The 51,380-nt window shown below is 63.9% G+C and carries 78 protein-coding genes, 1 tRNA gene, 1 pseudogene and 1 riboswitch (2 of these 81 running past the window's edge); of the genes and pseudogenes, 3 read left to right on the top strand and 77 right to left on the bottom strand.

Annotation, left to right across the window (positions count from 1 at the left end):
* The 65 genes from ACZYZ3_RS11570 to ACZYZ3_RS11250 all read right to left on the bottom strand — a co-directional run.
* Positions 1–1,252, bottom strand: the 5' portion of a protein-coding gene (locus tag ACZYZ3_RS11570) for a pyocin knob domain-containing protein (protein ID WP_463963968.1). Its footprint begins 938 nt before the window's first position; only the first 1,252 of its 2,190 coding nucleotides appear in the window; the start codon lies at positions 1,250–1,252; its stop codon lies off the left edge, out of view.
* Positions 1,253–1,255: 3 nt separating this feature from the next.
* A complete protein-coding gene (locus ACZYZ3_RS11565; RefSeq protein WP_463963967.1) occupies positions 1,256–3,418 on the bottom strand; it encodes a hypothetical protein in 2,163 nt (720 codons plus the stop codon).
* Between the two features lie 96 nt (positions 3,419–3,514).
* Positions 3,515–4,333, bottom strand: coding sequence for a hypothetical protein (locus tag ACZYZ3_RS11560; RefSeq protein ID WP_463963966.1), 819 nt, complete (start codon positions 4,331–4,333; stop codon positions 3,515–3,517).
* Complete coding sequence (locus ACZYZ3_RS11555; RefSeq protein ID WP_463963965.1) at positions 4,330–8,076, bottom strand: peptidoglycan DD-metalloendopeptidase family protein; 3,747 nt, start codon at positions 8,074–8,076, stop codon at positions 4,330–4,332. The genes ACZYZ3_RS11560 and ACZYZ3_RS11555 overlap by 4 nt, the downstream gene beginning before the upstream one ends.
* A 24-nt stretch (positions 8,077–8,100) precedes the next feature.
* Positions 8,101–8,487 (bottom strand): hypothetical protein, encoded by a 387-nt coding sequence (locus ACZYZ3_RS11550; RefSeq protein ID WP_463963964.1) that lies wholly within the window; start codon positions 8,485–8,487, stop codon positions 8,101–8,103.
* Positions 8,488–8,558: 71 nt separating this feature from the next.
* Positions 8,559–8,900, bottom strand: coding sequence for a hypothetical protein (locus ACZYZ3_RS11545; protein WP_463963963.1), 342 nt, complete (start codon positions 8,898–8,900; stop codon positions 8,559–8,561).
* A gap of 29 nt (positions 8,901–8,929) precedes the next feature.
* The gene (locus ACZYZ3_RS11540; protein WP_463963962.1) at positions 8,930–9,283 is read right to left on the bottom strand and encodes a hypothetical protein; all 354 of its coding nucleotides are present in this window, start codon (positions 9,281–9,283) and stop codon (positions 8,930–8,932) included.
* Between the two features lie 3 nt (positions 9,284–9,286).
* Complete coding sequence (locus ACZYZ3_RS11535) at positions 9,287–9,445, bottom strand: hypothetical protein (RefSeq protein WP_463963961.1); 159 nt, start codon at positions 9,443–9,445, stop codon at positions 9,287–9,289.
* A complete protein-coding gene (locus ACZYZ3_RS11530) occupies positions 9,445–9,675 on the bottom strand; it encodes a hypothetical protein (protein WP_463963960.1) in 231 nt (76 codons plus the stop codon). Before ACZYZ3_RS11530 ends, ACZYZ3_RS11535 begins: the two co-directional genes overlap by 1 nt.
* Before the next feature lie 88 nt (positions 9,676–9,763).
* Positions 9,764–10,435, bottom strand: coding sequence for a hypothetical protein (locus ACZYZ3_RS11525; RefSeq protein ID WP_463963959.1), 672 nt, complete (start codon positions 10,433–10,435; stop codon positions 9,764–9,766).
* A gap of 89 nt (positions 10,436–10,524) precedes the next feature.
* A complete protein-coding gene (locus ACZYZ3_RS11520; RefSeq protein WP_463963958.1) occupies positions 10,525–10,887 on the bottom strand; it encodes a hypothetical protein in 363 nt (120 codons plus the stop codon).
* A gap of 35 nt (positions 10,888–10,922) precedes the next feature.
* Positions 10,923–11,186, bottom strand: coding sequence for a hypothetical protein (locus ACZYZ3_RS11515; RefSeq protein ID WP_463963957.1), 264 nt, complete (start codon positions 11,184–11,186; stop codon positions 10,923–10,925).
* Positions 11,187–11,529: 343 nt separating this feature from the next.
* Positions 11,530–11,940: a hypothetical protein gene (locus tag ACZYZ3_RS11510; protein WP_463963956.1), complete on the bottom strand. Its 411-nt coding sequence runs from the start codon at positions 11,938–11,940 to the stop codon at positions 11,530–11,532.
* Positions 11,941–11,945: 5 nt separating this feature from the next.
* The gene (locus ACZYZ3_RS11505) at positions 11,946–12,209 is read right to left on the bottom strand and encodes a hypothetical protein (protein ID WP_463963955.1); all 264 of its coding nucleotides are present in this window, start codon (positions 12,207–12,209) and stop codon (positions 11,946–11,948) included.
* 63 nt (positions 12,210–12,272) lie between these two features.
* Entirely contained in the window at positions 12,273–13,292 is a 1,020-nt protein-coding gene (locus ACZYZ3_RS11500) for a major capsid protein (protein WP_463963954.1), read from the bottom strand.
* Positions 13,293–13,303: 11 nt separating this feature from the next.
* Positions 13,304–13,675 carry a head decoration protein gene (locus ACZYZ3_RS11495; RefSeq protein ID WP_463963953.1) on the bottom strand — a complete coding sequence of 124 codons (372 nt, stop codon included), beginning with the start codon at positions 13,673–13,675 and terminating at the stop codon, positions 13,304–13,306.
* A 26-nt stretch (positions 13,676–13,701) separates the two neighbouring features.
* Positions 13,702–14,331, bottom strand: coding sequence for a hypothetical protein (locus ACZYZ3_RS11490; RefSeq protein ID WP_463963952.1), 630 nt, complete (start codon positions 14,329–14,331; stop codon positions 13,702–13,704).
* Positions 14,332–14,416: 85 nt separating this feature from the next.
* The gene (locus ACZYZ3_RS11485) at positions 14,417–15,067 is read right to left on the bottom strand and encodes a VG15 protein (RefSeq protein ID WP_463963951.1); all 651 of its coding nucleotides are present in this window, start codon (positions 15,065–15,067) and stop codon (positions 14,417–14,419) included.
* Positions 15,067–16,689 (bottom strand): hypothetical protein, encoded by a 1,623-nt coding sequence (locus ACZYZ3_RS11480; protein ID WP_463963950.1) that lies wholly within the window; start codon positions 16,687–16,689, stop codon positions 15,067–15,069. Before ACZYZ3_RS11480 ends, ACZYZ3_RS11485 begins: the two co-directional genes overlap by 1 nt.
* Before the next feature lie 12 nt (positions 16,690–16,701).
* Positions 16,702–18,063: a terminase large subunit domain-containing protein gene (locus ACZYZ3_RS11475; RefSeq protein ID WP_463963949.1), complete on the bottom strand. Its 1,362-nt coding sequence runs from the start codon at positions 18,061–18,063 to the stop codon at positions 16,702–16,704.
* Between the two features lie 91 nt (positions 18,064–18,154).
* Positions 18,155–18,355 carry a hypothetical protein gene (locus ACZYZ3_RS11470; protein WP_463963948.1) on the bottom strand — a complete coding sequence of 67 codons (201 nt, stop codon included), beginning with the start codon at positions 18,353–18,355 and terminating at the stop codon, positions 18,155–18,157.
* Positions 18,356–18,594: 239 nt separating this feature from the next.
* Positions 18,595–18,909, bottom strand: coding sequence for an HNH endonuclease signature motif containing protein (locus ACZYZ3_RS11465; RefSeq protein WP_463963947.1), 315 nt, complete (start codon positions 18,907–18,909; stop codon positions 18,595–18,597).
* Between the two features lies 1 nt (position 18,910).
* On the bottom strand, positions 18,911–19,135 hold the full coding sequence (locus ACZYZ3_RS11460; RefSeq protein ID WP_463963946.1) for a hypothetical protein: 225 nt from the start codon (positions 19,133–19,135) through the stop codon (positions 18,911–18,913).
* A gap of 168 nt (positions 19,136–19,303) precedes the next feature.
* A tRNA-OTHER gene (locus tag ACZYZ3_RS11455) sits at positions 19,304–19,376 on the bottom strand.
* Positions 19,377–19,723: 347 nt separating this feature from the next.
* Positions 19,724–20,296, bottom strand: coding sequence for a hypothetical protein (locus tag ACZYZ3_RS11450; RefSeq protein ID WP_463963945.1), 573 nt, complete (start codon positions 20,294–20,296; stop codon positions 19,724–19,726).
* Complete coding sequence (locus tag ACZYZ3_RS11445) at positions 20,293–20,511, bottom strand: hypothetical protein (protein ID WP_463963944.1); 219 nt, start codon at positions 20,509–20,511, stop codon at positions 20,293–20,295. The genes ACZYZ3_RS11450 and ACZYZ3_RS11445 overlap by 4 nt, the downstream gene beginning before the upstream one ends.
* Positions 20,508–20,693: a hypothetical protein gene (locus tag ACZYZ3_RS11440; protein ID WP_463963943.1), complete on the bottom strand. Its 186-nt coding sequence runs from the start codon at positions 20,691–20,693 to the stop codon at positions 20,508–20,510. The genes ACZYZ3_RS11445 and ACZYZ3_RS11440 overlap by 4 nt, the downstream gene beginning before the upstream one ends.
* Positions 20,690–20,950, bottom strand: a complete 261-nt coding sequence (locus tag ACZYZ3_RS11435; RefSeq protein WP_463963942.1) for a hypothetical protein — start codon at positions 20,948–20,950, stop codon at positions 20,690–20,692. Before ACZYZ3_RS11435 ends, ACZYZ3_RS11440 begins: the two co-directional genes overlap by 4 nt.
* Positions 20,947–21,126 carry a hypothetical protein gene (locus tag ACZYZ3_RS11430; RefSeq protein WP_463963941.1) on the bottom strand — a complete coding sequence of 60 codons (180 nt, stop codon included), beginning with the start codon at positions 21,124–21,126 and terminating at the stop codon, positions 20,947–20,949. Before ACZYZ3_RS11430 ends, ACZYZ3_RS11435 begins: the two co-directional genes overlap by 4 nt.
* On the bottom strand, positions 21,123–21,407 hold the full coding sequence (locus ACZYZ3_RS11425; protein ID WP_463963940.1) for a RusA family crossover junction endodeoxyribonuclease: 285 nt from the start codon (positions 21,405–21,407) through the stop codon (positions 21,123–21,125). Before ACZYZ3_RS11425 ends, ACZYZ3_RS11430 begins: the two co-directional genes overlap by 4 nt.
* Positions 21,408–21,586: 179 nt before the next feature.
* A complete protein-coding gene (locus ACZYZ3_RS11420; protein WP_463963939.1) occupies positions 21,587–21,775 on the bottom strand; it encodes a hypothetical protein in 189 nt (62 codons plus the stop codon).
* Entirely contained in the window at positions 21,772–22,026 is a 255-nt protein-coding gene (locus ACZYZ3_RS11415; RefSeq protein WP_463963938.1) for a hypothetical protein, read from the bottom strand. Before ACZYZ3_RS11415 ends, ACZYZ3_RS11420 begins: the two co-directional genes overlap by 4 nt.
* Entirely contained in the window at positions 22,023–22,406 is a 384-nt protein-coding gene (locus ACZYZ3_RS11410; RefSeq protein WP_463963937.1) for a hypothetical protein, read from the bottom strand. Before ACZYZ3_RS11410 ends, ACZYZ3_RS11415 begins: the two co-directional genes overlap by 4 nt.
* A complete protein-coding gene (locus tag ACZYZ3_RS11405) occupies positions 22,403–22,534 on the bottom strand; it encodes a hypothetical protein (protein WP_463963936.1) in 132 nt (43 codons plus the stop codon). The genes ACZYZ3_RS11410 and ACZYZ3_RS11405 overlap by 4 nt, the downstream gene beginning before the upstream one ends.
* Positions 22,531–22,782 carry a hypothetical protein gene (locus ACZYZ3_RS11400; RefSeq protein WP_463963935.1) on the bottom strand — a complete coding sequence of 84 codons (252 nt, stop codon included), beginning with the start codon at positions 22,780–22,782 and terminating at the stop codon, positions 22,531–22,533. The genes ACZYZ3_RS11405 and ACZYZ3_RS11400 overlap by 4 nt, the downstream gene beginning before the upstream one ends.
* Positions 22,782–23,018 (bottom strand): hypothetical protein, encoded by a 237-nt coding sequence (locus ACZYZ3_RS11395; protein ID WP_463963934.1) that lies wholly within the window; start codon positions 23,016–23,018, stop codon positions 22,782–22,784. Before ACZYZ3_RS11395 ends, ACZYZ3_RS11400 begins: the two co-directional genes overlap by 1 nt.
* The gene (locus ACZYZ3_RS11390; protein ID WP_463963933.1) at positions 23,015–23,218 is read right to left on the bottom strand and encodes a hypothetical protein; all 204 of its coding nucleotides are present in this window, start codon (positions 23,216–23,218) and stop codon (positions 23,015–23,017) included. Before ACZYZ3_RS11390 ends, ACZYZ3_RS11395 begins: the two co-directional genes overlap by 4 nt.
* Positions 23,215–23,559, bottom strand: a complete 345-nt coding sequence (locus ACZYZ3_RS11385; RefSeq protein ID WP_463963932.1) for a hypothetical protein — start codon at positions 23,557–23,559, stop codon at positions 23,215–23,217. Before ACZYZ3_RS11385 ends, ACZYZ3_RS11390 begins: the two co-directional genes overlap by 4 nt.
* Positions 23,546–24,433, bottom strand: coding sequence for a hypothetical protein (locus ACZYZ3_RS11380; RefSeq protein ID WP_463963931.1), 888 nt, complete (start codon positions 24,431–24,433; stop codon positions 23,546–23,548). The genes ACZYZ3_RS11385 and ACZYZ3_RS11380 overlap by 14 nt, the downstream gene beginning before the upstream one ends.
* On the bottom strand, positions 24,405–24,686 hold the full coding sequence (locus ACZYZ3_RS11375; protein WP_463963988.1) for a GIY-YIG nuclease family protein: 282 nt from the start codon (positions 24,684–24,686) through the stop codon (positions 24,405–24,407). Before ACZYZ3_RS11375 ends, ACZYZ3_RS11380 begins: the two co-directional genes overlap by 29 nt.
* 116 nt (positions 24,687–24,802) lie before the next feature.
* Positions 24,803–26,050 (bottom strand): DNA cytosine methyltransferase, encoded by a 1,248-nt coding sequence (locus tag ACZYZ3_RS11370; RefSeq protein ID WP_463963930.1) that lies wholly within the window; start codon positions 26,048–26,050, stop codon positions 24,803–24,805.
* Positions 26,047–26,466: a hypothetical protein gene (locus ACZYZ3_RS11365; RefSeq protein WP_463963929.1), complete on the bottom strand. Its 420-nt coding sequence runs from the start codon at positions 26,464–26,466 to the stop codon at positions 26,047–26,049. The genes ACZYZ3_RS11370 and ACZYZ3_RS11365 overlap by 4 nt, the downstream gene beginning before the upstream one ends.
* Positions 26,463–26,852, bottom strand: coding sequence for a hypothetical protein (locus tag ACZYZ3_RS11360; RefSeq protein WP_463963928.1), 390 nt, complete (start codon positions 26,850–26,852; stop codon positions 26,463–26,465). The genes ACZYZ3_RS11365 and ACZYZ3_RS11360 overlap by 4 nt, the downstream gene beginning before the upstream one ends.
* Positions 26,849–27,331 (bottom strand): HNH endonuclease signature motif containing protein, encoded by a 483-nt coding sequence (locus tag ACZYZ3_RS11355; protein WP_463963927.1) that lies wholly within the window; start codon positions 27,329–27,331, stop codon positions 26,849–26,851. Before ACZYZ3_RS11355 ends, ACZYZ3_RS11360 begins: the two co-directional genes overlap by 4 nt.
* Positions 27,331–28,407 carry a DNA polymerase III subunit beta gene (gene dnaN / locus ACZYZ3_RS11350; protein ID WP_463963926.1) on the bottom strand — a complete coding sequence of 359 codons (1,077 nt, stop codon included), beginning with the start codon at positions 28,405–28,407 and terminating at the stop codon, positions 27,331–27,333. The genes ACZYZ3_RS11355 and dnaN overlap by 1 nt, the downstream gene beginning before the upstream one ends.
* A gap of 334 nt (positions 28,408–28,741) precedes the next feature.
* Positions 28,742–31,267 carry a DNA methyltransferase gene (locus ACZYZ3_RS11345; RefSeq protein ID WP_463963925.1) on the bottom strand — a complete coding sequence of 842 codons (2,526 nt, stop codon included), beginning with the start codon at positions 31,265–31,267 and terminating at the stop codon, positions 28,742–28,744.
* On the bottom strand, positions 31,264–31,446 hold the full coding sequence (locus ACZYZ3_RS11340; RefSeq protein WP_463963924.1) for a hypothetical protein: 183 nt from the start codon (positions 31,444–31,446) through the stop codon (positions 31,264–31,266). The genes ACZYZ3_RS11345 and ACZYZ3_RS11340 overlap by 4 nt, the downstream gene beginning before the upstream one ends.
* A 44-nt stretch (positions 31,447–31,490) precedes the next feature.
* On the bottom strand, positions 31,491–32,114 hold the full coding sequence (locus tag ACZYZ3_RS11335) for a hypothetical protein (RefSeq protein ID WP_463963923.1): 624 nt from the start codon (positions 32,112–32,114) through the stop codon (positions 31,491–31,493).
* A complete protein-coding gene (locus ACZYZ3_RS11330) occupies positions 32,111–32,398 on the bottom strand; it encodes a glutaredoxin domain-containing protein (protein WP_463963922.1) in 288 nt (95 codons plus the stop codon). The genes ACZYZ3_RS11335 and ACZYZ3_RS11330 overlap by 4 nt, the downstream gene beginning before the upstream one ends.
* A 125-nt stretch (positions 32,399–32,523) precedes the next feature.
* Positions 32,524–33,012, bottom strand: a complete 489-nt coding sequence (ssb, locus tag ACZYZ3_RS11325; protein ID WP_463963921.1) for a single-stranded DNA-binding protein — start codon at positions 33,010–33,012, stop codon at positions 32,524–32,526.
* Positions 33,009–33,431 carry a hypothetical protein gene (locus ACZYZ3_RS11320; RefSeq protein WP_463963920.1) on the bottom strand — a complete coding sequence of 141 codons (423 nt, stop codon included), beginning with the start codon at positions 33,429–33,431 and terminating at the stop codon, positions 33,009–33,011. The genes ssb and ACZYZ3_RS11320 overlap by 4 nt, the downstream gene beginning before the upstream one ends.
* Complete coding sequence (locus ACZYZ3_RS11315; RefSeq protein ID WP_463963919.1) at positions 33,428–33,613, bottom strand: hypothetical protein; 186 nt, start codon at positions 33,611–33,613, stop codon at positions 33,428–33,430. Before ACZYZ3_RS11315 ends, ACZYZ3_RS11320 begins: the two co-directional genes overlap by 4 nt.
* Positions 33,610–34,206, bottom strand: a complete 597-nt coding sequence (locus tag ACZYZ3_RS11310) for a hypothetical protein (RefSeq protein WP_463963918.1) — start codon at positions 34,204–34,206, stop codon at positions 33,610–33,612. The genes ACZYZ3_RS11315 and ACZYZ3_RS11310 overlap by 4 nt, the downstream gene beginning before the upstream one ends.
* A 2-nt stretch (positions 34,207–34,208) precedes the next feature.
* Entirely contained in the window at positions 34,209–35,030 is an 822-nt protein-coding gene (locus tag ACZYZ3_RS11305) for a YqaJ viral recombinase family protein (protein WP_463963917.1), read from the bottom strand.
* A gap of 404 nt (positions 35,031–35,434) precedes the next feature.
* Entirely contained in the window at positions 35,435–35,707 is a 273-nt protein-coding gene (locus ACZYZ3_RS11300; RefSeq protein WP_463963916.1) for a hypothetical protein, read from the bottom strand.
* Positions 35,708–35,930: 223 nt separating this feature from the next.
* Positions 35,931–36,320 carry a hypothetical protein gene (locus ACZYZ3_RS11295; protein ID WP_463963915.1) on the bottom strand — a complete coding sequence of 130 codons (390 nt, stop codon included), beginning with the start codon at positions 36,318–36,320 and terminating at the stop codon, positions 35,931–35,933.
* Positions 36,317–36,454, bottom strand: a complete 138-nt coding sequence (locus ACZYZ3_RS11290) for a hypothetical protein (RefSeq protein ID WP_463963914.1) — start codon at positions 36,452–36,454, stop codon at positions 36,317–36,319. The genes ACZYZ3_RS11295 and ACZYZ3_RS11290 overlap by 4 nt, the downstream gene beginning before the upstream one ends.
* Positions 36,451–36,642 (bottom strand): hypothetical protein, encoded by a 192-nt coding sequence (locus tag ACZYZ3_RS11285; protein WP_463963913.1) that lies wholly within the window; start codon positions 36,640–36,642, stop codon positions 36,451–36,453. Before ACZYZ3_RS11285 ends, ACZYZ3_RS11290 begins: the two co-directional genes overlap by 4 nt.
* Positions 36,643–36,814: 172 nt before the next feature.
* Positions 36,815–37,009, bottom strand: a complete 195-nt coding sequence (locus ACZYZ3_RS11280; protein ID WP_463963912.1) for a hypothetical protein — start codon at positions 37,007–37,009, stop codon at positions 36,815–36,817.
* A complete protein-coding gene (locus tag ACZYZ3_RS11275; RefSeq protein WP_463963911.1) occupies positions 37,006–37,173 on the bottom strand; it encodes a hypothetical protein in 168 nt (55 codons plus the stop codon). Before ACZYZ3_RS11275 ends, ACZYZ3_RS11280 begins: the two co-directional genes overlap by 4 nt.
* 268 nt (positions 37,174–37,441) lie before the next feature.
* Positions 37,442–37,564 carry a hypothetical protein gene (locus ACZYZ3_RS11270; RefSeq protein ID WP_463963910.1) on the bottom strand — a complete coding sequence of 41 codons (123 nt, stop codon included), beginning with the start codon at positions 37,562–37,564 and terminating at the stop codon, positions 37,442–37,444.
* Complete coding sequence (locus ACZYZ3_RS11265) at positions 37,561–37,758, bottom strand: hypothetical protein (RefSeq protein WP_463963909.1); 198 nt, start codon at positions 37,756–37,758, stop codon at positions 37,561–37,563. Before ACZYZ3_RS11265 ends, ACZYZ3_RS11270 begins: the two co-directional genes overlap by 4 nt.
* A complete protein-coding gene (locus tag ACZYZ3_RS11260; RefSeq protein WP_463963908.1) occupies positions 37,755–38,528 on the bottom strand; it encodes a hypothetical protein in 774 nt (257 codons plus the stop codon). The genes ACZYZ3_RS11265 and ACZYZ3_RS11260 overlap by 4 nt, the downstream gene beginning before the upstream one ends.
* Positions 38,525–38,764, bottom strand: a complete 240-nt coding sequence (locus ACZYZ3_RS11255) for a hypothetical protein (protein WP_463963907.1) — start codon at positions 38,762–38,764, stop codon at positions 38,525–38,527. Before ACZYZ3_RS11255 ends, ACZYZ3_RS11260 begins: the two co-directional genes overlap by 4 nt.
* Before the next feature lie 124 nt (positions 38,765–38,888).
* Complete coding sequence (locus tag ACZYZ3_RS11250) at positions 38,889–39,116, bottom strand: helix-turn-helix domain-containing protein (RefSeq protein WP_463963906.1); 228 nt, start codon at positions 39,114–39,116, stop codon at positions 38,889–38,891.
* A gap of 151 nt (positions 39,117–39,267) precedes the next feature.
* Here ACZYZ3_RS11250 and ACZYZ3_RS11245 point away from each other — a divergent pair, with 151 nt between their 5' ends.
* Both ACZYZ3_RS11245 and ACZYZ3_RS11240 read left to right on the top strand, forming a co-directional pair.
* Positions 39,268–39,741, top strand: a complete 474-nt coding sequence (locus ACZYZ3_RS11245) for a hypothetical protein (RefSeq protein ID WP_463963905.1) — start codon at positions 39,268–39,270, stop codon at positions 39,739–39,741.
* Positions 39,742–39,783: 42 nt separating this feature from the next.
* Entirely contained in the window at positions 39,784–40,170 is a 387-nt protein-coding gene (locus ACZYZ3_RS11240; protein WP_463963904.1) for an ImmA/IrrE family metallo-endopeptidase, read from the top strand.
* Between the two features lie 219 nt (positions 40,171–40,389).
* Here ACZYZ3_RS11240 and ACZYZ3_RS11235 read toward each other — a convergent pair whose 3' ends face one another.
* The 12 genes and pseudogenes from ACZYZ3_RS11235 to ACZYZ3_RS11180 form a co-directional block, all read right to left on the bottom strand.
* Positions 40,390–40,524 carry a hypothetical protein gene (locus ACZYZ3_RS11235; RefSeq protein ID WP_463963903.1) on the bottom strand — a complete coding sequence of 45 codons (135 nt, stop codon included), beginning with the start codon at positions 40,522–40,524 and terminating at the stop codon, positions 40,390–40,392.
* A gap of 49 nt (positions 40,525–40,573) precedes the next feature.
* Positions 40,574–40,945: a hypothetical protein gene (locus tag ACZYZ3_RS11230; RefSeq protein ID WP_463963902.1), complete on the bottom strand. Its 372-nt coding sequence runs from the start codon at positions 40,943–40,945 to the stop codon at positions 40,574–40,576.
* 62 nt (positions 40,946–41,007) lie between these two features.
* Positions 41,008–41,382: a fluoride efflux transporter FluC gene (locus ACZYZ3_RS11225; protein ID WP_463963901.1), complete on the bottom strand. Its 375-nt coding sequence runs from the start codon at positions 41,380–41,382 to the stop codon at positions 41,008–41,010.
* The gene (locus ACZYZ3_RS11220; protein ID WP_463963900.1) at positions 41,379–41,792 is read right to left on the bottom strand and encodes a fluoride efflux transporter FluC; all 414 of its coding nucleotides are present in this window, start codon (positions 41,790–41,792) and stop codon (positions 41,379–41,381) included. The genes ACZYZ3_RS11225 and ACZYZ3_RS11220 overlap by 4 nt, the downstream gene beginning before the upstream one ends.
* Positions 41,779–42,492: a metal-dependent transcriptional regulator gene (locus ACZYZ3_RS11215; protein ID WP_463963899.1), complete on the bottom strand. Its 714-nt coding sequence runs from the start codon at positions 42,490–42,492 to the stop codon at positions 41,779–41,781. Before ACZYZ3_RS11215 ends, ACZYZ3_RS11220 begins: the two co-directional genes overlap by 14 nt.
* A 19-nt stretch (positions 42,493–42,511) precedes the next feature.
* Positions 42,512–43,525 (bottom strand): annotated as a pseudogene (locus tag ACZYZ3_RS11210) (Nramp family divalent metal transporter); the annotation flags it as partial.
* A 332-nt stretch (positions 43,526–43,857) separates the two neighbouring features.
* Positions 43,858–44,616 (bottom strand): class I SAM-dependent methyltransferase, encoded by a 759-nt coding sequence (locus ACZYZ3_RS11205; RefSeq protein WP_463963898.1) that lies wholly within the window; start codon positions 44,614–44,616, stop codon positions 43,858–43,860.
* A gap of 147 nt (positions 44,617–44,763) precedes the next feature.
* Positions 44,764–46,230: an aminotransferase class V-fold PLP-dependent enzyme gene (locus ACZYZ3_RS11200; protein ID WP_463963897.1), complete on the bottom strand. Its 1,467-nt coding sequence runs from the start codon at positions 46,228–46,230 to the stop codon at positions 44,764–44,766.
* A gap of 34 nt (positions 46,231–46,264) precedes the next feature.
* Positions 46,265–46,378, bottom strand: a riboswitch (SAM riboswitch).
* Between the two features lie 77 nt (positions 46,379–46,455).
* Positions 46,456–47,268, bottom strand: a complete 813-nt coding sequence (hisN, locus tag ACZYZ3_RS11195) for a histidinol-phosphatase (protein WP_463963896.1) — start codon at positions 47,266–47,268, stop codon at positions 46,456–46,458.
* A 120-nt stretch (positions 47,269–47,388) separates the two neighbouring features.
* On the bottom strand, positions 47,389–48,504 hold the full coding sequence (rsgA, locus tag ACZYZ3_RS11190; protein WP_463963895.1) for a ribosome small subunit-dependent GTPase A: 1,116 nt from the start codon (positions 48,502–48,504) through the stop codon (positions 47,389–47,391).
* Positions 48,488–49,921: a 3-phosphoshikimate 1-carboxyvinyltransferase gene (gene aroA, locus ACZYZ3_RS11185; protein ID WP_463963894.1), complete on the bottom strand. Its 1,434-nt coding sequence runs from the start codon at positions 49,919–49,921 to the stop codon at positions 48,488–48,490. Before aroA ends, rsgA begins: the two co-directional genes overlap by 17 nt.
* Positions 49,922–49,928: 7 nt before the next feature.
* A complete protein-coding gene (locus ACZYZ3_RS11180) occupies positions 49,929–50,477 on the bottom strand; it encodes a DoxX family protein (RefSeq protein WP_463963893.1) in 549 nt (182 codons plus the stop codon).
* A gap of 311 nt (positions 50,478–50,788) precedes the next feature.
* On the opposite strand from ACZYZ3_RS11180, the gene ACZYZ3_RS11175 reads away from it, so the two are divergent.
* On the top strand, positions 50,789–51,380 hold the 5' portion of the coding sequence (locus ACZYZ3_RS11175; RefSeq protein WP_463963892.1) for a sigma-70 family RNA polymerase sigma factor. 257 nt of this gene lie beyond the right edge of the window; the window shows 592 of its 849 coding nt (coding positions 1–592); it begins with the start codon at positions 50,789–50,791; the stop codon falls past the right edge of the window.

The raw sequence follows: 51,380 nt of genomic DNA, 5'->3' as shown, positions 1-51,380 counted from the left end.
GGGGTTGCACGCCTGAGTTGACAATCCAGTCGTTGAAGATTGCCGGGGTCACGCCACCGTTTTCAACGTTCGCCCAGTTGGCAGTGTTGATGGCCTGCCCGCACGGGATGTTGCGGGCTTGGTGCAGGGGAAGGATTAGGTCACGGAAGTTCGCCAGCCCGTGGTCATAGCGGAACGCTATGGATGCCTTGCCGCCAGTTCCGATACTGCCTCCCCGAGCCGCGATGAAAGCATCAACCTGCGCTCCGTTCGTCAAACCAACATTCCGGGGGCTCGTGTCAGCTACCGGCGTGGTTGAGCCAGCAGCGCCCAAGTCAACCCAGGCGGTGTACGGCAGGGGTGTCGGAGATGCTGCGGAAGTCGCTCTGTAGTACATCGACCCGGCGTATTCTTTGTACGTCTGGAAGATAGAACCGCCGCCGGTTGCGTCTACTTCGAGGACACCTGCCCGGATGTTGCCGGGCACGTTCGCTATCGTCCCGGCAATGGTGCCGCTGTTGACCAGGTACTTTCCCGGGGTGCGGAGGTTGTTGAAATCCTCAGTGCCCGCAAGCGTGGTGTAGGCGAGCGCAGTGGCATCCGCGTCAATCTTTTTCCACGCCGTGTAGGGCAATGGTGACGGGGAGGTTGCGGAGGTGCGGCGGGTCCATACACCACCCGTTGACCCGTACGCGCGGTATGTCTGGAAGATAAGCCCGCCGGGGGTTGCTTCCGTTTCGAGGATGCCTGCGGCCTGCACGGGCAGCCCGGTAATGGTCGCCGCAATCGTGGTCGACGCCACCAGGTAGTGCCCGCGGGCCCGGAACTCGTTGGCGTCCGAGTTGGTGGCGGCGACGATGAGCGGGAACTCGCGCCAGCCCTCCAGCGTGGTGACCCGCCCGGACAGCCCGCCGTACTTCGTGGTCGCGTCGGAGATGGCGTTCGACTGGGCGGTGTTCGCCTTGGACGTGGCGTCGGTTGCCGCAGCCCCGATAGCCTCTGACTTCTTGGCGTCCGCGTACGCCTTGGCGTCGGTGAGCTTGGCGGTGTCCGCGGATGCCCATGCCGCACGGTTCGAAGCATCCTTCGAGTCCGCGTAGCTCGCCGCCGAGGTGACCGCTGCCCCCTCCGCCCTGAAACCCTCCTGGCTGATGGCGGAATTGGCGGCCGTAGCAACGGCGTTGATGTCCTGCCGCAGCCCGTCATCCGACGCCGCAATCTTGTCAGTAGATTCCAGTATCGGCAGGCTGTGCGGGGTCGTGTAAGTCGTCACCGTTTATGCCCCTTTCAAAGGATCGTTGTTGAACGTCGAGTAGGTGGCCGTGTCCGGGAACAGCAGACGCCACTGCTCGTACGTGAGGGTGTCCGAGTGGGCCGCCTCGAACTGGGCGTAGGTGGTGTACATGGTGCCTGCCGAGATGATCCGAACGCCGAGTGATTGCGAGTAGGATCCATCCGCGCCGTTCTTCACTGACACAATCAGCGCGGTCAGGGTGATACCCAGCAGATCCGGGGAACTGACCATGACCACGTCCCCAAGTTGCCGGCGCGGGTCGAAGCCCACCCGCATACCGGTAATCACCGGCGCAGGGGCGCTTACCTGAGCCGCGAGGTAGTCCACGACCCGCTGCACAACAGTCGCGTTCGCCTCCCTGGACAGCCACGGCCCGCAGTCGTGTGCGAGCACCGGCGCGTAGGCCGGTCCGGCGATGGTTGAAGTGAGCGCCTGTTTAGCCCAGTCCGTTTTACCGAACCCGCGGATGAGCGGGAATGCTTCCTTGAGCCACCGAGGCCAGATGGTCGTAGAAGTGGTCGGGTAGCGAAGTTCCAGTTTTTTACCCGCCGGGAGCGCCCCTGCCGTGTGCACCAACTTGTAGGTGTTGACGTTGATCTGTTCCAGCGTTGACGTGAGATAGGAATTGCCAAGCGCTTCCGTCGTCTCGTCCGCAAGTTGCCCGCCAGTAACTGACCCATGCCCACTGTTGGACGGTGCCGACCCGCCAGGGTTACCCAAGATCAGGTAATCCTGCGAGAGATATACCCAGTCCGTCCCTGAGGGCGGGCTGATGAACTCCGTCTTTGCCTGTCCGGATTCCAGCGTCTCCGTGTTCCCCTGATACCAGAGGACGTTGTCCCAGCGGGAGCAGCTGATGCCCGGCAGGTCGTAAGTACCCTCCACTTTGGAACGCACACCCAGTAAGGATGAGGACCACGACAGGGAACGGAGGTCGTCAAGGTCGGTCAATGTCTGAACGCTGGCTTGCGCCCTCAGCCCCACTGAGGGAGCCCACTGGAACACGCCCTTCTCGTCAATCCACATGCCCGCCAGGGTGGCCTTGCTGATGCGCTCCAAAACTTCCCGGCATGTCGTTGATTCAATGGTTGGCCCGGCATCCATCAGGCCGAGGTGCAGGAGGTTCTCCATTCGATAACGGGCGGTAGGGGAATGGTTCGTGTATAGGTTCTCCGTGGAAACGGACGTATGGACGGCATGGAACCCTGCAACCCGAGAATCGGCGTCGGCGCTGACCGTAATGCGGTCCAGCGCCGCGGCCGTAGGGTCCGCTACTGACCCAGCGGCAGTGAGCCCCGTGTTGGTCCGCAGCGTCCAAACGCCAGACTTGACCAGCAACGAAACCGCTGTTGCAGCGCCCATGACGAGCGAACAAATCTGCACGCCATTCAGCCTTGCAAATGCCGTTCTGGATCCGGCTACGGCCAGCTCCACGTAGTCGGTGGCACCGTAGTAGGCCTTCATGCTCGTGTTGCCGCCGTGATCTGCGCCAACCGTCATGGAAAACCGGACGGGCTCAGTCATCGGGTAGGCCAACGCGGGGGAATAGGTGTTCAGAACGTCCGCGATCGACACCCCTGACGGCCCGTTGTACGTGGAGCACCAGACCGTGGCGCCACCATCAGGACCTCCGAGCACGCCCGACGTCATAACCCCGACCTCTGGCCACATCGAAGACTGAGCCGGAACAGACAAGATCGTCCGGGATTCCTTCGGAGGTGTCGCATGGAAGCCGGCCACCCGCAGTGCCGCATCAGCGTAATACAAATGCGACAGTCCGATCGCCCGGTAATCCGCCGCGCCCCTCGCCCGGGGAGGCATGATCCGCATCAGAGGTTCATGGGAGAATCGGGCGTTCAACCTGTCATAGTCGTCAATGATGGACGACTGCGGCAGGCCGAACACGTCACCGCTGGTTTCATCGACGGCGCCGGTGAACTGCTGCCAGTAGGTGTCGCCGTCACCGGCCCAAATCTCCACCCGGTCACCATGCTTCGGCAACCAGCCCGACGCCTCATTCCACGGGTTCACGGCCGTCGTCGAAACGTCCGGGCCCTCAGCCCACACAATCGAACCCGTAGCCTGGCTGATCCCCGACACCGCGACCACCTGCTCCGGCAGATCACCAACAAGGTCACGGTCCACAGACCATGACCTGTGACCCCGGACTACCCCGTTCACCAGCACGTAAGACGTAAAGGCCGAGACGTCCGAACTAATCAAGGAACCCGGCAGCATGAATTACCCCACTTCGGTGATTGTGAATCCAATATCTGCAGTGCGGAGTCCGTCACGCAGTTTCGACAGCATCTGTAGCTCACGGGACATGGAATGGATGACAGCCTTGGGACAGCCCTGACCGTCAGACCATTCGAGCAGCGTGTCAGTCCATGTCAGGGCTGGGCGCGCGCCTTGGGAGGCGTTGACGCCTTGGATCAGGGCCGATGCCGCATTGGCCGGGGCGACCGCCGTCACGTACAGACGCCTGACCGAGCCGACGACGCCGGAACCCGCACCAGTAGCGGACGCTCCAACGATCGTGGCGCCCGCACTGTCAAGCCATACAATCCGAACCGCGGCTCCCGCGCCCACGAGATACGCAGATGCTGTGACGACCTGCCCGGGGATAACCGGCGCACTCTGCGACCCGAAGTAAAACTGGTTGGTCGGCGTGGCGTTCGTGAAAGAACGCCCCGCCCACCCATCAGCCCCGAGATTCAGTGGCCCTGCAGCGGTTACTCCCGCCGTATACAGCGTGGATGGATCGCAGGAACCCTGAGCGGGGGTCAGCATATTCGTGACCTGGGAATCGACGGAGATCCAGACGAACGGACCTCGCCCCCATTCGCCGTTGATGAACGACATGAGCGTGCCCTGCGTGCCGGACCGATACCGGCTCGCGGACACCGACCATGCGCGCCGCTTCGTGATCCTCGCTTGCGCCTTCACGCGGCCACCCAAGGTCTCCTCGAAGGTGTAATCCTCGGGGAGTGCAATGGACTGAGAGGACACGTAAGGGAGCTCTATGAGTCTGCCAAGCGAGCCTATGTAAGCTTTCACAGGATTCCCTTCGTCCCGCGACTCGCCACATGAACGCCCTTATGGACGACCCTTGCCAGCATCAATTCAGATCCGGCCTGCAGCATGAGAGTCGCTCCGTCCAGGCTTGCCGCCGATGACGGGCCAGCCGTGCCACGAGCCGCGAGCGTTTGCAACGCCCGGTTCTGATCGTTGGTGTAGATCGCCTCAGGCTTGCCGGTGCGGTTCAGGGTCTGGGTGAGTCCCGGTGGCAGGACGCCGCCGTTGTCGTACAGGTATGACGGGCCCGTGGCGGCACCCGACACGTTCTTGTCCCCGCCACGGTTGCCCGTGACGAAATCAACCGCGCCGTCCAAGAGTTTCTTGCCCATGCCGATAGCAACATCGGCGATGAAGCCCGCGGCCGGGAAGGTTTTCTTGAACGAGTCCATGAGCCCTTCCACGATCCCGGCGATCGGGTTCCACGGCTTCCCGTCAGGCACCCCAGCCCCGCCCAGGTATGCGTTCGGGTCCATGTCGTTAGGCCAGCCGCCGCCGAACACACCAAAGTGCAGGTGAGGCCCGGAGCTGATGCCGGTGTCGCCGGATGCGGCGATCTGCTGCCCGGCCTTGACCTGCTCACCAACGCGGGCGCCGATCTGGGACAGGTGAGCGAACCACGTCTCGATGCCGTTACCGAGGATGTGGACCTCTTGCCCGCCCCACACTCCAGGTGCACGCGCGCCCGGTCCCGCATGGGACACGACGCCGTCCTGTGTCGCGTAGACGGGCGTACCCACGCTGGCCGCATAGTCGATGCCCTTGTGTGTCCGGTTGTAACCCTGCGTCACCGCAAGGTTCTTCAGCGGGGCAACAATGCCTCCCATGAAGTAGCCGGCACCGCGGCGCAACGCCTCCACAGCGCCGACGCCGCCGTGCCGCTTGACGTCATCCTGAGAGAACACAACCTCGCCCTTGTGCACGACGCCGGCGGGCTGATACTTCCCGCCCGGGCCCGTGTAGCCGCCGTCAGCGAACTGAGGCAGCTGGGGAATGGGAGGGAGGGGGTCCAGATCGAGCAACCCGCCGATTGTGTTCAGGCCTTTGATCAGGCCCTCGTTGATGACCTTGTTGATGACGAAATCAATCGGCGCGCGAACTACCGCCTTGAGCCCTTCCCAGAAGCCCTTGATGATGTCCACCCCGGACTTGAATGCGTCCGGCAGGGTCTTCGTGATGCCATTGGACAGGGCATCGAACGCCGGCTTGATGACGTTCTCCCACACCCAGTTGATCGTCGCGCCGATGCCATCGAAGATCGGCTTGATGAAGACGTTGAAGAGGGTGGTGAATACCGGGCCGAGTACGTCGCGGACGAATCCGACAACGGCGTTGAACACCGGCATGACGATGCTGTTCCACCAGAACGAAATCACTGCGCCGATCACGTCGAATATTGGCTTCACGAACATGTTGTAGAGCGCCTGAATGGCCGGGCCGACAACCTTCTGGATCAGCGCAACGAAAATATCGAAGACATAGGATGCGACCATCCAGAAAGCGTTGATAGCCCCGGATATGAAGCCGAACACCGGGCTGATGATGTTCTCCCACAGCCAGGTGAACACGGCCCCGACGGCGTTGAATACGGTCAGGATGGTGGGCAGCACATAGGTCTGGAACCATGAAACCGTTCCGCCAATGAACGACTGGATCGCGCCCCACACGTTCTGTACGATCTGCTGACCGAGCTCCGTCTGTGTGAAGAACCAGACCAGGCCAGCGACAAGGGCGACGATGCCGGCGATGACCAGCCCGATCGGGTTAGCGAACAGCGCAGTGTTCAATAGCCACGTCTTGACCGCGGCTATCGTCGTGGCGGCACTGAATGCCTGAATAGCGGCCACGACACGGTTCACGATCAGGTAGCCCTGGAATGCAGCAACGCCCGCCAGTACCCCGACAGTGAGCGCACCCAGCCAGTCCTTGTTCTGGACGACCCAGCTGCCGAAGTCCTTCAGTGCCGTTACCGCGGCCATGAATCCTTCGCGGATTCTGAACAGGAAATCAACGAGCGGGTGGTCTTCCTCAATCCCCATCAGGCCGCCCTTGAAGTCGCCCTGAAACAGGATCGACCCGGCGCCGGAAAGCAGGTCAAGGAAGCCGGAGACTTTCGGGCCGACATCGTTCGCCAGGAACGACGCGAACCCGCCCACGGCGGGCATGATGTTTTCCTGCACAAACTTGATCAGCGCGCCCTCAGCCTGACGCTTGAAAGAACCAAATCCAGCCGCGGCATTATCGGAAAGCGCGGTCATTGCCTTGTCGGAAGCGCCCGCAACGGAATCGAACTTGTCGCCCATCGGGTCCAGTGCGCCAAGGAACTTCGGGATCTCCGAGACGGACAGGTCCTCAAGCGGCGTGCCGAACAATGCGAGCGCCGCCGCGGACTGCGCGGCAGGATCCTTCATTTCCTGCAGCTTGCCGATGATCGTGCCGAATGCTTCCTTCGCCTGGTCCCCGCCGGCGAGGAGCTTGCCGGTCATCTTGTCGGTGTTGAGGCCCAAATCTTCGTAGGCGGTACGGGTCGCGGCGGACATGTCGGTCGCCCGGATGGTGAATTCCTTGAGCGCATCACCGGTTTTGTCGATGCCGTACATGCCCTTTTCGGAGGCCATGACGAGCATGCCCATCGCCTCTTCGCCCTTGATTCCAAGGTTCGCGAAGAACGGGCCGTACTCGTCAGCGGCATCCAATATGTCCTCACGGACGGCGGCCGGGACCCTCTGCAGGGCCGATGTGAGTAGGTCGGCGGCCTCAACACCATCCTTAGCGAGGCCCGTCGTGATCAGCTGGCCCGCGACCTGCGACGCGCGCGACACATCAATTTCCATGGTGTCCGCGAGGGTCAACATGCGTTTCGTCATGTCCTCAACGTCGGCTTGCGAGGCGTCCCGCATGCCCTTGACCGAGGAAATAACGGCCTCGGTAGCGGCGCTCACTTGCTCCATGGACCCGCCGAAGTTCTGCGCGTACACGGAGCCGGCAGCCTTGCCAGCAACCGCGGACTGTTCTTTCGTCAGGCCCAGCCGCGCCTCAAGTTTGGAGACGCCCTCCTCGATACCCATCGCGTCCACGACGCTAGTAGCGATCAGTGCACCTGCAGCAACCACGCCGGCACCTACGGCCAGTGCACCGGCCTTGGCGGCCTTGCCCATCGCGTCGCCGAGGCCACCGAACTGCTTCCCTGCACCTTCGGCCCCGTCGCCCGTCTTCTTGAGCTCCTTTTCGAGCTCAGAAAAGGCGGTGGCTGAGCGGTTCTGTGCGGCCTCCAAATCGGTGGTAGCTTCCCGGAGTGCATTCTCCGCACCGATACGCCCGCCAGTGGCCTTGTCCGCCTTGCGGCGGGCCTCAGCGAGACGTTCCTCAGCGGCGGCAATCTGGGAAGCGGATGCATTCGAGTTATCCCGAACCTCTTGCAGCTTCAGCTCGGCAACGCGGACAAGGCCTACAGCTTTCGCCTCAGCCTCAGACGATGAAACGATCTTCGCCTTTGCCGTACTGATCTGCGCCGCCGACTTCGACATTGCTTTTTCAAGGTCGGCCACCTCAGTTTTGAGCTTCTGCGCCGTCTCCGAAAAGCCCTTCGACACGCCAGTTCCCATGGACTTCCCGGCGGCCATCCCCGCGCCGGACGCAAACCCGCCCAACTGCTTGGCGATGGCCTGCCCGCCGCCCGTAAAGACCGGCTTCACCAGCAGTTCGCGAACACCAATAACTGCCACGGCGGGGCCTCCAATATGTAGTTTCTAGAAGTCCTCCGCGGAGAACCCGAGTTGCGCACCGAAGTCGACCGCCCATCGGCGTTCGGCTTCCTTCTTCGCGGCTTCCACGGCAGTGCGCGGGGTGGGGAACGGCTTCACGTCGCCGGGCTTCCCACCGGCCACACGGAGCGTCACGGCGGTCAGCGACTTGATCGCGTCCACCATCTCCCGTTGCAGGGTGGCGTGGATATCCCACTCGGACAGGCGCGGCGCGTACGAATCCCGGCCTTCCTCGCCCTGCTCCATGCTGAGCTGCGCCAGGTACTCGGCCGTCTCAGGGTCATTCATGATCGACTCGTTGTACCGGGAAGCGGACGGCAGGCCATCGATGTATTCGAGGACCGCCGCCCACCTCCCGGCGTTGACGAGCACCGCAACATCGACGCCGTAAACCTCGGACAGGTCACAGCGGATTTGCGGGAGGAACCTGGCTAGGAGTTCCCCTAGCCGCGTCCTTTTCCCTCGTCACCACGAGGGGGCTGGAAGTGCGCCATGATGCGCTGCACGAGTGCGGAGTGAACGCGAATGGGAAGGTCGGCGGCAAGGTACGTCTTCTCATCGGCCGGCGACATGATGCGATTCAGGAAATCGAGGTCATCGGCTTCCCCGCGCTGCGTCTTCTCGTAGATGTCCAGGACTTCTTTGCGCTCGGACAGCTTGAAGCCGAAAGGGTCCTGGAACGTGATGCGCTTGCTGCCGGGCAGCGCGAACTGGAAAGGCTCGGGCGTTCCAACCTCCCGCGCAAGATCCGCGAGAGTCAGGTCAATCTTTACTGAATCAGTCATGGTGATACCTCCGGGTGGTGGTGGTTTGGTTATGCGGAAATGAGTTCGGAGTTGGGGCTGGCGGCAAAAGTGGGCAGCGCTTCCTCCATCAGCTCGGAGAACTGCTCGTCGGTGTATGCGCCACGGTCGGCAATCACTAGGACATCGAGGGAAACGCCGCGCATGCCCTTTGACTGGCGGGAGAATACTCGGAAGTCGCCGCCCTCTTTCGAGGTGATGCGCTCCCTGCCGTTCGCTCGCGTGATTTTCTCCGCCTCGTCCTTCATGGCCTCAGCGACCGATGCGAAAACTTCGCGGGCGCCGACCATCGAGTGAGCCACAACGCCGACGCGTAAGCCCTTGGCTAGGTCGCGCATCACGCCTTCTACTAGGTAGCGGCTCATGGCTTACTTGCCTGCGGTCTTCGCAGCGTCCGCGTCGGCCTGCTTGACCTCGGCGGTCTTGGCCGAAGTCTCAGAGAATCCTTGCGAGCGCAGGGCGACAATCTCGGTGGGGACGGCGGTCTCGACGGTTACTTCGCCGTCTTTGGAAGTGAATCTGGGCATCAGGACTCCTTGGGGGTCGTGTGATCGTGATTGAAATGGATCTCGGTGGGGAGGATCGTCACCGTCAACTTGGTGACTTCATTGGGTCCATGTTCGAGATATACGGAATCCGACGCCACGAGCACCGGGACGCCATTGATTCGCAGTTCCTTGGTCTTGTGGGCGACCGGCGCGTTACCGTTCGACGGCCCACAATCAACGAACTCGATGACAGTTCTGGGAATAGACATGACCGCTCCTGGTGGTTCCGGGTGGTGGGTGGAATGCAGGCCGCGCCACACCACCCGGAAGATGACGCGGCCCGCAGCTTGGGGAGGGTTAGACGGTGCCCTGGGCGAAGCCGAGGTTGATCTTCGCGGCCTTCGCGCCCGTACCGCCAATGAAGTGACGCAGCGGGGCGCCCGTCACGGAGTCGGTGAGGACCTTCAACGTGATCGGCGTCGTAACCGGATCAGTCGAACCCCACGTCTGGTTGTCAGAGGCCGACATCTTCACCGCGCCATAAGCACGGCCAAGGACCCACTGATTCAGGGCCGGACCGTCGACGCCAATGATCAGCATCTGGTACTCCTGATTGATGGGCATCTCCGGCTCGTCAAAGACGATCTCACCGTTCGCGAGCGTCTGCTTCACCGCAGTAAGGTCCGTGCCGTACGCGAGCTCCAGCATGTGCTTCCGCCCATACTCGAGCGGGGTGAAACTCACCGAGCGGGCAACCTCAGTCACGTCCGACCGCACCGGGCCGGAGTAACCGAGGGCCGGGACATCCTCTTCGGAGACATCCCGCCCGTACTCGATGCCGTCAGGGGTGATGATGCCGGCGGGGAGCCAGCCGTCAGCCTTGAAGTCCACGAGGCCACCGGCGCCGAACAGGGTGGAGGGGAGGGGGATCGCGCCGGCAACCCGGAGCAGCACCATTGCTTTCTGAATTTTCCTGATGAGAGTGCGGTCATCGCTTGCCTGTCGGAGCGCGTCGAACGTTGGAGCCATGAGCGGGTATTCCTTTCAGAACGCCCGCTGGTTGCGGGCAATAAAAAAGCCACCCCAGACCGGGATGGCTAACTTTCTGTGCTTGTTTACTAGCGGGGCCGGGACGTTACGAGGAACGTTGCCCTGGCCCGGTTCAGGATGTCCGACTGCAAATCAGTGTCCTTGGGTACCAGGTCCACGGTGATGGAATCCAGGTAGCCGTGAGGTGTATCGATGCCGGTCCCGCAGATCAGGGACTTGATCGACTCAAGGGTGTCCACGGCGCGAGTGCCGGGCGCATAGCATTCGAGCGTCACCCGGTCCACGCGGTCCACGTAACCCTCGGTGCCATCGCCCGTATAGACCAGCACCAGCGGCCACAGGTCAGGATTGGTGTACGAGTCAGCGGCGAGATGCCAGACAGCTGTCACGTACTTACCCAAATGCACCTGACCGTCAATGAGATCAGTCATGCACTGCCGGGCATCAGGGAAAACCGTGCCATCAATCATTGGCCGCCCTCCATCTGCTCAGCAACACGCAACAGGATCTCCTCGCGCGCGTCCTTCCACGACGGCTCGGTTTCCCGAACCACCGCACCGGCCCGGCGCTCATTACGCCAACCGCCCGTGACAGTCGCCGGGGCAGCCTCATACTTCGAATCGCCGACAGCGTTCGCGTTGCCGGCAAGACGCTGGGCTACCTCCATGCTCGCCTTACCAACCTCGGAACCGGCCAGAAGTGCGCGGATCGCAGCTCGATCGATCTTCAACGGATTCCCTGCCACTACGAACCCACCAACCCAACCTCAGACCCGTACGGCCACTCGGAAGGGCGCCCATCCACCGACCATGTGCCGGCCATCCGGGAGCCCGCAGGAACCCTGACCCTGTCCGTGGACAAGTACTTGAATGCGGTGCCGCTGTCATACAGGACGGCCTTGTTGCTTGTCACGTCCGAACGGTCCAACGGCTCCGCAGTAGACCGCGCACCCACCAGAACGCCCGGCCGCGGGATCTCAGCCTCAGGCAACGGATTACCCTTCGCATCCCGGCCGCCACCACGGAGCACGATGACATCGGTGCGCCAGGAACGCGGGAAGCGGGCCAGCAGGTTCATCGGTAACCGCCCGGCACGATGGTGAACGCCCTACCCTTAGGCTTCGACTTACCCAACAGCCGCTTATCAGCCGCCGTTAGATAGATGTTGCCGTCCGGGTTGCTCATCTTTCCGCCGAACTGATACGGGCCCGTGCCCACTGTGAAAGACTCCATGCCCGGCGGCGGCGCATCCTCGGCAACATCCATCGCCCGCTTCACCATCCGGCACACCACCAGCCGCGGAATGTCAGGGTCCATGCCACCATCCGCAACAGGGATGGACAGCCGCTGATCAAGATCCGGGTAATTACCCCGAACCTCAACCGACGCCTCATGCAGCTTCTGGATGGCCTCGGGTTCGCCCGCGGCAGGCAGCGCCGGCCAGTGCGCTCTAAGGTCCGCCAGTGTCGCGTAGTCAGCGGCCATGACGGCTACTGCTTACGCGGGCGGCCGCGGCGAACGGGAGTGGTGCCGGTGAAATCGGGGACCGGCTCAGTATCGGCCGGCTCGGTGGTGGGATCGGGGTCTTCGGATGCCGGGACATCCTCAGGCTCAGTCGCGGTCGGCACATCGCCGTCAAGGCAATGGTCACCAACCAGACCATCAGCCCACTCTGGGACCTCGTCGCCGGGGGCGAGCGTCACGAGCTCTCCGGACTTGCCCCACAGTGAAACGAAAGCGTTTAGAACAGCCATGGTGTCTCCTTCCAAGGGGACAAGCTAGGCGGCGGGCACTGAAAGTGCCCGCCGCCAACGCGACTAAAGGACGGTCGCGGAAAGGGTCAGGTTCGCATTCGCCGGAACCGGCAGGACGATGGCAGAAGCCTTCGTCCACAGGGCCACCGGGTCCTTGTCGGAGTAGGAGCCCACGACGACGCCGGGGGCGTCGGCGTCGTCGATCTGGTAGTCAGAGTCCAGGGCCTCGGCGGTGACGCCCCAAAGGGTTTCGCCGAGCTTCCGATCCGACGGGGGAAGGAACAGGACCTTGGCCGGGTCGATGATCGACTTCGCGTTGCCGTCGTCGCCCTCAACCTGCGCCTCGTACACGGAGAACGACGGCAGGCCGAACGACTGGAACAGTGCGTTGATCGCGTCCACGGTCACAACCTGCTGAGTGGAACCAGCCGGCAGCGTCATGGCGCGGATCGCAGCGTTGCGCATCAGGGACGAAAGGACCGACTGAGAGCCCAGCGTCGCGCCCGGGCGGACGCCGTTGGTAGCCAGGTAGACGGCCTGCCAGCTGAGGAAGTCGTTGATCGGGTTGGACCCGTCAACGTTCCACTTCACGGCGGCAACCTGCGTGTGAGTCGCCTTGCGCCCGAAGTCTGCCTCAAGTGCGAGCCCGTTCTCGGCGAGCGTGACCTTGCCCTCGGAAATGGCCTGGCCGCGGGCGATCTCCACGCGAGCGTAAAGGCTCTTGCCCAGATCGACGGCGTCGTTGAGGATCGCGTCGACAATGCCGGAGTCAAGCTTGCGCATCTTCAGCCGGTCGTACTCCGACAGCCGGCGCTTCTCCGAGATGGGCGGCAGGGAACCGCTCACACGGTCAACACCGCGACGGCCGCTGATCGGCGCCTCAGTGTCCCAGGAACGGTACTTAGCGGCGCGGGCAAGACCGCCGCCACCGACCGTGACCCGGTAGTCGATGTCATCCGTAGCGACGTTCGGCAGGTAAGCCTCAAGCCCGAACGCATTCTGAGGCAGATCAGCCAGAGCTTCGCGGACGTATCCGGTCAGCTCCGTGGGAGTGATGTAATCACTGGAAAGAACAAGTGACATGGTGCGCCTCCTTAGGCGAAGATGATCCGGCCAGCGGCAGAAGTCTGCCCGCCGGCGTCAACGGATACGGGCAGCTTGGCGGCGATGACGCGGCCATGCTCAAGCAGTGCGGCGCCAACCGGCGACGCGGGATCGGCCGGAGCGGACACCGGAGTGAACAGGAATCCCGCCACGGTCTTGGTCGTGAGCCAGAGACCGAACTTGCCACTGGGCAGCTTCTGAAGGGGAAGTCCCGACTTCAGGTAGCCGTCCGGGTAGTGCGTTGCTTTGGTGAACGTCGAAACGTCCAGGGTGATGCTCTGCGCCGACGTGGTGCCGTGCGCAGATCCAAGCCAAGACTGATCGTCCTGACCAAAAGACGCCCTCTTTACAGAGATGTCCATGGTTCCCTCCTAAAGGGGTAAGTGGATTACTTCTTGTTTTTGCGACTCGCGTACAAGTCGCGGCCGGCCGTCAAGGACCCGCCCGATGTGCTTCCTTCGCCGGAGCGGCTACCCGATTTGTGGACGACGCCAGCGCCGACCTTCCCCGCGGCGAGCGCCGCAAGTTCACTGACGGACTTGGCGGACGCCAGGAAACTGTCAGCGTCCGTACCAGTCACGAGGTGCTGGTACTCCTTGGGGACAGGATGCTCAGCGAGCGCAGTCAGCCGGGCAACGGACACTTTGAGCTTCGCGCTCTCGGCAGCCTCGTCGTCCCGCTCTTTCTTGGCCCGCTCAATCTCGGACAGTTTCCCGTCCTCGATCTTCTGCAGTGCAGCCTTGGCCTCCGCGAGGTCCTTCTCGGCGGCGTTTGCCCGCTCACGTTCGGCCTTGAGCGCCTTCACGCCGCCCTCGCCCAGCTTCTCGTCAGCCGCATCGGCAGCTGCCTTATCGGCCGCTGCCTTCGCAACATCGGCGGCAGCATCGGCGGCAACCTTCGCCGCCGCGTCCGCGTCAACCTCCATGACGGCATCACCAAAAGTCAGCCGGTGAAAAGCCATCAGGGCAGCAACGCCGCCCGGAGCAGTGATGTCGATGCCGTGGGGGAAACGCTTCATGGGTAGTGCTCCTTTTCATGTGCCGCATCGCACGGCGAATAACCCCGGCACGTCGCGCGCAAGGGTGGAATGTGGGGGTGGTGGGCTAAACGGTCGCCCGGTACGCCTTCAGAATCGCGGCCGGATCGTATCCGTACTCGACGCGGGCGCGGGTCTCGTCATAGACCGGCATCGGATGGCATTTGCAGTGGCCATGGAAGCTCTTGCCGTCTTTGCGGACACTGGCGCTACTCTTCGAATACACAAACCCGCGGGATGCCAACATCAGGCAGAACTTGCACGCGCCAGGTTCCGGCACACGGGCGTACGCGGCGCCGTCACGGCGGGCATTATCCGCAATCGTGTCCCGGCCCGGCTGCATCACGTACTCATTCGCCATCAACGAAAGGAAGTCCTGCACCTCGGCGGACTTACCAAGGAACAAGTTCCCGGAGTCTCGAGTGACAAAACCGATCCGCGAATTGACTTTCTCCAGCGGGACCGCGGCCGAGAGCTCCGCACGGAAAGGGCCAGAAACGCCCTCCACCACACGGAACTCCTCAAACCACTCAGCCGATGCCGCCGCAGCGACGTCGCCCCATTTGGCAACCAGCGCGGGGACCAACTCAAACAACGCCGATCGCGCCGCAACAGGATCCGTGAAGTCAAGACGTAACATCGCGGCCCGCAGCTCGGAATCAACCTCGGCCGCGATCGCATCATTGACGTCAACCAGACGATCAAGAACTGCAGCCATTAGCGCGCCTCAAGGTCCGCAGCGTCATCAACCGGGAGCCTCAATGAAGCAGGCGTAGCACCGGTAAATTCGATGCCGTCAAGCCCGAGACGATTGGCGGCGTCGGCGGGCTCAACGCCAGCACGAACCGCCACGCCGAGTGCATCGAACTTCGCCTTCAACACCGCAGCATTAGCTGTCGCCGACTCGTCGGCAGACGGCTCAGCAGCCGCACCATCTGCGACAGCCATAGGGGTCTCAGCCGCGGCCGGGGTGGAGCGGGAAGCGATCAGCTTGTCAAGGACGCTCCCGGACTTGAGGCCCTTTGCCCAATCCGTGTTGCGCTTGATCTGCTCATCGGTCAGCCCGTACATCTCCATCGCCAGCTTCGGATCGCCGTCCGGGAACGCCGTCGAATACTTCAACGCCGCATCCGCTCGAGCAGACTCGGTAGGCGTGCCAGGCTTCGCGTAACGAGCCGACAGCCCCCGCAAGTCCTTAGCCATCGCCGGGGACAGGCCCTTGTGATAAACGGCCAGGGCCTTCCGCGCCAGGTTCTCCGAAGCAGACTGGTACGACTTCCGGATCTGAGCCTCAATCAGCTCGACCATGTCAACCTCAGCGACCTTGATCGCACCCTCAGCAGACGGCTGATTCTGAACCACGCCAAGGTAGCCAATCGGCAGGGACGACTCGGACGAAACCTTCAACGCGATCGACTCGAACATTTCAGAGTGGGGCTGCATCGACGCCTGCTGCAACTGCTGCAACTGCGCCCGAACCAGCTTCCCCTCATCCTCGTCATAAACGTCAGGGAGAGCCCACACGCCGCCCGTGATCGCCTTCCACAAGTCAATCGGCTTACCATCGGCGCCAGTGAAATGCTCCTCGGACGCGCCAAGCAGTGACCGTTGCGGGGCGGAAAAGAACTCCGCCGTGACTTCCTGCCGGAGCATCGTGCGTACACCCGCCTGGATGAAACCAATCAGCGGGCGCGTAATCCGCGAACGACCGAACGGCCGGTCCAAATCCCAGTCCCACACGAACGGCTCACACAACACCAGATCGTGCGGCTGCGGGTATTCCGCAACGACCATCCATTCACCGCGGGAGTGCTTCAGGTCGAGGACATTCCCCGGCACGTACAGCAGCGCCTCATCGCGGGCCACCAGCTCCAGTCCGGCATTCACAACACCAGTCCGCGGATCCTGCACACACGTAGCCTCAAGGGCCGACTTCGCCGAGAAGATAACCGGCGGCTCACCCTTCGACTCATCGCCCGGGGTGACGAACATAAACGCGGGGCCGTGACGCAGTGACGACTTCACCGCGCCGGCCTCCAACCGTGCCGTGTACCCGCCATCAAAGATGACGCCCAGATCGTCCAGCAGCGACGAATCGCCAGGAAGCCGGAACCCCTCACGATAAATGCGGGCCGCCGGAACCGAGACGACCTTCTCGCCCCAACCAAGCGGAGTCTGGAAATCCACCATGTGCGGGGGGACGGAAAAGCCGACCTTGTCCAGCCGGAAATTCGCGTCATGCAAGTTACGGCGCAACACGTTCCGCCGCTCACACTGACGGATCCGCCGCAACATGCCGTTGAACAGCGACGCCTCAGACGCATCAAGACTACGAACCATCAGGCACCACCCTCACAAAACAATCGCATGACGCTTCACGCCAGAATTAGAACGCGGACGACGGGCAAACTTCTGAGCACCAAAATGGGCGCACGTCGCAGCCACAAACGGGGCAATGTCATCGTCCAGGGAATCCCGATTCCACTTGTACGAGTTCGGGCGGGACTTCAAGTAATCCTTCACAGTCCCCTTCGCGGAAGCATTCATTTGCTCCTGATCGAAGTGGGTGACAGCGCCCGTTTTGTTCACTGCCTCGTTCATCAAAGAGCACGCCGAAACGTAATCGCTCGTAGACAAGACATGAACCTTGATCCCACGGTTGACGAGCTTCGTCTCCAGAAGGTCGCGGGCCGGGCTGAAAGCGTCGAAGACCACGGGCACCCGGCGCTTACACCGATCCCACAAGTACTCCACCAGCGTCGAGGTGCCAGCCTCGGAGAAAAGCGCATCGGCGGTGAGCTCAAGATGCACCCGATTATCGGGACGGTGGGAAGCCTCAACAATCGAGACCTTCGTCTGCTCAGGATTCATGTCCAGTCCATACGCAACAGACGGCCAGTCAGGATCAGGGTCAGCCTCGACCAACTTCTCCCACTTCGAAAAGTCGACGGCCTTAGTGGCCATCGCCTCTTCATCCCAGATCCCCATGCCCTCCCTGAGGAACGCCTCGATCGAACCGAGTAGCTTCCGCATCCGCAGAATGGCCGTCTCGGTGGTCCTGTGAGGATAGGAGGGATTGGCGATGGCCCACTGGCGCCGGTCGTTAGGATCAGCGTCCTTGTCGCCGGAAAACTCCACGTACAGGACATCTTCGTCCTCGCCGGAAAGGGCGGCGGCGCGGCGGCTCTTGAACACCTCGCCGGCGTCCTTCTTGCGGGGAGGTGTGCCCATCATCAGCACAAGGCCATTAGGTGCCGCGTTCGTCGCCGGAACCATGTCCTCCATGGCCGACTCGGTCAGGATCTGGGCCTCGTCAAAAACCAGAACGTCAACACCCGGGAAACCTCGACCGAAGCCGTTCTCCCTCGCGCCGAACAACACCCTGGAGCCATTCAGAAACTCGACAGCCTCAGTGCCGGCGCCGGTCAGCACCCGCTTCACAAACGGGGCGATCTCCGCCTTGTCAGCCATCGAGCCCATGGACTGAAAGGTCTCATTGTGCGTCCTCGCCCGGTGAGCGGACCACAAAACCAGAGTGCCAGGATTAGCCAGGCACAGCGCGAAAATCAGCGCGCCAACAGTGTAGGTCTTCCCGGACTGCCGGGCGATGGAAATGACAGAGCCGCCAATGCCGCACGCATACAAACCATCAGCCCGCTTAGCCACAATCGACTTGACCAGTCCGCGCTGCCACTCGTCCAGTGGCGTGTTCATCTTCCGCAGCTGGCGCTCAACCTGAGGCCAACCAGTCGTGACAATCCCCGAAGGAAGAATCAGGTGCCGGGCAACCTCAGAAAGCTTCCGCTCAGATGGCTTGGTGCTTCCAGTCAGCGTCGGTGGCACCACCATCAGCACCACCCTCGCTCACAAGCTTCAACCGCTCAGCCTCCTGCGCCGCAAGAGCCTCGATCTCCTTGGAAATCTCGCGCGCCTGCCTCATCAAAGGAGCAAGGTCACGGGCCAGAGTGTCGGCGCTGTCAATATGCGCGGCCAGAACACGGCGCATCGCACGGAGCTCATCAAGGCGCGTACCCGACGCCGCCGCACCACTAACAGTCGTGGGAGCCGCACGCTCATCAGGCTCAACAGGGCGGAGCTGCCTCTTCCCAGACATGAGCAACCCCTTCGCGTGTGTGGAAAATCGATTCCTGGCGGACAAACCATCTGCGGATTCGGCTGAAAATAGATAGCTATGGCAGAGGATGCTAGGGCAGGCACCACGCCCTCACCCCCTACCCCCAGGGGTCAGGTTTGCCGCCGTGAGGTCTTGAGTGGGGTCACTGTGGGCCTTGTGGTGTGTCGTCGGCCCTTGTTGCCGCGTGCGCCTAGTGAGGCGTTGCAGCGCTTGCAGAGGACCCGCGTGTTTTCGATGGCGTCTTGTCCGCCCATTGTGTGGGGGATGATGTGGTCGACTTCGACGCTGTTGGGGCGGCCTGAATAGATCCAGTCGAGTCCGACGTTGCATATGGGGCAGTTGAAGATGCCTTGCTCTAGTGCGATGCGTCGTCGTTCGTCGCGGATCTTGAACCATGCCGCGGTTCCGGTGCGTGAGGATGCCATGTCAGCGCCTGGTGAACCCAATGGGCCGCGTCCGTCGTGCCCGGTCTTCGTCGTCATAGGCGGGTTCGTGGTTACTGCGGATGTGCAGCTCGGGCTCGGTGCTGTAGGAGTGTGCGTGTTCGGCTTGGGTGAAGTTGTTGCCCTCAGGGTGCGGCTCTTGCTCTTCATTCATGGCGGCTGCTGATGCTTCGAGCCACGTACACACTGCATTGAGTAGTCGTCTCATGCTCGCCTCCTTGTGTTGAGCGCGGCTCCGATTAGGCTGCCGCACGGGCCATTCATCCCGGGTGCGTAAGACGTCGCCGGTGCACCGTTGGTGGGAGCCGCGCTCAATGTGGTGATCTACTGGCGATGGCCGCGTTACCCGATGGTTGGTCGGCTGGCTTTCGATCAGTGGCAGCAGTAGGAATCGAACCTACCGTGGACCGGTTTACATCCAGCCCTGGCACCTTGCCTCTTCTACTGCCTTGTGTCCCGGGGCGGAAGAGCACCCGGGGCGTGCGCGTCTCTCGACGTGGCCTTTTGCTGCACCTAGATCGGGGGACCATGTAGTCCCCGTGGATAGTGCAGGAATCGAACCTGCCTCGCTGGGGATCAAACCCGGCCCGTCACCAGATGGGCTACCTATCCATGCCCAACCAGTCCTGAGAGGGTTACTGGCCGGCGCTATTCGGTTGTGGTGTTGAGGCCCGCGAAGTATGGGGGCCATCGCGGGCCTCAAGTTTTTTGGGCATAAAAAATGGCCGATCCTCTGGACCGACCTGAAAACTCTTACACGTATGCCGAAGCAAGACCTAACTTACACGGCTGTCATTCAACTGGCAAGCTCCAACACGCGCGCGAGCCACGGCATATTCTCCGACGTCCAGGCCGCCTTGCAGTGGATGCACTCGGCTGTCCAGTCGCCCGGTGGAAGCATCGATTCATCCTCGCCCCAGCAGTGGACTCGCATGCCCGGGCCATTGCCGTCTCGGTCGTAGATAAGCCCGCACGCTGGGCATGGAACGGCGGGCCTCCATGGCGGCTTGACCGGACTGAGGATCGCCCCAATCTGATCTATCCAGTCCAGCGTGACGTGCTCCAGATAGTAGGCCATCTCCGGATCCTGCTCGCCCGCCCATGACTGGAGTATTGCCACCAGCATCCCGACGTCAGAGCCGGTGCGCTGGTAGTGCTCATTGCGAGCTGCCCATTCGATGTCCTGGCGCAGTGAGTACGCCGCGTCGCTGATAGGCAGCGCCGTGCCTCCGCCGCCTCCCGTGCGGCCATTCTTGTCCGTCGTTGCCGCGTCGAGCTGGTCAATCAGGCTGGGCACCTTCTCCGGCACGCCTTCCGTCATGGTCAGGTGCTCAGTGGTCAACCTGAAAATATTGTCGGGTAGCGTCATTCTTCCTCCCAAACATCTTCGGCTTTGACGGCGAGCACGAGCACACGGTCCTCGCCGTCGTTGGTGTCGTTCCAGAATCCGATGTGGCCGGAGTCGTAGAAGTAGACGTTCTGCGCTTTGACCTCGCGGGGCTTTTGGTCGCCGGCCAGCCGGTACTTGAAGGTCTTGATCCGCGGGGTGGTCTTCGGTTCCGGGTCCTTGCCGTAGAAGGTCATTTCCGTCCTCCTGCTTCGAGTTTGATGATTTGGAGCCGCCATCCGGTGGCGACTTTGATGGGCTCTCTGGGGTCGATGCCGTGGTTGAGGGCTTCTTGGGCGAAGACCCAGAGTGCGCCGAGGGTCATGCCGGTTTTCTTGTCCTCGGCGGTGTGCTCAAGGCTGATGCTGTGGTCGGTCACTTAGCTGGCTCCTGCTCGCTTGATCTCGGAAACGCTTTACTCGTGGGCTCAATCCAGAGGTAGCCGTTGCCTGCCGCCAGTCCTGTTTCCATTACGTCGTGGATGGTGATGTTGACGGTCTTCCAGTTGGGCGGCGTGATGCTGAGATGGTTGCCGTCTAGGGCTTTGCGGAGGGCTAGCCGGAACAGAAACCCGGCGTCTACCTGATCGCCCTCATGGTCGGTTTCGATGAAAACCGTGATTGCTGCGCGCGTCATGCCTGCTCCTTTCGCGCCATTTTGTCGGCGTATGCGATTGCTTTCGCGTGGGTCCTGAATTTCTTGACGGCGCCGGCGATGTCAACCCACCACGGCTTCTTGTCTGCATCGGACCAAGGGGTGCGGCGGCCAGTCCGGCACACGTAGTAGTTCGCGTTGAACACGTAGGGCTTCACGGTTCCTCCTGGGTGATGGTGATGTCGGCGCCGGGCACTCCAGTTGCCCAGACTTTGCGGATGTCCCAGTGGACGATCCGGGCATCGCTGGTGAGGATGCCGGCGGATTCCAGGCTGTCCCCGATTGCGCGTTGCATCTTGTCGAGGTCTTTGGGTCCGGCGGGGTAGTCCTGGAACTTGGTCGTCTTCGGTTTGCGGATCCTGATTTCGCCGCTGACTTTCACGGCGTCGTCGATTGGCTCCCAGTCAGGACCGGCCGCTAACTGCGCGGCGGCTTTCACCGCGGCCCTCCATGCGGGGAGTGCCTTATCGGATTCGACCATTTGCCCGCGCCCGTAACTGTTCTTGCTGCCTTGGGATGCCGGTGTGCCGTGGACGACGATGCGGAGGCCGTGCGCCTCTCTGCCGCAACAGGGGAAGTCATCCGGCACTTCCACCCCACCGGCACCTTTAGCGGCGCTCACAGCCCCACCACCGGATCGTGCTCGGCCAGCGTGAGTTCGTCGGCGCGGAACCATAGCGGCCACGGTTCCAACGAGTCCACCCGGTACTTGCCTTCCACGACATCGGCCACCGTCGCGACACGGTCGAAATACATGCACGGGGTGGCGATGATCCGGACGTGATCGTTTGCGCGGAACTTGGTCACTGGTCAAATCCCATCAGGTCGAGCGGCTTGCGATACGGGTTGGTGGTGTCCGGGCGTTCGGCGTCGGGACGTTCCCCGATGGCCCATGACGCCAGTTCCCCGCCGCGAGCCATCCCGGCGTCCCAGCCGGTGGCCAGCAGCTCCCGGCGGCCAGATTCGAGCCTCTCGCCCATGCCGATGACCTGGCGGGCAAGCTTGTCGTTGAGTGTGGTCAGGCGCTCGATCTCAGCGCGCAGTTCGGTGTCGCTCATGGATTGTCTCCTTCAACGAGTGAAGCCGCCCCGGTTGGGACGGCTTCGATGTGGTCGGCTCGGGCTTTGAGCCATTGGACGGCGTGTTCTGCGCCGCCGTACGCGGTTTCGAGCGGGTAGGCGGCGGACGCTTCCCGGAGTGTTTGGGCGGCGTGCATCCTTCTGTTCATGGACTGGATATGCTCATCCGCCCCGTCCCGGTCCGCAGCTATCTTCCGGCGGAACTCGGCCAGCATGTGCGGGGCCGCGGCTTCCAGGGCGGTTCTGGTGTCGCCCCGGTGCCCGCGCTTGGTCTGCTCAGCCTCATCACCCCACGCGCACCCCGTGGACCGCTCGAACCAAGTACGCGCCGCCGCCTCCACCGCAGCCTCGGGGATCACTTGGCGACTTTCTGGTAGCCGAGCTTGTGGAGGTGGTGGGCGAGGACTTCGGTCAGGTCAACGGGTGGTCCGCTGATGACTGTCACGGGGATGTCGCGGATGTCCTGGACAAGTTCGTCGATGCTCATGCTTTGCTCCTGTAGGGGTTCTGTTCTGGGATCAGCGGCCATTCGCCGCCGGTAGTCGCGTACATCGTCACCATGCCCAGCTCCCACGCCTCGGCCAGCACGTGCGGGGTGGCGGCTTCGAGGGCGGCGCGGGCTGAAGCAAGGAAGAAGGGGATCTCTTCCGGCCCGGCCGATTCCCATGGCGCATCTTCCATGTAGCCGAAGATTCCAGCCGCCGCCGCCTCTACCGCAGATTCCGGGACGCTCATCAGCGCGCTCCCGCGGTGTTGGACTGTGGCAGCACCCCGGGGGCTTTCGTTGCGCCCGCCCACGTCGCGGTGATCGTGGTTGATCCCGGGTCCATCTGCCCGCCGCCGCGATCGACGTTGATTGAGACCCTGGCATCCGGTGGCACGGATTGGGCGAACGTCAGCAGGGATGCGGCCGTCAACCCTCCCGTGATCGTCATTGATGCTGTCGTGCTGATTCGCGGCTCATTGCTCATGATTCCCTCCTGGCGGTTTCGCGTGCAGTGTCAACAAAGCAGATGATCTGGACGACCGCCTCCTTGAGCTTCTGTGCATAGATGGTGTAGCCGGCGGCTCTCAGTCGCTCAGCGCTTTCAAGGACGGATTTGGCTTCCGCCTCGTGCTTGTCCGCGGCGGCAATCAGCGCCTCGCGTTCCGGTGTGGTTAGTTCGCTCATTTGTTGGGCTCGCTTTCTGGTGTCTTGCCGAAGTTTGCGAGGGCATCGCGGAACCATTCGGGCATTTTCGTGCGGGGTGATGGCCGGGGCGGGTCGAGCGCCCGGTTGCGGCTTTCGGCTAGGGCGCGCTGATTCCGGGCCTTGCTGAGGTTCGCGATGATGTGGGCTGGCATCAGGTAGTCGGCCGATGTTCCGCGGTGGATGGTGAGCGCGGCGAGTGCGATGCCGTAGTCGATGTGGCCGATGACCTCATGCCACGCCTCAACGGTGGCCGCATCCACCTTGCGGTTGTCGATCAGGGCCGCCTTGCCCAGCAGTTGGGCGGTTTCACTCTTCAACACTTCTGGCCTCCATGGCTTCTTGTTCTCTGAATTGGTCGGCCAGCTCGATGGCGGCCATTGCGCGTTCCGTTCCGGTTGCGCGTCGGGACTTTATTGATGCACCGGCGCCGTTGGCTTCGCGCTGGGCTTCGAAGATGAAACCGGGAAGCGCGCCGGGGCCGAGCGCCTTGGCGTACCAGAGCTCGATACCGCGGCGGATGAACGACTCAGCTATCCCGTCCTGAAGTGCGACGGTCACATGGGCTGTGAGGTCCTGTCGGGTCTTCGACGGCAGGGTCTCGGGGATGTGGTCGTTGAACGAATTCACGATCGACGCTCCGAGGTGAATGCGGGATCGTTGCGAAATTTCGTTTCCGCGCTCTGTTACGTAGTTACGAAACGGAACCACCGCATTCCCTTCCCCTTCCACTTCCCTTTCCATTCCCCCTTCCACTTCCCTTTCCTTATGTAGTCCTCTAGAGGACTCGGCAGGGCTTATGTAGGGCTCTGGAACTTCTCGGGTATCTTCCGCTTGTTTCCGGGGTTTTTGCTTGGCAACGTCCACCAAAGACAGGTCCATGTCGTCATATTTCGACCGAGAGGGGTTGGAGACCTTCTGGTGCTTGTGCCAATTCGTCACCTGGAGGACTTGGCCTGATTCGGAGTCGTACAGAGTAAGTGCGCCTATGGATATAAGACTCTGCAATCCTCTAGAGACCTCTAGAGAGTCGGCCGGGAAGACCTGCATCTTTATTCGCTTAGGCGAAAAAGGCATGTACCCCTGATCGTCAGCAAAGTTCCATAGTCCAATGAAAAGGAGCCGCTCCCACGGCTCCAACTCCACCAACTTCTCATCCGTCCAAAAATCAGGCTTCAAATTCCTGATGCGCGCCACTTAGAAACCTCCTTGGGTGTTGGTGGATGTTGTATTTGGGATCAAGGTTCTTGATGCACCAGGTCTCCCAGTCGCGAGCATCGCGAGTTGATGGGCAGTGCCACAGGTCCGCATAAGAGACCTCGTTCCACCAAGTCTTTGATCGACTGTGTGCCGTCCACCTGACGAATGGATTCCACGTATATCCCACGTACAGCAGGTTCATGTCCTTGTCGAATAGTCGATAGAGGAAGTCCCCTCCGGGGTTTGCCATGCCCCACTTCTTCCATGACTGCTTATCGACAATTGACAAGTTGCCAGACTTCCAAAACTCCGGCTTGGTGCTACGGATCCTCAATTGCTAGTCCTTTCTTGGTTGGTGTTCGTCGATCATGCCGCCACGAGCGTTTCGGCGCAGATGGTGCCAATGTCGCGCGCTGCGGGCGGCGTAACGGCGTTACCAGCCTGCAAGGTCCGCTCAGTCTTTGTCCCGAGGATCGTGTAGTCCCGCGGGAAGTCCATGCCCCACATCTGCTCATGGGGCTGGATCATGCGGAACATTGCGTCATCGATCAGCGGATCCGTGTATTCGAGGAGCGTGTGGTGGTTTCCGCCGCCCGTAATGGTGTCGAGAGGCTTGTCCAGGGTCTTTGCGACGCCATGCTTGCGCAGCGGAACGATGAGCGCGTGCCGGTCCCGTCCGGTGAATGTGGAGAATGGGACGTCAGTGCGCCGGGAACCACCCTCGCCGTAGTACTCGATGAGGAAGTTATCGGCCGCCTTGTGGAGTTGCATGCCAGACGCGATGCGTGCCAGCGTGTTGGCGGCCAATGGCTTGGGCCGGTCCCCGATGCGCTTTCCTGTCAAGGTCCAGTCGATGGCATCCGCGGCGGGCCGCACGGCCGGTTCGAGGATCTGGTTACGGCATGACGAGTAAGGGCACCTCCAGCTGTACTGCTGGCGGTATTTCCCGACAGTGCGGAGTGGGTTCTTCCATGACTGGATGCACTGGACCCTTCCGTGCGTCGGGCATTCGGCATGCGGGCGGAGCCGGTCGAAGTCGGGCTTACGGTTGCCCTTCTTCCAGAACACGATGTAGACGCGGTCGCGGGACTGCGGCGCGCCAGTACCGAATGCTTGGGCGTGCATCGAATTCATGGAGATGATGTGGTGCTCGTATCCGAGGTCATGCATGGATTGCAACCAGCCTCGGAACGGCCGCCACGCCGTGACCTCCACGACGTTCTCGGTCATGATGATCTCGTAGTCGTGGATCTCAGCGAAACGCGGAATGTCGTACATCGTGGCGCGGGATCGCTGGGCAGCCTCGTCCGGGATCGGCTCGCCGAATAGGACGTTCTGACCCTCCCAAAGGTCCCGCTTCACACCTTTGGCGCCCGTGAAGTTGGTGCATTCGGGTGATCCCCAGAGCATGGTCGTCCTGGGGATGAACTCGGGCCGGATGTGCGAGATATCCGCGCATGCATGGTCGGTGTCCGGATGGTTGTGGGCGTGGGACTCGATGGCGCGCTGCCAGTGGTTGAGTGCCAGCTTGACCACGACGCCGGGGATGGTGGAGAGCCCGGTGCTGGAACCGCCGGCACCGCAAAAGAAGTCGGAAACGGTAATCTCACTCATGTCGTCTCTTTCTCGGCGATTCTTGCCTTGGCTTTTTCGGTGATGGCTTCTGGGTCCAGCCCGCGCTCGGTCGCCCATTCCCAGAGCATCTCGGGGTAGTAGTCGCCGCCTTCGAGTTTGCCGTCGAGTTCGGCGGCGGCCTTGTCAGCCCACGTGCGGTTGACGCCCTGGATCTGGATGAGCATGTCGGCGATGACCGAGTCGAGCAGGTAGGAGAAGAGGTGCATGTTGCCTTTGAGGAGGCGCCGTTCTTTGGCCGCCGCGTCGGCGTCTTTCGGGTCGGGGCCAATGCAGTCGGTGAAGTACTCCAGCTGGGCGAGTCCTTCGATGATGCTCTTGTTGATGAGGATGTCGGCGGTGATGACGGGCGCTGGGAACGCGGCGGGCAGTGTCGACTGCCCTGCGAGTTCGCTCATGGTGTGCTCCTGAATTCGTCGGTGAGGTGCTTGCATGGTTCGGCGACGCACATGGCCCAGAGGCTCAGGCCGTGGGCCGTGTCGTGCCAGTCGGAGAGCGCGCGCCGGTTCGTCTCGTGGTCGGGCACGTCGGTGTCGTCGTAGGTGCCGCCGCAGTCGTCCTCGTGGTGGTAGCCGAGGGCTTCGAGGTCTTCCTTTTCGATCTCGAAATCAACTTCGACGTCCACCGTCTTGGACCCTGAGAGGATGCCGCCCTTTCGCCACTGGTAGTCCCGGTTCCATTCCTCCCGGGGGAGTTCCTTCACAGCTTTTTGCTCATCACGTTTGGCGGCCTGGATGGTCTTCCGGATCTCGGCCAGCTTCTGGGCTGGCGTCTTGGTGGTCATGCTGTCTCCTGAGTTCTTAGGGGCTTGCGCTTGCGTACCCAGTCCATGGGCTTCCCGGCCGCACGGAGCCGGGCCCGGTATTCCGCTTTTGCGATGGATCGGCACTTGCGGCATGCGCGGCCGCCGATCGGTGTCATGTAGACGTTCGAATCTTCGAGTGCGTGGCCGCGGTGGCAGTGAGTTTTGCGCGCGTTCTGCGCCATGATTCCTTCGCCCCGCATGATGTTTTCCAGTGGCGTGACCGGCTCAAGGTGTAGCGGGTTGACGCACTTCCGGTTCCGGCAGAGATGGTCGATGTGGAGGCCGTCCGGAATGGGTGCGACGTGAGCCTCGTATGAGATCCGGTGCGCCGGCCGGTTCTTGCCATCAATGAATAGCTGCCCATATCCCGCAGTGGACAGTTGCCCGGTCCATTCCCAGCACCCACTGTCGGACTCGATCCAGTTGGCCTGGATCGAGTCCGCTGTTGGCGCGGCCATCAGAGCTTCACGGGCATGATTAAGTGCCGCATGCCGTCGTGGCCGGACAGGAGAACAGGTTTGCCGAGGTTCTCCTGAAATTCGAGGACCACGTCGGTGGCCGGGCTGACGGAGAGTGACCATGCGAGGTACATGGGGTTGACGGCCACGACGACGTCGGTCCCGTCGATCTCGCACGGGAGGGTCTCGCGGCCCTGCGCGTCTTCACCGGTGCCGGCTTCGACGATCAGTTCGCCGTCGCACGCGGTGAGCCGGACGGGCGTGTTGCGTTCGGCAACGAGGGCCACGCGGGCGAGGACATCAGCGAACCCGGCCCGGTTCACCGTGACCTCGGTGTGCGAGGTGTCGGGGAACAGTGCCTTGATCTTGGGGAAGTCGCCGTCCATCTTGACCGAGGTCGTCGCCCGGTTGCCGGTGCGGATGCCGATGAGGTTGCCCTCGGACAGGATCGTCGCCTCGCCGGCCAGTGTCTTGACAAGGTCGCCCAACCATTTGCCGGGCACGAGCACGTCGATGTCGTCGCCGGTCGGGCGCCACGGGATGACAGCCTCAGCAAGCCGGTAGCGGTCGGTGGTGCGCATGGTCAGCTCGTCGCCTTCGGAGACGATGTGGACGCCGGTCAGGACTTTGATCGTGTCGTCGTTGGACGTGGCGCCGATGACCTGCCCGACAGCTGCAGCGAACACGTCGCCGTCGATCGTGCCGACAGCCGACGGCAGTGGGGGCATGGGCGGGAACTCGGACACGGGCATGGCGTGCATGGTGAACACTGCGCTACCGGCGGTCAGGGTGGCTTTGGTGCCGTCCACGGTGACGGTGACGGTCTTCTTGCCGAACTTGCGGATGATGTCCGTGAACATGCGGCCCTGCAGGAGGACCGTGCCCGGGGTGGTCACCTCGGCGGCTACCTGGGTGCGGGCGGACTTCTCGTAGTCGAACCCGGAGATACGGAGCCCGCCCTCCTGCGCCTCGATGAGGAGGCCGGAGAGGACCGGGACAGGCGGGCGGGGGCTGATGCCCTTCGATGCGAATGCGGCGGCGTCGGCGAGGGCGTCGGCGGTGAGTGTGAACTTCATGGTTGGTTCTCCCATAATCAGTGGATGTCGCGGGTGCGCCGGTATTCGCGCACCCATTCGTTGTCTGCTTCTGTTGGCGCGAGTAGCGATGTGCGGTAGTCGAGGTCGGCCGACTCTGCTGCGGCCATTTCGAGTCCGCGACGGCCGCCCCAGATCGGCGGCGGCAGTGGGCGGTGTGTGGGTTTGGCCGGCGGGTGGTAGGGCTTGGGTGGTGCAGGCGGCCGCGGTGCTGGTTTGACGGGCTGGACGGTGGCCGGGGGTGTCGCCGGTACGTCCTCTGGCACGTGCGCCGGGCGCCCGCGCAAACGGCCAGGATCCCGGTACACGTAGGGCTTCATGACGCTTCCAGGAGCCCTTCGAGGTCGAACAAGGTGGGCAGGGCCTGCTTGTTTTCCTCAGCCTCGAGGTACTTCACGGAGTCGAGGAAGTACCCGGCGTTGAGTTCGGAGCTGCGGCCCCTCCGGCCCAGCTTCAGGGCGCGCAGGGGGACCGTCCCCAAGCCTCCGAAGGGATCGAAGACGAGGTCGCCGGGGTTGGTGTACCGCTCGATGAGCCTGTCTACGATGTCGAACTGGAGCGGGCAGACGTGCATCTGGACGTTGCGGCGCTTCTGGTCCCCGTTGAGGGTCAGCATCCGGTTCACGTCGTGCCACACGTCGGGCGCCCATGACCCGGGCATGAGGGACATGAACGTGGCCGGAAGTGCGCCCTTGCCCTGCAGTGCTTCGCCGACTTCGATGTGGGATTCGTAGTCGTACACCTCGCGGAGGGTCTGTTCGGTGAACAGCCTGGACCGCTGATCGACGGGCAGGGCGGCCAGCTCGTCCGGGGTGAGGTGCCGGTCGCCGCTCGAGCGCCAGTTGGCGTGCGCGTCTACCTGCCAGCGGGCGAGTGAGTAGTCTTCTTTCTCCTTGGTGACCCGGTCGTCGGCGTAGCCTTTGGACCGGTCGGTCTGGGGCTTGTGGAAGAGCAGGATGTACTCGGGGGAGCCGACGCCCATCTTGGTCCCGTCCTTGCGCATCTCGGTGTAGCCGAGCCGGTAGGTCTGGTTGTTCTCGCGGACGACGTCGGTGACGACTGTGACCATGCCCATGTAGTCGAATCCGTGCTTGATGCCGTGGAAGAGCGCCTCAGCGTGGAAGGGGCTGACGGTGGGGATGCCGGCCCCGGTGACGTTGCCGAAGTTGATGCGGTCCTTGACGTGGCAGGCGTAGATCCGGCCGGGTCGCAGGACCCGGAGCAGCTGCGGGGTGAGGAAGTCCATCTGGGCCCAGAAGTGGTCGTTGTCGTCCGTGTGCCCGAAGTCGTTGTAGCTGGGCGTGTACTCGTAGTGGTTGGAGAAGGGGATCGACGTGACGACCATGTCCACGGAGTTCTCGGCCATGTGGTTGGTTGCCTCGTCAACGCAGTCGTTGTTGGCGAGGGTCCAGCCGTCACCGGATGCTTCGATGCGCTCGATGCCCATGGAGCGGGTGAGGGCTTCGGTGATGGAGTTCCGGGACAGCCCGTACGTTTTGATGATGTCGGTCATGGTGTTGGTCAACTCTCTGTGCTGCGCCCATTTGTCTTTGAGGGCGGTCACCACCTCGCCTTCGGATTCGGCGTGGATGAGGTGCACGGTGCAGGGGCGGGCCTGGCCGAAGCGTTGGATGCGGTGCCAGGCTTGGAAGATGTCGTTGAAGCGGTAGTCCACTCCAACGAAGATCGCCTCATTGCATTGCTGGAAGTTCAGGCCCTGCCCCAGCTGGATGGGCTTGCCGATGAGAGCGTACGTTTCCTTGTCCCGCCACTGGTCCAGGCGGCGTTCGGCCTCGTCCGTAGTGATGGAACCGTGGACGCTGGAATAGGTGAGTCCGGCCGCCTTTAGCTCCCGCTCGATGGCGTCCTGCTCCGAGTTGAGGTGGCACCACAGGATGATCTGCCCGTCATCCTTGGCATGGTGCGCCATGACCATTTCCATGAGCTTCCCGACGCGGGCCGGGAGGCTGTCGCGTTTCTCCTTGGCCACACCTTGTAGGTCTTTGGCGCCGCCGCGGAAGAGCCTGACCTGCCCGTCGCGGTCCACCCCTGCGGTGGAGTGGTCAACCGGCACTTCGATCCAGTCCACGTCCAGCGGCGGGAGGTCGTATCCCTCATCGGAGTAGCCGAGGTCGGAGGGCTTCTGCAAGAAGATCGACCACGAGTTCAGCCACATGAAGAACTCTTCCCGTTTGTGCGGGTAGAGGGTCAGGTTGTTCGCCTGGGTGGAGTCGCGCTGGAACCATCGGGTGAGCGCTTGACCGGTGTCCATGACGCCAAGGAACCCGGCGTAGTGGATGAGTTCCTTGTACCGGTTAGGGGATGGGGTGGCGGTGGCCACGAACCGGTAGGGGACGTCGGCGAAGAGGCTGAGGAACGTCTGGTAGGTCTTGGAACCGAAGCTGCGCAACACCCCGGCCTCATCCAGTGAGACCGCGGTGAACAGGTTGACGTCAAGTTTCCCGTCGCGGACCGTCTCGTAGTTGGTGATGTAGATGCCGTCGCCGGCCATGTCCTCGGCTCGCCGGATGAAAGTCACGTCGATGCCGAGCTTGCGGCCGTCGCGGATGAACTCGCCGCGGACGCCGAGCGGGGCGATGATCAGGGCCCGGCCGCCGGCGTGCGCCAGGGTGAGCTTCAGCGTCTCCAGCTGCATCATGGACTTGCCCATGCCGAAGGCGGCGAAGATTGCCCGGCGCCCACCTTCGACCGCCCACCGGACGATGTCGCGCTGGTGTTCCTTGAGGATGGGATTGACGGCCGTGGCGGGGACGGGCTGCCCGTAGTCGCGTTCGAAGTCCGCCTTTGCCTTCAAGAACTCGGTGTAATCGGTGGTGCTCATCGGCCCTCCTTCGGGTACGAAAAAGGCCGCTCATTGGCGGCCCTTGGTTTGGCGCGTTGTGCGCGCATGACGTTGGCGATTGCTTGGTCTTCGGTTGGTCTTCGGACGGTGCGGCGGGCTTTTTCGTCGGCGTCCTCGGTGCGGCGTGCGGTGACGTGGTGCTCACATTTGGAGTTCATGCAGCCGAACTGTGACCGGCACATGTAGCAACAGACATCCCGCGTCATGCGGATTCGGCCAGTCGGGCGTCGTTGTAGTGGCGGATGCCAGCGAGGATCGCGTGGCAGCACCAGAGGAACCGGAAGCCGAACTCGTCCCAGTTGAGCTCCCACGAGTCGTGGTACTGGAAGCCGCTGGAGATGAACCGGGCGATCACGTCGTGGCGGCCGGCGGCGGATTCGTCTTCGTACGGGTCGAAGAGGCTGTCGCGTATGTCCGCCCAGATCTGCGCGGCGACGTCGGGCTCGTATTCCTCGCGGCGCTCCCAGAAGTTCTCCAGCACCCAGCGCTTGAACAGGTCCTCGCTGTGCTCCCGGACGTCCCCGTTCCTGTCGATGGCCTGCAGCTTCTCGGCCCAATAGTCCGCGTTGACGTACGAGGAGTTGAACCAGACGAACATGTCCTGTTCGCGGGCGAACACGTAGGTGCCCATGTCCCCGAAGATTGTCAGTTGGCCGGGGGTGGTGATGATGCTGAACCAGCCCATAGAGGTATTCGGATCCGAGAACCGGAGGTGGCGGTACAGCCCGTCGTCATGCAGGACGGTCATCTCGTGCTTTTCGACGTCGAGATTGAAGCGCTTGCGGACTGTGGGGTGGTAGTCGTTGAAGACTGTCAGCGGCTTCATGCGGCATCGGCGCGGTGCGTAATGTGCTCGCGGATCATGGCCGGCTGGAACCCGGACCAAACAACGTCGCCTTCGATGGTGGAGGCGACGACGACGGGCATTTGCCGGTAGTTGAGGGTCTCCGTGACGTACCGGTAGGCGTCGGCGTCCTCTTCGACGTTGACGGTGGTGTAGACGACGCCCTCGCGGTCGAGGATCTTCTTAGTGAGGTCGCACTGGCTGCAGTCGTACTTGGTATAGACGCAAACTGCGGCGGCGGCGAGTTCCTGTGTGGGGTGGTTCATGGCGTCCTTTCGGGGTTGCGGCGCCGCTCAGTAGTAGTAGGAGGAATACTCCTACTACTACTGAGTTGGACGCCGGGCATGAAAAAGGCGCCTCATGGGCGCCTTGGGTGGTGGTGCGGTGGGGGTTATCCCCAGCCGCCTTGGTTGGTGGTCTGGTTGGCGCTGGACTGGTTGCCCCAGCCGCCGCCTTGATCGGCGGGGTTGCCGCCCCAGTTGCCGCCGTCTCGATGCTCGGGCGATTCGTTGGCCGCGAAGGCCTGACCGTGGAAGGTGAGGTCCTTGCCGATGGACTCGACCCGGATCTCGTCAACGGAACGCTTTTCGCCTTCCTTGGTTTCGTACTCGCGGGTGACGAGTTCGCCGTAGACGATGACGTTGTCACTCTTCTTCGTCAGGTTGGCGATGTTCTGGGCGCGGGCCAGTTTGCCCTGGTCCCATGCGGCGCATCGCCAGAACTTGGTGGGCTGGTCCTTCCACTCGTTGGCCTGCTTGTCGAACTTCTGGGCCCGGACTGCGACGGTGAAGTTCGTGACCGCTGATCCGGACTGCGCGTACCGCAGCTCGGGGTCAGCGGTCAGCCGGCCCTTGATGGTGAGGTAGGTTTCCTGGCTCAATTGGCTTCCTCTGCAATGAATGATTCGGCGTGGAGCTTGATGTCCAGCACCTTTTCGTTGGTGATCCCGGCGATTCCGCTTGCCGTGGAGCCCAGCCAGCTCGGACCATCGAAGAGGACGATGACATGCTCTCCGGGCAGGTCTTCCCACTTATCGACGCCGACGGTTTCGAGGATCCGCATGATGTGGTCGAGTCCGTAGGCTGTCCCGAATCGGCCGATGTGCTTGCCGTCGTCGTCCTTGCGTGGCTCGTCCAAGCAGTAGCCGCCGACTCCGATCCCGCCGCCCTTCCACTCGATGTGCAGCATGGCGGTCATGACGCCGTGATCCCGCGTGCCCAGCGATGTGCTCTTGATGGTGCCGATCTGGCCGCTGTAAGTCTTGCCCTCGTGCTCGATGGTCGTTTTGATGCGGGTCACTTGCTTTCCTCTGCGATCTGTTCAAGCACGCCGATCCACTGCCGGGCGGTTTCGGGGTCGATGTGGATGTAGGTCGCGCCGTCGTGCATCCGGAGCATGTGGCCGGACACGACTGACGGCCCGGATGGTGGCTGGATCGGCCCGGCAACGATTGTCACGGACGGGTAGAGGTCCTTGCTCATTTGCTCTGCTCCTGGTGGTTGTCTTCTCGTACTGCGGCGAGGATTTTCTGTGCGTCCTCGGCGCTGATCTTGTTCGGGTGGTCCCATGTGGCGCCGATGACTTGCCCTGCCGTTGCGATCATCTGGGGCCCGTCGCCTTCGTAGCCGGCGGCGGTTAGTGCGTTGGTGATTGCCTGCCACTGCGCACGCCACGGCTCGGTAGGCGGCTCGGCGAGCAGGTCAACGTGGTGCTGCTTGACCTTCTTTTGGCTGAGGCGGACCGGTATGGTGAACGGGGCGTCAATGTGCGACATGGCAACCACCTCGACCCCACCGACCGGCTCGCCCGCGTAGATCACTTCGGGGTTGTTGACGAGCTTCACGGACCGCCCAACCCATACGTCCGACTCGACACCCCACCCGTGTGCGACGACTCGGAGCATGCCCTTTGATGGTTTCCATGGGCGGCCGTCCATGCCTGCGAGGTCGATGATGACTGGCTTGACCGCATCACCTCGGCGCACGGCGGCGATGGTTGCCACGATGGGCGCGCCGCTAAGGTCCGACGCGTTGAGCTGATCCGACTTGGCTACTAGTGCCTTCGAGATGTCCATTGCTAAAACACGATCTCCAATTCTGCGAAGTGGTCCACACGTTCGGTCATGGGCATGTCCGCGGTGGCGGCGAGGTAGGTGCTCACCATTTCGGCGGCTTCCATCTCAAGCCAGGCCGCGGCCGCGATGATCGCTGCCCGCCATTCAGGGTTTGGGTAGACCCGTTTCCTCCAGAGCTTCATGCCTCCGGAGTAGCTGGTGTAGTCGATCCAAGCCCTGCCGGAGACAAGCATCCCGGTTTGGAGTTGCGCCATATTCTCGGCCGGCACCTCATTGGCGAGGACTGTTTTGAGCTGGATCCTCTGGGCCCGGCTCTTGATCTCGATCAGTCCGTCTTCGCCGACGAGTCCGTCCGGTGAGTACCCGATCTTGAAGCCCTCGAAGTCCCGGACCATGAACCCGAGTTCGGTGACGGGTGCGTGGTGTTCGGAGTAGACGTCTCTGGCGTAGGGCTCATCCAGGGTGCCGCGCTCCATGGCCCGCGATGTCGGTACCGGTTCGACGTGGCCGGTGATCCGTTCGGCTGCGAGCGTCAGAACGAGGCCGCGCGCCGTGTCACTGGTGCGGTCCACGGTGATCACCTTGTCCAGTTCGCGTGCCGCTGCGGCGCGTGCCGGGTGGAGTGTCTTCAGCGGGCCCGGTGAGCGTTTCCCGGTGCATGGGTCGGCCGCTGATGCATCACATTCGGGGCAGTCGGTTTCTATCGCTGACGGCTGGCGGGAAGTGACGAGCAGCCCGACGACGGATGCGGTCACGAGGCCGCACCGTTCAGCCAGCCACTCGGGCGATCCCTGCTCTAGGTCCTTGAAAATCTGCAAGCTCATGTGTCCCCAATCTGGGCATAAAAAAACCGCCTATCTGGCGGTAGCTGATCTTTCAATCTCAGTCGTTTCCGGTTCCCCATGTTCTGGGCAGTCGGGTTCAGTTGTCCGCGGCCATCGCGGGTTGTATACGGACCGTGGGCAGGTGCATCCTAGAGCCCGCATGATGGGCACTTCCCGCCTTCAACGTGCCGCTTATCGACTCGCCGGCACATGATGATTCGGCGGGTGTGGATGGCGGCGACGAGTTCGGCGTGGTTGTCCCGGAGGCCCGCCTCACACTCAGCCACGGTCTGGCCGATCCCAAATGATGGCGATTCGCTTTGTCAGGCGGAACCAGTGGATCGTCGTGTCCCTTCGCCGCATCAAGTCGCGCCCGAAGATCCTGGACGATGTCGTGAAGTACTTCATGCCATCCACCTTTCCCGTAGCTCGGCGGCCCGCTTACCGTGTTCCCTAAGCGCCAACCGGACTCTCACTTCTTCGACTCTGGCAATCTCTCGGTCTAACGCGCCGTGCCATTCCCGATCGAATGCTTTCTGCGCGTCCCGGTATTTCCAACCAGCGAGGACGAACCCTTCCAAGTCCTCTACCTGACCCGCCGTGAGCCGCCCGCGTTCGAACAGGTGCCGGGCCGCGAGAATCCCAAACCGGATCCGCTGGGCTTGGTACTGGGTCACGGCTTCCGTCCTTTGTGGATAAGTTGCTTCGGCTCGTAGTACTGGCACCAGCAGCCGCACTGCTTGAGACTCGGATCGGCTGAGAGTGCGCCATGCTCCCAGTCCCATACGTCGTCGGCGTCGGCTGACGTGTGCCATCCGCGATTGCAGCAACCGAACCGGCAGCCCCAACATGCGGTGTAGCAACCGATCATTAGTGCGGGCGTGAATGCCCGTCGCTGGCTCATGGGGTCGGCTCCAGGGCGGCGCGGAGGGCTGCGGCGTCGATCTTCCATCCGTGCTTGGCTGACCAGTTCGCAAGTTCGGCAACGACAGCGAGCCGCGCCTGCTGGTTGCGGACAATCGCGAGGAGGTGGGGGACGTCCGTGCGGGCGTGCGCGATAAACTCGGCGTCGTCCTTGGTGAGCTCGTCCTCGTCGCACCAGTCTGCAATCTGGATGTTCCCGCCATGCGCCCAGACGGAAACGTCCAGCCGCCCGCGAGCGGTGCACGGTGCGCACGCCTTCATCTCCCACGGACCCTCGGTCGCCCTGTCCACCCGGCGCTGGATCTGGTCGAGTTCGTCCCCGTCGCCGCCGGCCATGCTGATGAGGTGTTCGTCGTAGCTGCTCATGATTCCTTCCGGTGTTTGCCGGTGCCGGGGATGGTCTGCCCGACACGGACGAGCGCCCATGCCTGGTGTTCGCGGATCCGGGTCTCGGCTGACTGTTCGGCGGCGTGCTTCGGGTAGCGTGCGTGGTTGCTCATCGTGTCCTGCTTTCGAGTCGGGCGATTAGGTTGTTGTTGTCTTTGACGATGGCTTCGAGGTTGTCGGCGATGCGTTGTAGTTCGGCGACGATGGGTCCGTGTGGTTCGGCGACTATCTGCGCGGTCAACATTTCGTGTGCGAGTGAAGCCGCCCGAACAACTGCGGCGGCTGAATCGTGGTCGATCATGCCTTCGCCGATTTGCTTAGCCCGCAGGTGGGGCAGTAGATGGTTGTCGCATCGAACTTCTGGAAGGAATGCCCGTACCAAGACGTGCATGTCTGCGGCGCCGCGTTGTTGGAGAGCCGGGCCTGAAAGTCTGACGGGCCGAACAATGACGGCCACCACCAGTAGCTGCCGCTCATGCTCCGTACCGGCTTTCGAGTCGGGCTTCTTCGCGTTGCATTTCGGCGTAGTCTTCGGCTTCGTCCTGGGCGCGTGCGGCGAGGCACGTTTCGCACTCGTCGCAGTCGCCGTCCCCGCAATCCTCAACATCCTCGGGCGGCAACATGTTCTCGAAGTGGCGCTGGGCAGACTCGAAACCGGGGATGCTCATGACCACTCACCGCGGTTCCATGCGTCCGCGGCCTCAGCGGCCAGGCGCTCGTCATCGAGGGCCTCCAGTGCGGCCAAGTTCCGGTCATGCCGGATCGCCCGGGGGATCAGGACAATCGCGCCGACGATGATGAAGGCGAAAACGAGGACATGGAAACCGTTCATGATTCGCTCCCTACTGCGGCCCACACGTCAATGCGGGCACCTTTGCGGGATTTGAAAGTGGACGGCTTACGTCCATGCGAGGTGATGTAGCCGCGGCTCAACGCCAGACCGAACGCGAGGCCTGACCAGTTAGCGTGTGCCGGCGGGCGCATCTCACGGCGCAGATCGTCGGCGTCCACGGTCCCGCGCTCATTCGCTATCGAGTGGATGACGGCCACCGCATCCGCAAGCCACAACTCGCGGGACTCTTCCAGCACCGCGGCCCTGGTCACGCGGACATCACCGCGTACAGGCGGCCGAGCGTGTGGGCGTCGGCGGTGTCCAGCGACTCGTTGACGCGCGCCGTCCGGGCCTCGCGCTGCATCTGGTCGTAGATCGGTGTTTCGCTCATGCTGTCCTCTTCCTTATCGCGTAGGCGGCGATGTCGTCTTTGATCCGCATCTCGCGGGCCAACTCCATGGCGATGGTCAGCTCATCCGCCGCGAGCTTCAGGTTGCCCCGGAGACTCTTCGGGTGGGGCTTGCCGCGGGGGATCGGATGGGTTGCAAGGTGGCGCCGGGTAGCGCGGTGCGTCGGGTCGCTCATGCGGCGGCCTGCAGGAGGGCCGCGGTGATGTCATCGACACGGTCAAGGTTCGGGTTGTCTATCAGCCACTGGTCAAACGCTGTATCGCCAAGCCATACGCTGGATCGATAGCCATTGCGGCTTACGGCCGACGCAACCGCAACGTATGTTCGACCCAACGCAAGCGCCTTGCTGAGGATCGTCCGAGTCGGGTCAGATAGCACCTCATGGTCGAACTCGGTGTACTCCTCCGCGTTGCGCGTTGCGGTTTCTAGGGTTAGGGCCTGCGCGGACCTGTTCCATGCGGACGATTTTTGCCCGGACTGAGATTCGTACTGCTTAGCGTTAGAGCTCCGACACTTCCGGCATGAGCCATTACGGCCATTGGTGTTATCGCCACGCAGGGAAAACCATTCGCCGGGGAGCAGCAGCCCGCACTGGTTGCAGGTCTTAGCTATGAGCGTCCGGCCAGAGGGTGCCATGGGGTCTCTAAGACCGAACTGTCCAACCTTTACGCCCAAGTGATGTCGCCGTTGAGCAATCGAAGCAACGGCGCGGCCGGGGAGAATCTTGCAGAGATCTTTGCTCGTCATGGTTGACGTGCGGATAATTTCGTCCTCGTCAGCCGTCCACGCAAAGTTTTTCCTCACCCAGCCGGATCGAATTTTGTGGCGCATCTGGCCAATAGCGCTTCCCGTACGGCTTAGACGGTCGCCAACCTCACGTGCGGGCCGGTCCATGGTGGATGCGACATGCTCCACCTCCTCGTCGGTCCACGGGCGCCGGTTCACGCCGCCACCGCCAGACGGCGCGCAGCAGCTGCCGCGTTGATCTCGTCCTGGACGTTCCGGATGGCCAACTCGCCGGTTTCGTCCCAGTGCTGCAAGACGTAGGCGTAAGGGTCGATCACGTCCTTGGCGTCGTCTCGCTTTTCGATGCGGCGAGCGGTGTACCGAGCCTGCGAGAACGTGATCTGTACGCCCTCATCTGCGGCAACTTGCATGACGAGTGAAAGGTAATTGGGCACGACAAAGGCCCCTATCTCTCCAGAAAGTACCTAGAGGTAAGTGATGGGTACTGCGGTGGGGGGTGTGCCCTGAGACGGGCGAGGTGGTGCGGGTGCCGGCGGTTACGCTGCGGCGGGTGGTGCCTTAGGCGGAGATGCTTTCTTTGAACTGCTGACGAGCGTTGCGGATCTTGCGTTTCGCCGGCGTGGGGCTCATTAGCTCTTCGATGTCGCGGATATTCTGCGGCGTGAATCGGTAGCTGCGGCCTTCGCGGAGGTGAGGCCATGCGTTTTCTCGGCACTTCTTCCAGACGGTCTCGGTGGTGAATCGAAACTTGTCAGCGACTTCAGGGACTGTGTAGAGCTTGTCCAACGGATACCCTCCTTTCTGGGTCTAAGTTGTGTGTACTTGTGTGCGGAGCAAGCTAAACACAAGTAGACCCAACTTACAAGCAGGTAATTACACCGGTGTCGTTCGGGGAGAAGGCAAGTACCGCGCCAGCACTGGGAAGTAGAGGGAATTATTGGGGCAGAAAAACCCATTTCCGCATACGATGGAACACGTGCAGACACAAGTAGACGCAACTCGGAAACAGATAACCTTGCTGGCTAAGAGGCAGCGCGGGGCGAAAACCCGTGAAGAGTTCTTCAATGGCTTCGAAGGCATCTCGTTCAACACTTATGCGAATTTCGAATCAGGAGTTGCCTGGCCGCGGCACAAGACCCTTAGCCAGTTGGAGCATCTGCTCGGCTGGAAGGAGGGGATCATCGAGGAAATCGAGGCACTTGAGGTTGATCCCGCGACCCTGACACTCGCTCACATGCACGGTGACGAGTCCTTGGCGACTCCGGCCACGTCGCTTTCTGAATATCCATCCACCGCGCTGCTTGCCGAGTTGGCCCGTCGCGAGGCTGAGCGTGCGCGGGGCAACATGCGCCTGGCGGCATCCGAGGGTGGAGAGGACGGAATTGGGCCGGAGGACAGCCCTCAAGACTGAGGCGGCGCATTCTGTCGGCGCCGGCTCGTAGAGTGTTTGCGCATGAGGGTCGAACGTTGGATAGACAGACTGGGGGTCACTGTGGTGGAGCGTCCGTGCCCGCATGGATGGTGGGGCTTCTATGACCCCGACAGGCACGAGGTGACACTCCGCCCGCATCTGGGGCCAGTGCAGCGCCGATCGACGTTGGCTCACGAGCTGGGGCACGCTTTCTACCGGCACGTTGGGACGACCCCAAAGCAGGAGCGCCAGGCTTCGGACTGGGCTGCGCGGGTGCTGATCACGCCGGGTGAGTTTGAGTCTGCAACCCGGATATTTGATGCCGTGGCCGCTGTTGCGAATGAGCTGAACGTGCTGCCCCGGGACGTCCGCCACTACGCGAAGTTACGGCAGGAAAGTCGTGCTGACGCCGTCAGCAGTCGGGCATAAGAGGCATGAATCCAACCCAAGAAAACACAACTTGGAGGGTATGGAAAACCCCGGAAATCCGCGAGTTTCCAGGGTTGCCTAGGGGGGTTCAATTCCCCCCATCTCCACCATCGGAGTGCCGGAGACGGTGCTCCACCCCGTAAAGTTCCACCCAAAAGGCCGGAAGCGTCAGCTTCCGGCCTTTTGCTTTGCCTGTACAGCCCGGCTGGCGGGCCGTGCTCAGCGCTTCTTGATGTGGGCGACCGGGTCCGCGTGCGTCTCAGCGACGTTCTTGGTCTTCTTCTCGGCCCGTTTTTCCTTGATGGTTTTCACGGCCTTCTTGGCCGTGCTCCGGTGCGGCGTTTTGTCAGGCATGTGGGCGCTCCCTCACAGCGGGGGCCGGGATAGCCCCTGTGGTACTAAGTTACGCCTCGGGCACCGCAACGTCCACGATGCCGACAAACCGGCTGCCCACACCCTCGTACTCGCTGCGGACCAGCCCGGCGGCCAAGCCGGGGATCTCGTAGGGCGCGTGGTGGGCGCAGCACACGTAGGTGAACTCCGGCCACCACTTCTTCGGCCGGGCCGCCTCGGAGAACCCGCAGACTGCGCACGTCAGCTGGACCCAGATGGGGCGCTTGCCGGTGCGGTTGGCCTTGGACTGCACAAGCCATGCCGGCGGGTTGTCCAGGAGGTCGCCGAGCTCGGCGTCGCTCAGCCGGGGCGGGATACCGTGACGGTGGGCCATTTCCAGCGGAATGTCGAGGATCTGGGCTGCAACACGACGGGTAATCATCCTTCAACGATACGGGATGGGAACGTCCCCGAACCGCCGTCAGGACGCCCGGGTAAGGTTCGTCACAGCCCCGTGAGGGCCGTTCCGAGCGCTGCCGCCGCCAAGCCGGCGAGCAGGTTCGCGGCAAGGTTGAGGGCGGCGGCGCGGTAGCGCTTCTCGCTGACCAGCCGCACCGTCGCTGTGGTCCAGGAACTGAAGGTGGTGAGGCCGCCGGCGAGCCCGGCAGTGAGGCCGGTCTGCCACTCGGTCCCAAGGCCCAGCTGCCCCGTGATCCCCAGGGCGGCGCCGATGATGAAGGAGCCGGACACGTTGACGGTGAGGGTCGCCCAGGGCCAGTGCGGATGGCGTCCTGGGTGGTGCGCAAACCAGGAGTCGACGGCGAAACGCAGCAGGGCGCCGGCGACACCGAACACTCCCACCAGCACGGCGGTGATCATGCGCTTCCACCGCCCAGATCGGCCAGGGCCTTGCCGGTTTTCCAGCCGGCGGCCGCGGCGCCGAGGCCCAGGACCAGCGACAGGGCCAGGTAAGCCGTCCAGCTGGCATGTAAACCGCCACGGAACTGCTGGCCGATGGCGAACACCACGGCCGAAAAGGTGGTGAAGGACCCCAGCAGTCCGGGCCCGAGTCCGGCCCGCAGCCAGAACGCTGTTTTCGGCCGTGCGATCCAGACCGTGGTGAGCGCCGCCAAAACAAAGCTGCCGACGACGTTGATCACCAGGGTGGTCCAGGGGATGGTGCCGGCTGTCTCGGGGAACAGCAGACCGGCACCGTAACGCAGTTCCGTTCCGATCAGGCCGCCGGCGGCGACGGCCGCCCACGCACGCCAGCCCTTAGTTTCGCTCAAGGCTGCAGCCGGGATGGCCGGACTCGCTGTGGACCCAGAGGGCGGAGGCGACTTCCTCGGCGAGGTCGAATTCGTGCCGGGCCGCACCGGATCCGATACGCACCACCAGGGCGCCGCCGAACGGCTTGCGGCCGAGGACCTCGACCTCGGCGTCCAGATCGATCTCCTCGGCCGAGAGGTAACGCAGCAGCTCGGGGTTGTCGTCGCTGATCCGCGTGATCCGGCCGGTGTGCCCGTCATCGAGTTCGCTCAGCCGGTGGGCCGCGGGCACCTGGACGGAGCCGTCCGCCGCCGGGATCGGATCGCCATGCGGGTCCCGTACCGGGTTCCCGAGCTTGGCGGCCATCCGCTCGATGAATGTCTCAGAGACGGCGTGTTCCAGGAGCTCGGCCTCGTCGTGGACCTCGTCCCAGCGGTAGCCGAGCTCCCGGACCAGGAACGTTTCAATGAGCCGGTGCCGCCGGACCATGGACAGCGCCAGCCGGACGCCGTCGGCCGTCAACGTGATGGCGCTGTAGGGCTGGTGGTCCACGAGGCCCTGGTCCTTGAGCTTGCGGACCATCTCGGAGACCGAGGAGTTGGCCACGCCGAGTCGTTGGGCCAGCTGGGTGGAGGTAATGGGCTTGTCCTGCCACTCCGTAAAGGAGTAGATGACCTTGACGTAGTCCTCGATCGAGGAGGAGGGCAGGCTGGTCTTCACAGTTTCCAGCCTACCGTCAGGCGGCGGCGGGATTGAATCCGATGCTCAACAGCACAACGGCCGGGATCAGCGTGACCGCACGGCGGATCATCAGCGGGATCCGGATCTTGAGCAGCCCCTGCATGATGGATCCACCGGCATAGCAGCCCACGGACGTTGAGGCCAGGCCGGAGGCAAGCAGCCCGACGGCGAAGATGACGCCGATGACCGGGCCAAGATTGGTGGTAATTGCGGCATGGGCGCCTTCGATGGTGTCCGTTCCCTCCACACCGCCCAGGGTCGATGCGGCCAGCAGCAGCATGCCGATGTTCACGATGCCGGCGACGGCAAGGGCCGCCCCGACGTCCCAGCGGGTTGCCCTTACGAGGCGGGCGAGGGCCTGCGCGGAGATCGGGAGAGTTGGGTCCGGACGGTGTCTGTCCCTGGACAGGGCAGAGTGGACGTAGATGGCGTGAGGCATCACCGTGGCGCCGAGCATGCTGGCGGCCAGCAACACGGTGTCCGGACCCTGGAAGCCCGGTATCAGTCCCGCGGCGACACCCGCAGGGTCGGGCGGACTGACAAAGAGGCCCGCCAGGAATCCGATCGTTATGATGCCGAGCAGGAACATGATGATGAACTCGAAAGGCCGCTGCCTGTTCCGGGCCTGCACGGCGAGCAGGGCCATGGAGACCCCGCCGACGATCACGGCACCGAGGGGCAGGGGCAGCCCGAAAAGCAGGTCGAGCGCGATCGCACCACCCACCACCTCGGCAAGGTCGGTGGCGGCGGCCACGAACTCGGCCTGGACCCAGAACGCACGGCGCCAGAACGGCTTGAGCCGCTCGCCGAGGAGCTCGGGAAGACTCTTCCCGGTGACGATCCCGAGCTTGGCGGACTGGTATTGCACCAGTACAGCCATGAGGTTGGCCGCCACCAGGACCCAGACCAAGAGGTAGCCGTACCGGGCGCCGGCCGTGAGGTTTGCCCCAACGTTGCCGGGGTCCACGTAGGCGATCGCGGCGACGAACGCCGGGCCCAGCAGGCCGATCATGGCCCGGCGGCCACCCGGTTTCCGCCGGACGGGTGCTTCCGGCGCCGTAGATTCTTTTCCTGATACTTCCAGTACGGCGGGCTCCCTGGGTAGGTGCGTCGACAACGACGCGGCCGGTTGCGGAAATGGGCGGCGGCACCGGAATTTGCTAACGCCTACAAATAGTTATCGGTTACACCGAAAATACTAGGGGCAGGGTTGCCTGTCCGGGGCCATGCCGGCGTTTCTGACGTGCCGCCCCGCCGGAGTCAGGCCCCGACGGCCCGCCGGAGTCGTGCCGCCCCGCCGGAGTCAGGCCCCGACGGCCCGCCGGAGTCAGGCCCCCGCCGGAGTCAGGCCCGGACGGCCCGCCAGCTCTGCGTCAGGTAAGGGAGCGGGAGGACCTCTCCGGGGTGGTGGCCGAGGTGCTCGTGCAGGTACCAGTCGAGGTTGCCCAGGACCTTGGCCCGGGTCGCCTCATTGGCCGCCAGATAGTAGCTGCGGGACTTCGTCAGCTCCATGATGTCAGCGGTGCACACCGGATCTTCCCAGCGGGTGAGGTGGCTCTGAAGCCCCGTGAATTCCGGGCCGAGGGGCGGTCTGAAATCGGGCTTGTGGACATCGCCGGCATGCATGATGCGCGAGAGGCGGTGCACCCAGGGAACGGAGGTGTCCAGCTGGTTCCAGATCAGCCCCAGCACACCGTGGGGGCGGAGGATCCGTGCGATCTCCGTGCTGGCCACGAGCGGATCGCACCAGTGCCAGGCCTGGGCGACGGTCACGACGTCGAACGCCCCGGCGGGCAGCCCGGTGTGCTCGGCGGTCCCTACGACGGCGGTGACGCCCGGAAGCGTCCGGCGCAGCTGGTCCAGCATGTCGGCGGAAGGGTCCACCGCGACCGTGTGCAGGCCGCGCCCGACCAGCAGTGCCGTGAACTTACCGGTTCCGGCGCCGAGGTCCGCGGTGTCCCCCGCGCCCGCGGGGATCAGCCAGTCAGCCGAGTCGGCAGGGTACCCGGGGCGGACGCGTTCGTAGTGTTCCCCGCCGTCCTGGAAGCTCTGCCCCAGCTCCTGGCGGCGTTCCTGATGCAGCTTGGGTCCGCCGCGTGTCACGTGCGATCTCCTTCGGCAGGTCCGGGTTGGTACCTTTCGAATTTACCGCACGCGGCAGGGCCGTCGCCCCCACCGGACCTCACCGGGACCCCTCCGTGACACCCGGGGGAGCCCCACCGGGACCTCACCGGGACCTCACCGGGGACGTCAGTGCTGGGTGCAGGGCGCCGCGCCGGCGGTGCCGGGCGTGTTGGGGGCCCAATGCGGGTAGGTGCGGGTGTCGTTGGACGGCACCCAGCGTCCGGCATCCACGACGTAGTCCCAGCCGAGGCCGGTGCGGCGCAGCTCCTGGAGGGCGGCCAGCAGCCGCTGGGCGTCTTCCAGCCGGGATCCCAGGCCGAAACTGGCCCGCAGGGAGCCCGAGGGCAGCCCGAGCCGCCGGAGCAGGGGGTGCGCGCAGAAGCGGCCGTCCCGCAGCCCGATGCCGTGTTCGGCCGACAGGTACGCCGCCACGAGGCCCGCGTCGTAGCCTTCCACCGAAAAGTTGACGACGCCGATTGTGCCGGTACCCGCGGCGTTGACAGGCCCGGCGCCTGCCGGAGAGTCGAAGGATGCACTGTCCGGGAAGATCTGGTGGACCGTCACGCCGTCGATCCGGGCGAGGCCCTCGACGAGGAAGGACCGGATCGCGTTTTCGTGCGCGTGCCACTGGTCCACGTCCAGGTCCGCGATCACCTGGGTGGCCCGGGCCAGGGCAGCGGCGCCGAGGACGTTGGGGGAGCCGCCTTCATGCCGGGCGGGGCCGGTGGTCCAGCTGACACTGTCAATCCGGGCGTCCTGCACGGCCCCGCCGCCGGCCAGGTGCGGGGTACCGGCGTCGAGCCAGTCGGGGCGGCCGACCAAAACCCCGGCGCCGAACGGTGCGTAGAGCTTGTGCCCGGAGAAGGCGAGGTAGTCGACGTCGTCCGCGGCGATGTCGATCCGCCGGTGCGGCGCCAGCTGGGCGGCGTCGACGACGATCCGGGCGCCGTAGTCGTGGGCCAGGGCGGCCAGGGCCCGGATCGGCAGGATCTCGCCGGTGACATTGGAGGCGCCGGTCACGGCGAGCAGGCTGACGCCGCCGTGGGCGAGCTCCGCACGGAGCAGTTCCAGGGTGGCGGCGAGCGTGGGGGCGGCGATGACGCTGCGGTGCGGGACGCGCTGCCACGGCAGCAGGTTGGCGTGGTGCTCGATGTCGAGGTAGAGCACCTCGCCGGTGGGCACGCCGCCGGCGGCGGGCAGGCAGCCGGCCAGCAGGTTCAGGGAATCGGTGGTGTTCCGGGTGAAGATCACCGCGTCGTCCGGCCGGCCGCCCACAAACTCCCGGACAATCGTGCGGGCGTTCTCGTAGACCGAAGTGCTGATCTGCGAGGCGTAGCCGGCGCCGCGGTGGACGCTGGCGTAGAACGGCAGGATCTCATTGAGGTAGGCCGAGACGACGGACAGGGCAGGGGCCGAGGCGCCGTAGTCCAGGTTGGCGTAGCGGACGTGGCCGCCCTGGATCAGCGGTGCCTGGATCTCGGCGCCGGTCACCGCGGCCAGCGGGCGGCGGGCCACGGCGAACCGCGCGTCGGGACGGGCCTGGCTGGCGCCGGCTTGGAATTCAGGAGTGGCGGGAATGGTGGCAGTCGTCATGGGACCTCGCTCGAAAAGGACCCCACGCACCGGGGATCCGCGCTTGCCGGGTCCGGACCGGACCGGCCAGGTCGTCACCCGGGGCACCCCGCCGCGAATGGAGGGTTGCCGGCCAGCAAACCGGGGTTTCGCGCTGGCACTCGTGACCTGCATCGAGCGTAGGTCACGCCCGCTGCTGCAGAAAAGACGGGGCAGGAATGTGAAGCGCTTTGTTACGGGACTTCTCTAGAGCAGGTCGTCCAGGCCCGGGTTGAGGCGCTTGAGGACCTCCGAGTGCAGGATGGAGTTGGTGGCCAGGGCGTTGCCGCCGAAGGGGCCGTCCTCGCCTTCGAGGGAGGTGAAGCGCCCGCCGGCCTCCGTGACAATCGGGACCAGCGCGGCCATGTCGTAGAGATTCAGTTCGGGCTCGCAGGCGATGTCGACGGCACCTTCGGCCACGAGGCAGTAGGACCAGAAGTCCCCGTACGCACGGGTGCGCCAGACCTCTTCGGTGAGGCCAAGGAACTCGTCGAGGTTGCCGCGCTGCTTCCAGCCGCCCAGGCTGGAATAGGACAAGGACGCGTCCGAGAGTTCGGAGACGTTGGAGACTTTCAGCCGGGTCGCGGCCGCCAGCGAACGGCCCATGTAGGCTCCGGCGCCCTTGGCGGCCCACCAGCGCTTGCCCAGCGCCGGGGCGCTGACCACGCCGACGACAGGTTCGCCCTCGTCGACGAGGGCGATCAGCGTCGCCCAGACGGGGACGCCGCGGACGAAATTCTTGGTCCCGTCAATCGGGTCGATGATCCAGCGGCGGGAGCCGTGGCCGGAACTGCCGAACTCCTCGCCGAGGACGGCATCGCGGGGACGGGAGCGGGAGAGCTGGCCGCGGATGGCTTCCTCCACCGACTTGTCGGCATCCGTCACCGGCGTCAGGTCCGGCTTCGTCTCAACCCGAAGGTCAAGCGCCTTGAAGCGGCTCATGGTCTGGGAATCTACGGAATCTGCCAGTACATGGGCAAGGCGCAGGTCATCGTTGTAGCTCGAAGCGGGTTGACTCATGGTTCCAAACTACCGCCAAAGCGGGCGGCGGGGCGGGAGGCCACGTGGCTGCGCCGCGGGATGCCGCGGGATACGGCCCGCCGCGCGCTGGCTGACGGCCCGGCCCGCCGCAGTGCCGGGCTACGAGACGGTCCCCAGTTCCTTGACGTCCTGTGCTTCCATCCGCGGGTCGGTCCCCAGCAGGCGGCGGAGTGAGGCGAGCCGGGCGGGCCCGGATTCGCCGGCCCGGCCGGCGGCCACCCAGGCGTCCACCCCGCAGTTGACGGCGCTGGAATCGTGCTTGCAGCCCCGCTCACAGTCGTCGGTGCCGGGCTCGAGGTCGGGGAAGGACCGCAGGATCCGGTCGGGATCCACATGGGCCAGGCCGAAGGAACGGATGCCGGGGGTGTCGATGATCCAGCTGCCCGGAGGCGCATCGTTGACCTTGAGGGCCAGGGCGGAGGAGGAGGTGTGGCGGCCGCGCCCGGTCACGGCGTTCACGCCGCCGGTGGCGCGCTCGGCGCCGGTCAGGGCGTTGACCATGGTGGACTTGCCGACGCCGGAGTGGCCCAGCATGACGGTGACCTTCCCGTCGAGGTGGGCGCGCAACTGGGAGACGGCGTCCTTGTCCAGCCGGGCGGAGAGCCCGTCATCCGAGCGGGCATCGATGCCGGAGGCGGCGGAGTCCGCCGTCTTGGAGATGATCACCGGAAAGGCAAGGTGCTGGTAGTTGGAGAGGAGTTCCGCCGGATCCTTGACGTCGGCCTTGGTGACGAGCAGCAGCGGCTCGATGCCGGCGTCATACGCAGCCACGAGGGCGCGGTCGATGAACCCGGTCCGGGGCTCCGGATTGGCGGCCGCCACCACGATCACCAGGGTGTCGGCGTTGGCGACCACAGCACGCTCGATCGGGTCCGTGTCGTCCGCGCTGCGCCGAAGCAGCGTCTTGCGGTCCTGGATCTTGACCAGCCGCGCCAGGGTGTCGGGTTCGCCGCTGACGTCCCCGACGAGGGAGACGAAGTCGCCGGCGACGACGGGGTTGCGGCGCAGTTCCCGGGCCCGGGCGGCAATAATCTTGCGTTCCTCGGGGGTGCCCTCGGCGACGACGGCGGTGTAGCGTCCGCGGTCAACGGTGACGATCCGCCCGGTGACGGCGTCGTCGTAGGCGGGCCGGTCCTTGGTGCGGGGCCGCGTGCCCTTCTTGTTGGGGCGGATCCGGACGTCGGATTCGTCCCAGGAGTCAGTGCTGCGTGCCACCGGAGGTGCCCTTCGTTGCGGCGGCTGAGTCTGCGGGGGCTGCGCTGCCGGCGGCGCCCTGGGCGAGCATGGACTTCCAGAGCTGAGGGAAGGTGGGCATGGTCTTGGCGGTGGTTGCAATGTCCTCGACCTCGATGCCGGGAACGGCGAGGCCCAGGATGGCGCCGGCCGTGGCCATGCGGTGGTCGGCGTAGCTGCGGACGACGCCGCCGTGCAGCGGGGCGGGCCGGATGATGAGGCCGTCGGAGGTCTCCTCGGCGTCGCCGCCCAGGCGGTTAATCTCGGCGACGAGGGCGGCCAGCCGGTCTGTTTCGTGCCCGCGGAGGTGGGCGATGCCGCTCAGCCGCGAGGGGCCGCTGGCCAGGGCGCAGAGCGCGGCGACGGTGGGGGCAAGCTCGCTGGTCTCGGCGAAGTCCGAACCCTTGATCTCCGGGCCGCCGGTGACGGTCAGGGTGCCGTCCGTGAGCGTCACCGTGGCCCCCATCGTCGTGAGGATGCTGCGCCACAAATCGCCGACCTGCGTCGTCTCGGCCGGCCAGTTGGGGATGCGGACGGTGCCGCGGGTGGCCAGGGCAGCCGCGAGGAAGGGGCCTGCGTTGGAGAGGTCCTTTTCGATCCTGAGGTCAAAGGCGCGGATCGGGCCGGGGGAGACAATCCAGTGGTTCGGGCGGGAGTCATCCACGGCCACCCCGGCTCCGCGGAGCACGGCGACCGTCATGTTGATGTGGTCCAGGCTGGGGACGGGCTTCCCGGCGTGGTCCCTGCTCTGATGTTCGAGGTGCAGTCCCTCGGTGAAGCGGGCTCCCGCCAGGAGCAGCGCGGAGACAAACTGCGAGGAAGCGCTGGCGTCAATGACGAGGTGGCCGCCCCGCACTTCGCCGGTGCCGTCGACGGCGAACGGCAGCGAGGACGCGGGGCCGCCGTCGGGCGCGGTGACGGCGACGCCCAGCCCCGTCAGCGCCTCGATGATCGGCCCCATCGGGCGCGTGCGCGCGTGCGGGTCGCCGTCGAACAGTGTCACTCCCCGGCGCAGGGCCGCGACGGGCGGGACGAACCGCATCACCGTCCCGGCCAGTCCGCAGTCGATACCGGTCCGGGCCCCGGCGGCGTCCAGGCTGACGGGTGTGATGGCCAGATCGGGACCGAAATCGCCGTCCCCCGGAAGCTCCGTGATGGTGGCCCCGAGCTGCCTCAGTGCCTCGATCATGAGCGCTGAGTCCCGGGAATGCAGCGGGCCGCGCAACCGCGAGGGTCCGTCGGCGAGCGCGGCCAGCACGAGGTACCGGTTGGTGAGGGACTTGGATCCCGGGACGGTGACCGTTGCGTCGAGCGGCTGTCCGGCGAACGGCGCCCGCCAGGGCGGAGCGCCTGCGGCGGGAACAGCGTGGGCAGCTGCGGTGGGGGTGGCGCCTGTCATTGCTGTCTTAAGCCCCGCCGGTGTGGTCTACGGCTTTGCGTACGGCTTTGTCGGCCTTCTTCAGCTGCTTGCCGGTGGTCTTCTTGACGTCGGCGGCGAGGTGGCCGGTGGACTTCTTCACGTCCGCGGCAAGGTGCTCGGCGCGCCAGGCCAGGCTCGGCCGGCCGTTAGTGTCGACGGCAGCCAGCAGCACGCCGCCGGTCAGCGAGACGTTCTTGAGCAGCTGCTTGCGGCGGGCATCGCGGCCCTCCTTGGAGGTGATGTCGGCGCTGCGCCATTCAACGTAGGCGTTGAGTGCGGAGATGACGGCTAGGACAGTTGCGGCGAGGCGTGCCGACTTGCCGAGCGCGAAGAGCACGCCCGCGCCGACCTGGGTGCCGCCGATAACGCGGGCGAGGACCTTTTCGTTGGTCTGGAACGGCAGGGAATCAGCCGCGCGGCGCAGCAGGGGTGACAGCTGCGTGGCTGTGTCATCCGCGTTCTTGAGCTTGTCCATGCCTGCGAGGACGAAACTGGAGGCGAGCATGGGGCGGGCGAGAAAGCGAACAAACGACATGAATTTCCTCCTGGATGGACGAACCGCGGAATTAATGCGGGAGAACCGGTTCTAGTCTTGCACTTTTGCGGAATATTTGCCTGCCGGGCGGGGTTGTGCATGAAAGGTCCCGGCCGCCGGTTTGCGGCCGGACGAGGAGCCGATAACGGGCCGATGACGAGCAGGGAGGCGGACATTTGATTCTGGTGAAGGACGCGCAACTGGAGGCGGAACCTGCGGAATTGTGGCCCATGGCCCGGCAGGATCGAAGAAGTCCGGCAATTCCGGCAGTTCCGGGCGCCCGCCGCAAGGTGACAGTAGACTGGGACGCAATGAGCACCATGGATCCGGCCGTTGCGGCCATGCACGAGGTCACCGGAAACGGCGCCACGCCCGCGAAGTCACCTGTATCCGGCCCCGCCGGTGCACTCCCCGAATCTGCCCCGGAGGCTGGAGCGGTACCGCCGGCCAGCGCTGCCGCGGCAACGGATGCCGCAGCGACAGACGCCGTGCGGGACGCTGCCGCCCGGGAGACGATCGTGGACGGGCAGGCCCTGGACGTGGCCACGGAAACCGCGGAGGAACGCCGCGTTCGGTTCGAGCGCGACGCCATGCAGTACGTGGACCAGCTGTACTCCGCAGCCATGCGGATGGCCCGGAATCCCGCTGATGCCGAGGATCTGGTCCAGGAGGCGTACACGAAGGCGTTTTCCGCGTTCCACCAGTACAAGCCCGGCACGAACCTGAAGGCCTGGCTGTACCGCATCCTGACGAACACGTACATCAACCTCTACCGCAAGCGGCAACGCGAGCCGCTGCAGTCGAACTCGGACACCATTGAGGACTGGCAGCTCGCCCGGGCCGAGTCCCACACTTCGTCCGGGCTCCGCTCGGCGGAGGCGGAGGCGCTGGACCACCTGCCGG

Source organism: Pseudarthrobacter linnaei (assembly GCF_055412825.1).
Note: the sequence above shows the minus strand (reverse complement) of the source record. Positions and strands in the feature narration are given on the sequence as shown.

Excerpts from the sequence above, each read along its gene's own strand:
- ACZYZ3_RS11545 (WP_463963963.1), bottom strand. The coding sequence starts at position 8,900 with ATGACTGATTCAGTAAAGATTGACCTGACTCTCGCGGATCTTGCGCGG.
- ACZYZ3_RS11540 (WP_463963962.1), bottom strand. The coding sequence starts at position 9,283 with ATGAGCCGCTACCTAGTAGAAGGCGTGATGCGCGACCTAGCCAAGGGC.
- ACZYZ3_RS11535 (WP_463963961.1), bottom strand. The coding sequence starts at position 9,445 with ATGCCCAGATTCACTTCCAAAGACGGCGAAGTAACCGTCGAGACCGCC.
- ACZYZ3_RS11530 (WP_463963960.1), bottom strand. The coding sequence starts at position 9,675 with ATGTCTATTCCCAGAACTGTCATCGAGTTCGTTGATTGTGGGCCGTCG.
- ACZYZ3_RS11525 (WP_463963959.1), bottom strand. The coding sequence starts at position 10,435 with ATGGCTCCAACGTTCGACGCGCTCCGACAGGCAAGCGATGACCGCACT.
- ACZYZ3_RS11520 (WP_463963958.1), bottom strand. The coding sequence starts at position 10,887 with ATGACTGATCTCATTGACGGTCAGGTGCATTTGGGTAAGTACGTGACA.
- ACZYZ3_RS11510 (WP_463963956.1), bottom strand. The coding sequence starts at position 11,940 with ATGGCCGCTGACTACGCGACACTGGCGGACCTTAGAGCGCACTGGCCG.
- ACZYZ3_RS11505 (WP_463963955.1), bottom strand. The coding sequence starts at position 12,209 with ATGGCTGTTCTAAACGCTTTCGTTTCACTGTGGGGCAAGTCCGGAGAG.
- ACZYZ3_RS11500 (WP_463963954.1), bottom strand. The coding sequence starts at position 13,292 with ATGTCACTTGTTCTTTCCAGTGATTACATCACTCCCACGGAGCTGACC.
- ACZYZ3_RS11495 (WP_463963953.1), bottom strand. The coding sequence starts at position 13,675 with ATGGACATCTCTGTAAAGAGGGCGTCTTTTGGTCAGGACGATCAGTCT.
- ACZYZ3_RS11490 (WP_463963952.1), bottom strand. The coding sequence starts at position 14,331 with ATGAAGCGTTTCCCCCACGGCATCGACATCACTGCTCCGGGCGGCGTT.
- ACZYZ3_RS11485 (WP_463963951.1), bottom strand. The coding sequence starts at position 15,067 with ATGGCTGCAGTTCTTGATCGTCTGGTTGACGTCAATGATGCGATCGCG.
- ACZYZ3_RS11480 (WP_463963950.1), bottom strand. The coding sequence starts at position 16,689 with ATGGTTCGTAGTCTTGATGCGTCTGAGGCGTCGCTGTTCAACGGCATG.
- ACZYZ3_RS11475 (WP_463963949.1), bottom strand. The coding sequence starts at position 18,063 with ATGAACACGCCACTGGACGAGTGGCAGCGCGGACTGGTCAAGTCGATT.
- ACZYZ3_RS11470 (WP_463963948.1), bottom strand. The coding sequence starts at position 18,355 with ATGCGCCGTGTTCTGGCCGCGCATATTGACAGCGCCGACACTCTGGCC.
- ACZYZ3_RS11465 (WP_463963947.1), bottom strand. The coding sequence starts at position 18,909 with ATGGCATCCTCACGCACCGGAACCGCGGCATGGTTCAAGATCCGCGAC.
- ACZYZ3_RS11460 (WP_463963946.1), bottom strand. The coding sequence starts at position 19,135 with ATGAGACGACTACTCAATGCAGTGTGTACGTGGCTCGAAGCATCAGCA.
- ACZYZ3_RS11450 (WP_463963945.1), bottom strand. The coding sequence starts at position 20,296 with ATGACGCTACCCGACAATATTTTCAGGTTGACCACTGAGCACCTGACC.
- ACZYZ3_RS11445 (WP_463963944.1), bottom strand. The coding sequence starts at position 20,511 with ATGACCTTCTACGGCAAGGACCCGGAACCGAAGACCACCCCGCGGATC.
- ACZYZ3_RS11435 (WP_463963942.1), bottom strand. The coding sequence starts at position 20,950 with ATGACGCGCGCAGCAATCACGGTTTTCATCGAAACCGACCATGAGGGC.
- ACZYZ3_RS11415 (WP_463963938.1), bottom strand. The coding sequence starts at position 22,026 with ATGAGCGACACCGAACTGCGCGCTGAGATCGAGCGCCTGACCACACTC.
- ACZYZ3_RS11405 (WP_463963936.1), bottom strand. The coding sequence starts at position 22,534 with ATGAGCATCGACGAACTTGTCCAGGACATCCGCGACATCCCCGTGACA.
- ACZYZ3_RS11400 (WP_463963935.1), bottom strand. The coding sequence starts at position 22,782 with ATGAGCGTCCCGGAATCTGCGGTAGAGGCGGCGGCGGCTGGAATCTTC.
- ACZYZ3_RS11395 (WP_463963934.1), bottom strand. The coding sequence starts at position 23,018 with ATGAGCAATGAGCCGCGAATCAGCACGACAGCATCAATGACGATCACG.
- ACZYZ3_RS11390 (WP_463963933.1), bottom strand. The coding sequence starts at position 23,218 with ATGAGCGAACTAACCACACCGGAACGCGAGGCGCTGATTGCCGCCGCG.
- ACZYZ3_RS11375 (WP_463963988.1), bottom strand. The coding sequence starts at position 24,686 with ATGGCAAACCCCGGAGGGGACTTCCTCTATCGACTATTCGACAAGGAC.
- ACZYZ3_RS11370 (WP_463963930.1), bottom strand. The coding sequence starts at position 26,050 with ATGAGTGAGATTACCGTTTCCGACTTCTTTTGCGGTGCCGGCGGTTCC.
- ACZYZ3_RS11365 (WP_463963929.1), bottom strand. The coding sequence starts at position 26,466 with ATGAGCGAACTCGCAGGGCAGTCGACACTGCCCGCCGCGTTCCCAGCG.
- ACZYZ3_RS11360 (WP_463963928.1), bottom strand. The coding sequence starts at position 26,852 with ATGACCACCAAGACGCCAGCCCAGAAGCTGGCCGAGATCCGGAAGACC.
- ACZYZ3_RS11355 (WP_463963927.1), bottom strand. The coding sequence starts at position 27,331 with ATGGCCGCGCCAACAGCGGACTCGATCCAGGCCAACTGGATCGAGTCC.
- dnaN (WP_463963926.1), bottom strand. The coding sequence starts at position 28,407 with ATGAAGTTCACACTCACCGCCGACGCCCTCGCCGACGCCGCCGCATTC.
- ACZYZ3_RS11345 (WP_463963925.1), bottom strand. The coding sequence starts at position 31,267 with ATGAGCACCACCGATTACACCGAGTTCTTGAAGGCAAAGGCGGACTTC.
- ACZYZ3_RS11340 (WP_463963924.1), bottom strand. The coding sequence starts at position 31,446 with ATGAACTCCAAATGTGAGCACCACGTCACCGCACGCCGCACCGAGGAC.
- ACZYZ3_RS11335 (WP_463963923.1), bottom strand. The coding sequence starts at position 32,114 with ATGAAGCCGCTGACAGTCTTCAACGACTACCACCCCACAGTCCGCAAG.
- ACZYZ3_RS11330 (WP_463963922.1), bottom strand. The coding sequence starts at position 32,398 with ATGAACCACCCCACACAGGAACTCGCCGCCGCCGCAGTTTGCGTCTAT.
- ACZYZ3_RS11315 (WP_463963919.1), bottom strand. The coding sequence starts at position 33,613 with ATGAGCAAGGACCTCTACCCGTCCGTGACAATCGTTGCCGGGCCGATC.
- ACZYZ3_RS11310 (WP_463963918.1), bottom strand. The coding sequence starts at position 34,206 with ATGGACATCTCGAAGGCACTAGTAGCCAAGTCGGATCAGCTCAACGCG.
- ACZYZ3_RS11305 (WP_463963917.1), bottom strand. The coding sequence starts at position 35,030 with ATGAGCTTGCAGATTTTCAAGGACCTAGAGCAGGGATCGCCCGAGTGG.
- ACZYZ3_RS11295 (WP_463963915.1), bottom strand. The coding sequence starts at position 36,320 with ATGAGCAGCTACGACGAACACCTCATCAGCATGGCCGGCGGCGACGGG.
- ACZYZ3_RS11290 (WP_463963914.1), bottom strand. The coding sequence starts at position 36,454 with ATGAGCAACCACGCACGCTACCCGAAGCACGCCGCCGAACAGTCAGCC.
- ACZYZ3_RS11285 (WP_463963913.1), bottom strand. The coding sequence starts at position 36,642 with ATGATCGACCACGATTCAGCCGCCGCAGTTGTTCGGGCGGCTTCACTC.
- ACZYZ3_RS11280 (WP_463963912.1), bottom strand. The coding sequence starts at position 37,009 with ATGAGCATCCCCGGTTTCGAGTCTGCCCAGCGCCACTTCGAGAACATG.
- ACZYZ3_RS11275 (WP_463963911.1), bottom strand. The coding sequence starts at position 37,173 with ATGAACGGTTTCCATGTCCTCGTTTTCGCCTTCATCATCGTCGGCGCG.
- ACZYZ3_RS11270 (WP_463963910.1), bottom strand. The coding sequence starts at position 37,564 with ATGAGCGAAACACCGATCTACGACCAGATGCAGCGCGAGGCCCGGACG.
- ACZYZ3_RS11265 (WP_463963909.1), bottom strand. The coding sequence starts at position 37,758 with ATGAGCGACCCGACGCACCGCGCTACCCGGCGCCACCTTGCAACCCAT.
- ACZYZ3_RS11240 (WP_463963904.1), top strand. The coding sequence starts at position 39,784 with ATGAGGGTCGAACGTTGGATAGACAGACTGGGGGTCACTGTGGTGGAG.
- ACZYZ3_RS11235 (WP_463963903.1), bottom strand. The coding sequence starts at position 40,524 with ATGCCTGACAAAACGCCGCACCGGAGCACGGCCAAGAAGGCCGTGAAA.
- ACZYZ3_RS11230 (WP_463963902.1), bottom strand. The coding sequence starts at position 40,945 with ATGATTACCCGTCGTGTTGCAGCCCAGATCCTCGACATTCCGCTGGAA.
- ACZYZ3_RS11225 (WP_463963901.1), bottom strand. The coding sequence starts at position 41,382 with ATGATCACCGCCGTGCTGGTGGGAGTGTTCGGTGTCGCCGGCGCCCTG.
- ACZYZ3_RS11200 (WP_463963897.1), bottom strand. The coding sequence starts at position 46,230 with ATGACGACTGCCACCATTCCCGCCACTCCTGAATTCCAAGCCGGCGCC.
- hisN (WP_463963896.1), bottom strand. The coding sequence starts at position 47,268 with ATGAGTCAACCCGCTTCGAGCTACAACGATGACCTGCGCCTTGCCCAT.
- aroA (WP_463963894.1), bottom strand. The coding sequence starts at position 49,921 with ATGACAGGCGCCACCCCCACCGCAGCTGCCCACGCTGTTCCCGCCGCA.
- ACZYZ3_RS11180 (WP_463963893.1), bottom strand. The coding sequence starts at position 50,477 with ATGTCGTTTGTTCGCTTTCTCGCCCGCCCCATGCTCGCCTCCAGTTTC.